The sequence below is a fragment of the Halobellus rarus genome (assembly GCF_024494595.1).
Taxonomy (GTDB): domain Archaea; phylum Halobacteriota; class Halobacteria; order Halobacteriales; family Haloferacaceae; genus Haloquadratum; species Haloquadratum rarum.
On the sequence record NZ_JANHDI010000002.1, the window covers coordinates 226,661 to 282,293 of the forward strand.

At 66.2% G+C, this 55,633-nt stretch carries 56 protein-coding genes and 4 tRNA genes (2 of these 60 cut by a window edge); 25 read left to right on the plus strand and 35 right to left on the minus strand.

Annotation, left to right across the window (positions count from 1 at the left end; genetic code table 11):
• Positions 1 to 102 carry the 5' portion of a ferredoxin Fer gene (gene fer / locus NO876_RS04325; RefSeq protein ID WP_256420451.1) on the minus strand. The gene continues 666 nt to the left of window position 1, outside the view, so only the first 102 of its 768 coding nucleotides appear in the window; it begins with the start codon at positions 100 to 102; its stop codon lies beyond the left edge, outside the window.
• 123 nt (positions 103 to 225) lie between these two features.
• Positions 226 to 300: transfer RNA gene (locus NO876_RS04330), tRNA-Val, on the minus strand.
• Between the two features lie 276 nt (positions 301 to 576).
• On the opposite strand from NO876_RS04330, the gene trpD reads away from it, so the two are divergent.
• The 4 genes from trpD to trpG are packed head-to-tail and all read left to right on the plus strand — an operon-like array spanning position 577 to position 4,793.
• Entirely contained in the window at positions 577 to 1,599 is a 1,023-nt protein-coding gene (gene trpD, locus NO876_RS04335) for an anthranilate phosphoribosyltransferase (protein ID WP_256420600.1), read from the plus strand.
• A gap of 4 nt (positions 1,600 to 1,603) precedes the next feature.
• Positions 1,604 to 2,296: a phosphoribosylanthranilate isomerase gene (locus NO876_RS04340; RefSeq protein ID WP_256420452.1), complete on the plus strand. Its 693-nt coding sequence runs from the start codon at positions 1,604 to 1,606 to the stop codon at positions 2,294 to 2,296.
• Positions 2,293 to 4,095, plus strand: coding sequence for an anthranilate synthase component I (gene trpE / locus NO876_RS04345; RefSeq protein WP_256420453.1), 1,803 nt, complete (start codon positions 2,293 to 2,295; stop codon positions 4,093 to 4,095). Before NO876_RS04340 ends, trpE begins: the two co-directional genes overlap by 4 nt.
• Positions 4,092 to 4,793 carry an anthranilate synthase component II gene (trpG, locus tag NO876_RS04350; RefSeq protein ID WP_256420454.1) on the plus strand — a complete coding sequence of 234 codons (702 nt, stop codon included), beginning with the start codon at positions 4,092 to 4,094 and terminating at the stop codon, positions 4,791 to 4,793. The genes trpE and trpG overlap by 4 nt, the downstream gene beginning before the upstream one ends.
• Positions 4,794 to 4,830: 37 nt before the next feature.
• Here trpG and NO876_RS04355 read toward each other — a convergent pair whose 3' ends face one another.
• Positions 4,831 to 5,052, minus strand: a complete 222-nt coding sequence (locus NO876_RS04355; protein ID WP_256420455.1) for a DUF8029 family protein — start codon at positions 5,050 to 5,052, stop codon at positions 4,831 to 4,833.
• Between the two features lie 510 nt (positions 5,053 to 5,562).
• Here NO876_RS04355 and NO876_RS04360 point away from each other — a divergent pair.
• The 3 genes from NO876_RS04360 (at position 5,563) to NO876_RS04370 (ending at position 10,249) form a co-directional block, all read left to right on the plus strand.
• Positions 5,563 to 8,715, plus strand: coding sequence for an adenosylcobalamin-dependent ribonucleoside-diphosphate reductase (locus tag NO876_RS04360; RefSeq protein ID WP_256420456.1), 3,153 nt, complete (start codon positions 5,563 to 5,565; stop codon positions 8,713 to 8,715).
• Positions 8,716 to 8,881: 166 nt separating this feature from the next.
• A complete protein-coding gene (locus NO876_RS04365) occupies positions 8,882 to 9,028 on the plus strand; it encodes an HVO_2523 family zinc finger protein (protein WP_345780730.1) in 147 nt (48 codons plus the stop codon).
• Between the two features lie 186 nt (positions 9,029 to 9,214).
• Positions 9,215 to 10,249 (plus strand): phytoene/squalene synthase family protein, encoded by a 1,035-nt coding sequence (locus NO876_RS04370; protein ID WP_256420457.1) that lies wholly within the window; start codon positions 9,215 to 9,217, stop codon positions 10,247 to 10,249.
• A 5-nt stretch (positions 10,250 to 10,254) separates the two neighbouring features.
• Here NO876_RS04370 and cruF read toward each other — a convergent pair whose 3' ends face one another.
• Genes cruF through NO876_RS04385 form a run of 3 tightly spaced genes read right to left on the minus strand, consistent with a single transcriptional unit; the run spans position 10,255 to position 13,536 of the window.
• On the minus strand, positions 10,255 to 11,169 hold the full coding sequence (gene cruF, locus NO876_RS04375) for a bisanhydrobacterioruberin hydratase (protein WP_256420458.1): 915 nt from the start codon (positions 11,167 to 11,169) through the stop codon (positions 10,255 to 10,257).
• Positions 11,162 to 12,028 carry a prenyltransferase gene (locus NO876_RS04380; RefSeq protein WP_256420459.1) on the minus strand — a complete coding sequence of 289 codons (867 nt, stop codon included), beginning with the start codon at positions 12,026 to 12,028 and terminating at the stop codon, positions 11,162 to 11,164. The genes cruF and NO876_RS04380 overlap by 8 nt, the downstream gene beginning before the upstream one ends.
• Positions 12,029 to 12,033: 5 nt before the next feature.
• Positions 12,034 to 13,536 carry a phytoene desaturase family protein gene (locus NO876_RS04385; RefSeq protein WP_256420460.1) on the minus strand — a complete coding sequence of 501 codons (1,503 nt, stop codon included), beginning with the start codon at positions 13,534 to 13,536 and terminating at the stop codon, positions 12,034 to 12,036.
• 191 nt (positions 13,537 to 13,727) lie between these two features.
• Between NO876_RS04385 and NO876_RS04390 the strand changes: the two genes are divergently transcribed.
• From NO876_RS04390 to NO876_RS04415, 6 genes are all read left to right on the plus strand, one after another.
• Complete coding sequence (locus NO876_RS04390; RefSeq protein ID WP_256420461.1) at positions 13,728 to 14,507, plus strand: SDR family NAD(P)-dependent oxidoreductase; 780 nt, start codon at positions 13,728 to 13,730, stop codon at positions 14,505 to 14,507.
• Positions 14,508 to 14,695: 188 nt separating this feature from the next.
• Complete coding sequence (locus NO876_RS04395) at positions 14,696 to 15,529, plus strand: ZIP family metal transporter (RefSeq protein ID WP_256420462.1); 834 nt, start codon at positions 14,696 to 14,698, stop codon at positions 15,527 to 15,529.
• Between the two features lie 65 nt (positions 15,530 to 15,594).
• A complete protein-coding gene (locus NO876_RS04400; protein WP_256420463.1) occupies positions 15,595 to 15,954 on the plus strand; it encodes a DUF8147 domain-containing protein in 360 nt (119 codons plus the stop codon).
• Positions 15,955 to 16,064: 110 nt separating this feature from the next.
• A complete protein-coding gene (locus NO876_RS04405; RefSeq protein WP_256420464.1) occupies positions 16,065 to 16,562 on the plus strand; it encodes a hypothetical protein in 498 nt (165 codons plus the stop codon).
• On the plus strand, positions 16,562 to 17,551 hold the full coding sequence (locus NO876_RS04410; RefSeq protein WP_256420465.1) for a tyrosine-type recombinase/integrase: 990 nt from the start codon (positions 16,562 to 16,564) through the stop codon (positions 17,549 to 17,551). Before NO876_RS04405 ends, NO876_RS04410 begins: the two co-directional genes overlap by 1 nt.
• Positions 17,552 to 17,997: 446 nt before the next feature.
• Entirely contained in the window at positions 17,998 to 18,246 is a 249-nt protein-coding gene (locus NO876_RS04415; protein WP_256420466.1) for a hypothetical protein, read from the plus strand.
• 588 nt (positions 18,247 to 18,834) lie between these two features.
• On the opposite strand, the gene NO876_RS04420 is transcribed toward NO876_RS04415, so the two are convergent.
• Positions 18,835 to 19,389, minus strand: coding sequence for a DoxX family protein (locus NO876_RS04420; protein ID WP_256420467.1), 555 nt, complete (start codon positions 19,387 to 19,389; stop codon positions 18,835 to 18,837).
• 259 nt (positions 19,390 to 19,648) lie between these two features.
• Positions 19,649 to 20,959: a phosphoribosylamine--glycine ligase gene (locus NO876_RS04425; RefSeq protein WP_256420468.1), complete on the minus strand. Its 1,311-nt coding sequence runs from the start codon at positions 20,957 to 20,959 to the stop codon at positions 19,649 to 19,651.
• Positions 20,960 to 21,073: 114 nt separating this feature from the next.
• Here NO876_RS04425 and NO876_RS04430 point away from each other — a divergent pair, with 114 nt between their 5' ends.
• Together NO876_RS04430 and NO876_RS04435 are read left to right on the plus strand one after the other, a co-directional pair.
• Entirely contained in the window at positions 21,074 to 21,364 is a 291-nt protein-coding gene (locus NO876_RS04430; protein WP_256420469.1) for a DUF211 domain-containing protein, read from the plus strand.
• A gap of 5 nt (positions 21,365 to 21,369) precedes the next feature.
• Positions 21,370 to 21,951 carry a VIT1/CCC1 transporter family protein gene (locus NO876_RS04435; RefSeq protein ID WP_256420470.1) on the plus strand — a complete coding sequence of 194 codons (582 nt, stop codon included), beginning with the start codon at positions 21,370 to 21,372 and terminating at the stop codon, positions 21,949 to 21,951.
• Here the strand turns inward: NO876_RS04435 and NO876_RS04440 are convergent.
• The gene (locus NO876_RS04440) at positions 21,929 to 24,598 is read right to left on the minus strand and encodes a cation-translocating P-type ATPase (RefSeq protein ID WP_256420471.1); all 2,670 of its coding nucleotides are present in this window, start codon (positions 24,596 to 24,598) and stop codon (positions 21,929 to 21,931) included. The two genes, NO876_RS04435 and NO876_RS04440, sit on opposite strands and share 23 nt — an antisense overlap.
• Before the next feature lie 104 nt (positions 24,599 to 24,702).
• On the opposite strand from NO876_RS04440, the gene NO876_RS04445 reads away from it, so the two are divergent.
• The gene (locus tag NO876_RS04445; protein ID WP_256420472.1) at positions 24,703 to 25,110 is read left to right on the plus strand and encodes a universal stress protein; all 408 of its coding nucleotides are present in this window, start codon (positions 24,703 to 24,705) and stop codon (positions 25,108 to 25,110) included.
• Between the two features lie 34 nt (positions 25,111 to 25,144).
• Here the strand turns inward: NO876_RS04445 and NO876_RS04450 are convergent, their stop codons facing one another.
• From NO876_RS04450 to NO876_RS04460, 3 genes are all read right to left on the minus strand, one after another.
• Positions 25,145 to 26,437 carry an ornithine cyclodeaminase family domain gene (locus tag NO876_RS04450; RefSeq protein ID WP_256420473.1) on the minus strand — a complete coding sequence of 431 codons (1,293 nt, stop codon included), beginning with the start codon at positions 26,435 to 26,437 and terminating at the stop codon, positions 25,145 to 25,147.
• Positions 26,438 to 26,544: 107 nt separating this feature from the next.
• Positions 26,545 to 27,525, minus strand: coding sequence for an alpha/beta hydrolase (locus tag NO876_RS04455; protein WP_256420474.1), 981 nt, complete (start codon positions 27,523 to 27,525; stop codon positions 26,545 to 26,547).
• On the minus strand, positions 27,522 to 27,872 hold the full coding sequence (locus tag NO876_RS04460) for a DUF8159 domain-containing protein (RefSeq protein ID WP_256420475.1): 351 nt from the start codon (positions 27,870 to 27,872) through the stop codon (positions 27,522 to 27,524). The genes NO876_RS04455 and NO876_RS04460 overlap by 4 nt, the downstream gene beginning before the upstream one ends.
• 203 nt (positions 27,873 to 28,075) lie before the next feature.
• Between NO876_RS04460 and NO876_RS04465 the strand changes: the two genes are divergently transcribed.
• The gene (locus NO876_RS04465; RefSeq protein ID WP_256420476.1) at positions 28,076 to 28,837 is read left to right on the plus strand and encodes a response regulator; all 762 of its coding nucleotides are present in this window, start codon (positions 28,076 to 28,078) and stop codon (positions 28,835 to 28,837) included.
• 27 nt (positions 28,838 to 28,864) lie between these two features.
• Here the strand turns inward: NO876_RS04465 and NO876_RS04470 are convergent, their stop codons facing one another.
• The gene (locus NO876_RS04470; protein WP_256420477.1) at positions 28,865 to 29,614 is read right to left on the minus strand and encodes an MBL fold metallo-hydrolase; all 750 of its coding nucleotides are present in this window, start codon (positions 29,612 to 29,614) and stop codon (positions 28,865 to 28,867) included.
• Between the two features lie 352 nt (positions 29,615 to 29,966).
• On the opposite strand from NO876_RS04470, the gene NO876_RS04475 reads away from it, so the two are divergent.
• Both NO876_RS04475 and NO876_RS04480 read left to right on the plus strand, forming a co-directional pair.
• Positions 29,967 to 32,858: an ATP-dependent helicase gene (locus NO876_RS04475; RefSeq protein WP_256420478.1), complete on the plus strand. Its 2,892-nt coding sequence runs from the start codon at positions 29,967 to 29,969 to the stop codon at positions 32,856 to 32,858.
• Between the two features lie 73 nt (positions 32,859 to 32,931).
• The gene (locus NO876_RS04480) at positions 32,932 to 34,533 is read left to right on the plus strand and encodes an SLC13 family permease (protein ID WP_256420479.1); all 1,602 of its coding nucleotides are present in this window, start codon (positions 32,932 to 32,934) and stop codon (positions 34,531 to 34,533) included.
• Between the two features lie 13 nt (positions 34,534 to 34,546).
• On the opposite strand, the gene NO876_RS04485 is transcribed toward NO876_RS04480, so the two are convergent.
• From NO876_RS04485 to NO876_RS04570, 18 genes are all read right to left on the minus strand, one after another.
• Positions 34,547 to 37,426 carry an AAA domain-containing protein gene (locus tag NO876_RS04485; protein ID WP_256420480.1) on the minus strand — a complete coding sequence of 960 codons (2,880 nt, stop codon included), beginning with the start codon at positions 37,424 to 37,426 and terminating at the stop codon, positions 34,547 to 34,549.
• Positions 37,427 to 37,489: 63 nt separating this feature from the next.
• Entirely contained in the window at positions 37,490 to 37,723 is a 234-nt protein-coding gene (locus tag NO876_RS04490; RefSeq protein WP_256420481.1) for a hypothetical protein, read from the minus strand.
• A 98-nt stretch (positions 37,724 to 37,821) separates the two neighbouring features.
• Positions 37,822 to 38,379: a hypothetical protein gene (locus NO876_RS04495; protein ID WP_256420482.1), complete on the minus strand. Its 558-nt coding sequence runs from the start codon at positions 38,377 to 38,379 to the stop codon at positions 37,822 to 37,824.
• 72 nt (positions 38,380 to 38,451) lie between these two features.
• Positions 38,452 to 39,456, minus strand: coding sequence for a zinc-dependent metalloprotease (locus NO876_RS04500; RefSeq protein ID WP_256420483.1), 1,005 nt, complete (start codon positions 39,454 to 39,456; stop codon positions 38,452 to 38,454).
• 59 nt (positions 39,457 to 39,515) lie between these two features.
• The gene (locus NO876_RS04505; protein WP_256420484.1) at positions 39,516 to 40,667 is read right to left on the minus strand and encodes an MBL fold metallo-hydrolase; all 1,152 of its coding nucleotides are present in this window, start codon (positions 40,665 to 40,667) and stop codon (positions 39,516 to 39,518) included.
• Between the two features lie 146 nt (positions 40,668 to 40,813).
• On the minus strand, positions 40,814 to 41,632 hold the full coding sequence (gene rpsB / locus NO876_RS04510; protein ID WP_256420485.1) for a 30S ribosomal protein S2: 819 nt from the start codon (positions 41,630 to 41,632) through the stop codon (positions 40,814 to 40,816).
• Positions 41,629 to 42,834, minus strand: coding sequence for a phosphopyruvate hydratase (gene eno, locus NO876_RS04515; protein ID WP_256420486.1), 1,206 nt, complete (start codon positions 42,832 to 42,834; stop codon positions 41,629 to 41,631). Before eno ends, rpsB begins: the two co-directional genes overlap by 4 nt.
• A 1-nt stretch (position 42,835) precedes the next feature.
• Positions 42,836 to 43,018, minus strand: coding sequence for a DNA-directed RNA polymerase subunit K (locus NO876_RS04520; RefSeq protein ID WP_256420487.1), 183 nt, complete (start codon positions 43,016 to 43,018; stop codon positions 42,836 to 42,838).
• Complete coding sequence (locus NO876_RS04525) at positions 43,015 to 43,209, minus strand: DNA-directed RNA polymerase subunit N (protein WP_103990105.1); 195 nt, start codon at positions 43,207 to 43,209, stop codon at positions 43,015 to 43,017. The genes NO876_RS04520 and NO876_RS04525 overlap by 4 nt, the downstream gene beginning before the upstream one ends.
• Before the next feature lie 12 nt (positions 43,210 to 43,221).
• On the minus strand, positions 43,222 to 43,620 hold the full coding sequence (locus NO876_RS04530; RefSeq protein ID WP_103990106.1) for a 30S ribosomal protein S9: 399 nt from the start codon (positions 43,618 to 43,620) through the stop codon (positions 43,222 to 43,224).
• Entirely contained in the window at positions 43,614 to 44,051 is a 438-nt protein-coding gene (locus NO876_RS04535) for a 50S ribosomal protein L13 (protein ID WP_256420488.1), read from the minus strand. The genes NO876_RS04530 and NO876_RS04535 overlap by 7 nt, the downstream gene beginning before the upstream one ends.
• Positions 44,048 to 44,398 carry a 50S ribosomal protein L18e gene (locus NO876_RS04540; protein WP_256420489.1) on the minus strand — a complete coding sequence of 117 codons (351 nt, stop codon included), beginning with the start codon at positions 44,396 to 44,398 and terminating at the stop codon, positions 44,048 to 44,050. Before NO876_RS04540 ends, NO876_RS04535 begins: the two co-directional genes overlap by 4 nt.
• Positions 44,399 to 44,502: 104 nt before the next feature.
• Positions 44,503 to 44,587 (minus strand) — tRNA-Leu (locus tag NO876_RS04545).
• A gap of 173 nt (positions 44,588 to 44,760) precedes the next feature.
• Positions 44,761 to 45,543 (minus strand): DNA-directed RNA polymerase subunit D, encoded by a 783-nt coding sequence (locus tag NO876_RS04550; protein ID WP_256420490.1) that lies wholly within the window; start codon positions 45,541 to 45,543, stop codon positions 44,761 to 44,763.
• A gap of 7 nt (positions 45,544 to 45,550) precedes the next feature.
• Positions 45,551 to 45,946 (minus strand): 30S ribosomal protein S11, encoded by a 396-nt coding sequence (locus tag NO876_RS04555; RefSeq protein WP_103990110.1) that lies wholly within the window; start codon positions 45,944 to 45,946, stop codon positions 45,551 to 45,553.
• Positions 45,947 to 45,949: 3 nt separating this feature from the next.
• Entirely contained in the window at positions 45,950 to 46,477 is a 528-nt protein-coding gene (locus tag NO876_RS04560) for a 30S ribosomal protein S4 (RefSeq protein WP_256420491.1), read from the minus strand.
• Positions 46,478 to 46,480: 3 nt separating this feature from the next.
• A complete protein-coding gene (locus NO876_RS04565) occupies positions 46,481 to 47,020 on the minus strand; it encodes a 30S ribosomal protein S13 (protein WP_256420492.1) in 540 nt (179 codons plus the stop codon).
• A 23-nt stretch (positions 47,021 to 47,043) separates the two neighbouring features.
• A tRNA-Ser gene (locus NO876_RS04570) sits at positions 47,044 to 47,129 on the minus strand.
• 231 nt (positions 47,130 to 47,360) lie between these two features.
• On the opposite strand from NO876_RS04570, the gene NO876_RS04575 reads away from it, so the two are divergent.
• Positions 47,361 to 47,726, plus strand: a complete 366-nt coding sequence (locus NO876_RS04575; RefSeq protein WP_256420493.1) for a thioredoxin family protein — start codon at positions 47,361 to 47,363, stop codon at positions 47,724 to 47,726.
• Positions 47,727 to 47,798: 72 nt separating this feature from the next.
• Here the strand turns inward: NO876_RS04575 and NO876_RS04580 are convergent, their stop codons facing one another.
• The 3 genes from NO876_RS04580 to moaA all read right to left on the minus strand — a co-directional run bounded on the left by NO876_RS04580 (position 47,799) and on the right by moaA (position 50,138).
• The gene (locus NO876_RS04580) at positions 47,799 to 48,005 is read right to left on the minus strand and encodes a hypothetical protein (RefSeq protein ID WP_256420494.1); all 207 of its coding nucleotides are present in this window, start codon (positions 48,003 to 48,005) and stop codon (positions 47,799 to 47,801) included.
• Positions 48,006 to 48,118: 113 nt separating this feature from the next.
• Positions 48,119 to 48,841 (minus strand): type 1 glutamine amidotransferase, encoded by a 723-nt coding sequence (locus NO876_RS04585; RefSeq protein WP_256420495.1) that lies wholly within the window; start codon positions 48,839 to 48,841, stop codon positions 48,119 to 48,121.
• Between the two features lie 286 nt (positions 48,842 to 49,127).
• The gene (moaA, locus tag NO876_RS04590; RefSeq protein ID WP_256420496.1) at positions 49,128 to 50,138 is read right to left on the minus strand and encodes a GTP 3',8-cyclase MoaA; all 1,011 of its coding nucleotides are present in this window, start codon (positions 50,136 to 50,138) and stop codon (positions 49,128 to 49,130) included.
• A gap of 149 nt (positions 50,139 to 50,287) precedes the next feature.
• Between moaA and NO876_RS04595 the strand changes: the two genes are divergently transcribed.
• From NO876_RS04595 to NO876_RS04615, 5 genes are all read left to right on the plus strand, one after another.
• Positions 50,288 to 51,361, plus strand: a complete 1,074-nt coding sequence (locus tag NO876_RS04595) for an Mrp/NBP35 family ATP-binding protein (protein WP_256420497.1) — start codon at positions 50,288 to 50,290, stop codon at positions 51,359 to 51,361.
• Positions 51,362 to 51,363: 2 nt separating this feature from the next.
• Positions 51,364 to 51,999, plus strand: a complete 636-nt coding sequence (locus NO876_RS04600; protein ID WP_256420498.1) for a uracil-DNA glycosylase — start codon at positions 51,364 to 51,366, stop codon at positions 51,997 to 51,999.
• A 129-nt stretch (positions 52,000 to 52,128) separates the two neighbouring features.
• Complete coding sequence (locus tag NO876_RS04605) at positions 52,129 to 52,893, plus strand: TIGR04282 family arsenosugar biosynthesis glycosyltransferase (protein ID WP_256420499.1); 765 nt, start codon at positions 52,129 to 52,131, stop codon at positions 52,891 to 52,893.
• Between the two features lie 63 nt (positions 52,894 to 52,956).
• A tRNA-Ser gene (locus NO876_RS04610) sits at positions 52,957 to 53,040 on the plus strand.
• 263 nt (positions 53,041 to 53,303) lie between these two features.
• Positions 53,304 to 53,624 carry a DUF5785 family protein gene (locus tag NO876_RS04615; protein ID WP_256420500.1) on the plus strand — a complete coding sequence of 107 codons (321 nt, stop codon included), beginning with the start codon at positions 53,304 to 53,306 and terminating at the stop codon, positions 53,622 to 53,624.
• 48 nt (positions 53,625 to 53,672) lie between these two features.
• Here NO876_RS04615 and NO876_RS04620 read toward each other — a convergent pair whose 3' ends face one another.
• Positions 53,673 to 55,633, minus strand: the 3' portion of a protein-coding gene (locus NO876_RS04620; RefSeq protein WP_256420501.1) for an amino acid permease. Its footprint extends 307 nt past the window's final position; the window shows 1,961 of its 2,268 coding nt (coding positions 308–2,268); its start codon lies off the right edge, out of view; its stop codon occupies positions 53,673 to 53,675.

A 55,633-nucleotide genomic window follows, 5' to 3' on the forward strand; every position in this document is an offset into this window, starting at 1 on the left:
GTGGTCCGGGTGGGCGTCCTTCACACGTCTGCGATACGCCCGGACGACCGCGTCTTCGTCAGCGTCGGCATCGATCCCGAGTACGTCGTACGGCGACTCCACGCGGGCGTCTTAGGAGATGAGAGGGTTAAGTCCTCTCCTCGTTCTCGGAACCGTGAAAACATCGACCGCGACGCTACTTGCCCTGCGAAGTGGCTCCGTGCGTCGATCCCGTTTAGAAGGAAGTGGGTTGGGGCGAATTTGAATCGCCGGCCTCCTCCATGTCAAGGAGGTGTCATAACCAGACTAGACCACCAACCCGCCTGGCTGCGCATTCTGCCTGCGCCCGTCTGAGCGCATTACCACGTTTCCCGGGGACGTAATTGAAGGTTTCGTTTCGGGGACAGGGTGCCGTCGTTCGATTTTCGCTCGTGTGACGTATCCGAGACTGCGCATCGGTCTCCGAGAGATTCGCCGGCCGCCTGGATTCCGACTCCACCGGCCAGCCCCGCCACCCGCTCGTCGAGTGCTCCGACAGCCTTATGATGATGAACGGATTTGTTCACTATAACCCGAACACGTACATCGGTGACCACGATGACGCTCCAAGAATACATCCAACGCACGACCGGCGGCGAGGACCTGACGCAGGAGGAATCACGCGAGGCGGCCAGTCTCGTCTTCGAGGAGGCGACGGAGGCCCAGATCGGCGCGTTGCTGGCGGCGCTCAGGGCGAAAGGCGAGACCGAGACCGAGATCGCGGGATTCGCGCAGGGGATGAGGGACGCGGCCCGGACGATCCAACCGGATCGCGAGCCGCTCGTCGACACCTGCGGCACCGGCGGCGACGACTACAACACGATCAACGTCTCGACGACCAGCGCCATCGTGGCCGCGGGGGCTGGCGCGGCGGTGGCGAAGCACGGCAACTACTCCGTCTCCTCTTCCTCCGGGAGCGCGGACGTCCTGGAGGTCGCCGGCGCGGACGTCGAGGCCGAACCCCCGGCCGTCGAGGAGGCTATCGAGCGCGACGGGATCGGCTTCATGCTCGCCCCGGTCTTCCACCCGGCGATGAAAGCGGTCATCGGCCCGCGGAAAGAGCTGGGAATGCGGACGATTTTCAACGTCCTCGGCCCGCTGACGAACCCCGCGGGCGCGGACGCCCAGGTCGTCGGCGTCTACGACGAGGACCTCGTCCCCGTCCTCGCCCGTGCCCTCTCGCACATGTCCGTCGAGCGCGCGCTCGTCGTCCACGGCACCGGAATGGACGAGATCGCCCTGCACGACGAGACCGCCGTCGCGGAAGTCGACGGGGACAGCATCGAGGAGTACACGCTCACGCCGGCGGAGATCGGTCTGGACGCCGCGCCGATCGACGCCGTCGCCGGCGGGTCGCCGGAGGAGAACGCGGCGGACCTCCGCGGCATCGTGACCGGCGACGTGACGGGTCCCAAACGGGACATCATCCTCGCGAACGCCGGCGCGGCGATCTACGTCGCGGGTATCGCAGACAGCATCGAGGACGGCGTCGAGGTCGCCGCGAACGCGATCGACGAGGGCGGCGCCGCGTCGACGTTCGAGGCGCTCTGTGAGCCGATCGACGCCCCGGTGGAGCGCTGAGCCGATGGTCCGGACCAAGATCTGCGGCCTGACGAACGAGTCGGACCTACGGACCGTCGAAGCGGCCGGCGCGGACGCTGTGGGCGTCATCGCGGACGTTCCGGTCGACACCCCGCGGGAGGTGTCTCTCGACCGAGCGCGCGAACTACTCGACGCCGCATCGCCGTTTCTCACGACGACGCTCGTGACGATGCCCGAGACGGCCGGGGAAGCGATCGAGGCCGCAGAGCGTGTCGAGCCCGACGTCCTGCAGCTCCACGGCGACTTCGCTCCCGAGGCGCTACGGGGGATCCGGGCGGATATCTCCGGGAACCTCGTCGCCGTCGTCGACGCCGCCGAACCCGAACGCGCCCGGGCCGTCGCGCCGGCGGTGGACGCCGTTCTCGTCGACTCCGTCGACGAGTCGGGCGCGGGCGGGACCGGCGAGACCCACGACTGGGCGGCGACCGCCGAGGTGGCGGCGACGCTCGACGCACCGGTGATCCTCGCGGGCGGACTGACGCCCGATAACGTCGCGGAGGCCGTCGAAATCGTTCGACCGTACGCCGTCGACGTCGCCAGCGGCGTCGAACGGAGGGGCGGACAGAAAGACCACGACGCCGTCCGCACGTTCGTCGCGAACGCCCGGCGGAGGGGGACTGACGGCGAGGACGGCCGAACGGACGACGGGCCCGGAATCGAGGGGGTCTCCTCGTGACCGACGCCGCCGATGTGAATTCCGATGCGGCGAGTGGACCGAAACTCTCCAGATCCCGCGAGTCGTTCGCCGCGGACGTCGCGGCCGCCACGGCGGCGGCCGACGGCCCGGTCGTCGCGCACGTGACCGCGGAACTCCCGAACGTCACGCCGCTGACCGCGTACGCCGCTCTCGCGGACCGGAGCGACTACGGGTTCCTCTTAGAGAGCGCGGAGAAGACGCCCTCGAGCGACCCGGCCGGCGCGTTCGCACCGGAACACGCGACGACCGACCGACACGCCCGGTTCTCGTTCGTCGGCTACGATCCCGAGGCCGTCGTCACCGTCGGCCCGGACGGCGTCGACGTCGAGCGTCTGGGCGGACGGGCGGCGGAGTACGTCGCGGCCGCGGATCTCGGCGGCATTGACGAGGAGGGCGGCTCGAACGACGTCGACGACGCCGGCTCGGACGACGGCGACACCCCCGACGTCCTCGACCGCCTTCGAGCCGCGTTTCCGACGCTGCCGCAAGTCGGCTTTCCGGAGGGCGACCGCCAGCAACTCCGCGGCGGACTCGTGGGGTTCCTGGCCTACGAGGCCGTCTACGACCTCTGGCTCTCGGAGGTCGGCGTCGAGCGCCCCGAGACGGACACGCCGGACGCGCAGTTCGTGCTCACGACCAAGACGCTCTCGTTCGACCACGCCGAAGATTCGGTCTCGCTCGTTCTCACACCCGTTATCGGTCCCGACGACGATCCGAGCGAGATCTACGACGACCTCCGCGCGGAGGCCGCGGACGTCGTCTCGACGCTCGAAGACGCGACGCCGCCGGAGACCGGCGGATTCGTCCGGAGCGGCGAGTCCGCCGGCCCGCAGGCGGAGTACGAGGCCGCAGTGCGAAAGACGAAAGAGCACGTCCTCGACGGCGATATCTACCAGGGCGTCATCTCTCGTGTCCGCGAACTTCGGGGAGAGATCGACCCGCTCGGGCTCTACGAGGCGCTGCGGGAGGTCAACCCCTCGCCGTACATGTACGTGCTCCGCCACGACGACCGACACATCGTCGGCGCGAGTCCCGAGACGCTCGTCTCGGTTCGCGGGGACCGCGTCGTGTCGAACCCGATCGCGGGCACGTGCCCGCGCGGAACGAGCCCAGTCGAGGATCGTCGGCTCGCCGGCGAGATGCTCGCCGACGGGAAGGAGCGCGCCGAGCACACGATGCTCGTCGACCTCGCGCGCAACGACGTGCGACGGGTCTCCGAACCGGGGAGCGTCCGGGTCGAGGAGTTCATGAACGTCCTGAAGTACAGCCACGTCCAGCACATCGAGTCGACCGTGACCGGAACGCTGGCCGGGAGCAGCGACGGCGACGACGAGGGCGCGGACGCCGGAGCTGCGACCGACGCGGAGCACGCCGACGCGTTCGATGCGACCCGCGCGACCTTTCCCGCCGGCACACTGACCGGCGCGCCGAAGGTCCGCGCGATGGAGATCGTCGACGACCTCGAACGGGTTCCGAGAGGCGTCTACGGCGGCGGCGTCGGCTACTACTCGTGGTCCGGCGACGCCGACTTCGCGATCGTCATCCGGACGGCGACGATCGACCGCCGCGGCGCGGAGGACCTCATATCTGTCCGCGCCGGTGCTGGAATCGTCGCCGACAGCGACCCGACCGCGGAGTACGAGGAGACCGAACAGAAGATGGACGGCGTCCTCGCGGCGGTCGAGCGCATCGAAGAACAGCCCGAGACCGGGGGTTCGGACGACCGTACCGACACGACGCCGGGGGACCAGGCGGTCTCCGGGGAGGTCGGCCGATGACGGTCCGACTGCTGGTCGTCGACAACTTCGACTCGTTCACGTACAACCTCGTGGAGTACTTCTCCGAGCAGCGGATCGACGGCGAGCGCGTCGAGGTACTGGTCCGCAAGAACACCGCCGGCCTCGACGAACTCCGCGGACTCGACCCGGACGCCATCGTCATCAGCCCCGGCCCGGGCCACCCGAAGAACGAGCGCGACGTCGGCGTCACCGTCGACGTCCTCACGACGCTCTCTGAGACGATCCCCACGCTCGGCGTCTGTCTCGGCCTCGAGGCTGCCGTCTACGCCTACGGCGGTGAGATCGGCCACGCCCCCGAACCGATCCACGGGAAGGCCTACCCCGTCGACCACGACGGCCGCGGCGTCTTTTCGGGCCTCGATCAGGGGTTTCAGGCCGGGCGCTATCACTCGCTCGTCGCGACGAGCGTCCCCGACTGCTTCGAGGTGACGGCGACGACGACGCACGCGGTATCGGGCGGCGAACGAACGGACACTGACGAGGTGGCAAACGAGAAGGAGATGGACGCCGAGCGGTCGACGGACCTCGTGATGGGCGTTCGTCACCGGGAGTTTCCGATCGAGGCGGTTCAGTTCCACCCCGAATCGGTGCTCACCGGCGTCGGGCACGACGTCGTCCGAAATTTCCTCGAAGCGTACGTCGCGCCCCCCGAGACTGAGGAAGCCGCGAAGGTCTGACGCTCGCGCTCCCCTCCGAAGCGCCGACGCCGACCGTCTACAGGACGCTGATCCCGAAGAACGAGAGCAGCAGCAGTGCCCCGACGACGACGGCGGCGATCGTGACCAGTCGCCACGCGATCTTGAGCACGATCCGGCCGACGACGACGATGACCGCGATCGCGACGATCACGGCGAGCGCCTGTCCGAGCGGTTCCGAGAGGAGTCCGCCGAGTTGTAGAGGGACGAGCGCCGCGGCCGAGACGAGTTGAGACGACATACGCGACGATATCACCGGACGGACGAATAAGTCTGTGGGGTACTGGCGGATCGATTCTAGGAGAAAATCGACGGACGGGGTCGGGTGGAAACGAACGTATACGAAAAATGGCTATTCCGTCTGTTCGTCCGGACGCGTACCTGGGACGCGCGTGTGGTACGGCGGTCCGGCGGTCGGCGATGCCCCGACGGTTGCGATATCGACTCCCCCTTCGGTTCTGCTGGATAATCAACGGACGGAGTCGATATGAACCGATTCAGATTTCACTTTCGCTCCGGTCTAGGAACCTTCATATTCCTCCTGTACCTACTCGGCTACGCCACGTCGAGTGTGGGGGAACCACGGTTGTGGATGGGTACTGATTATGATACTTAATGGGAGACTGCCCGGATACCGAAGCCTTAACCGACCCGCCACACTCACAAGACATCGTTACAAATGACCGCAATTCAGTCACTCACTCGATCCGAGAACGTCCCGTGTGTCCACACAGGACGGGAGGAACAGTAGATGAGCGAGAAGAACGTGAGAGCCGGCGAACTCGAACTGCCCGTCAAGCGGACCGACGGCGACACCCTCGAAGAGCGCCTCACCGCGAACGCGTACCACAACATCCTGCCCGCGCGATATCTCCGAAAGGACGCCAACGGCGACCCCAAGGAGTCCCAAGAGGAACTCTTCCCGCGCGTCGCGAAGAACGTCGCGCTCGCGGAGGCGGTCTTCGAGGCCGAGAAGCGCGACGCCGACATCACCGTCACACCCGAGCAGTTGAAGCCCGACCACCCGCGGCGCGACGAACTCGCAGCGGACGTGTTCGGCAAGGGTGCCACCGCAGACTCGGAGATGGAGACGTCGCTGTCGGTGTACAACGTCAACAAGTTCGCCTACGACACGGTCGTCCCCGAACTCCCCGACGAGATCCGTTCCGAGGTCGAGGCCAAACGCGAGGAGTTCGAGACGCTGATGGAGGACCTCTCCTTCATGCCGAACTCGCCGACGCTGATGAACGCCGGCGACGAACTCCAGCAGCTCTCGGCGTGTTTCGTCGACTCACCGGAGGACGACATCGACGACATCCACCAGACCGCAAAGGAGGCCGCACAGGTCTTCCAGAGCGGCGGCGGGATGGGCTACGCCTTCTGGCGGCTCCGTCCCTACGGCGACGCGGTCGGCTCGACCGGCGGCATCGCCTCGGGACCGATCACGTTCATGCGGACGTACGACCAGCTCTGTGAGACGATCGCACAGGGCGGCGCGCGCCGCGGTGCACAGATGGGCGTGATGCGGGTCAGCCACCCGGACGTCATCCAGTTCCTCCACGCGAAGAACAAGGACGTCTCCCTGGCGCACACGCTGCGGCTCAACGACCCCGACGACTTCACGCACAACTCCTTCGCGGACGCCCTCGAGGAGGCGCGCGAACTCATCGACGACGAGGGGCGCGTCCCCAAGCACCTCCGAAACGCCGTCGAGGGCCACCTCTCGAACTTCAACATCTCCGTCGGGATCACCGACGAGTTCATGGAGGCGCTGTTCGAGGGCGAGGAGTTCACGTTCACCAACCCGCGCACGGAGGAGCCCCACGTCGCCACGCCCGAGACGAAGGAACTGTACGACATGTTCGGCCTCGGCGAGCACGTCGAGGTCGGCGAGGTGCTCTCGGTCCCCGCCCAGAAGCTGTGGGACCAGATCGTCGACGGCGCGCACGAGAACGGCGAACCCGGCGTCATCTACCTCGAGCGCGTCAACAAGCAGCACTCCTTCGACGTCGAGGAGCACCCCGACCACCGGATCCTCGCGACGAACCCCTGCGGCGAGCAGCCGCTCGAGGAGTACGAGGCCTGCAACCTCGGCCACATCAACCTCTCGACGCTCGTGGACCTCGACGCGCCTGACTGGCGCGTCTGGTACGACGCCCACGGCGACGAGTACGACGCGTTCGAAGACGCCGTCGACGCGTTCCTCGATGAGGCCGTCGACTGGGAGGAGTTCGACTACCGCATCGACAGGGGAACGCACTTCCTCGAGAACGTCGTCACGATGTCGGACTTCCCCGTGCCGGAGATCGAACAGAAGGTCCGCGACATGCGGAAGATCGGGCTCGGCGTGATGGGGCTGGCGCAGCTGTACATCCAGCTCGGCATCCAGTACGGCACCGAGGCGGGCAACGAGGTCGCCCGCCAGCTGATGACTCACATCAACCACACCTCGAAGTGGACCAGCCACGAACTCGCCGAGGACCGCGGCGCGTTCAACGACTGGGACGACTCGAAGTACGCCGACCCGACCGAGTATCGAGAGTGGTTCGAGCACCACACGGGGCTCGACGCCGACGAGTGGGCCGAGGGGTTCCCGATTCGGAACCACAACACGACCACCGTCGCGCCGACGGGCACCACGTCGATGGTCGGCAACACGACCGGCGGGATCGAGCCGATCTACAACGTCGCCTACTACAAGAACGTCTCCGACGACGTCCAGGGCGACGAGATGCTCGTCGAGTTCGACGACTACTTCCTCCGAGTCCTGGAGGCCAACGACATCGACGTCGACGCCGTAAAGAAGGAGGCCCAAGAGCAGATGGCCGCAAACGAGTTCGACGGCGTCTCGTCGCTGTCGACGGTTCCCGACGCCATCTCGGAGCTGTTCGTCGTCACCGGCGACCTCTCGGGCAAGCAGCACGCGGCGGTCCAGTGTGCCACCCAGGAGGGCGTCGACTCCGCCATCTCGAAGACCTGTAACTTCCCGAACACGGCGTCGAAGGAGGACATGGACGAGGTGTACCGCTACATCTACCGCAACGGCGGCAAGGGCGTGACCGTCTACCGCGACGGCACGCGCTCGAAGCAGGTCCTCACGACGCGCGCGAAGAACGCCGACTTCGCCGACGAGGGCGAGGCCGCCGAGACGCTCGTCGAGCAGATCGAGGAGGTCTTCGGCGGCGTCGAGGGCTTCCTCGAGAACGAGAACGTGCAGGCCGCGCTCGACGAGGAGGTCGACCGGCTCCTCTCGGCCGCCGACGGCGAGACCGACCTCGGCAAGAAGCGGCCGCGGCCGGACGTGCTCCACGGCGTGACCCAGCGCATCGACACCGGCTACGGGAAGCTGTACGTCAACATCAACGAGGACGAGCGCGGGCGGCCGTTCGAGCTCTTCGCGAACATCGGTAACTCCGGCGGGTTCACCGCCTCCTTCACCGAGGCGCTCGCGAAGACCATCTCGACGGCCCTGCGCTCGGGCGTCGACCCGAGCGAGATCGCCAGCGAACTGCAGGGCATCCGCAGCCCGAAGGTCGCCTGGGACAAGGGCGAGCAGATCAACTCCATCCCGGACGCCATCGGGACGGCGATGCGGCGCTACCTCGACGGCGAGATCGAGAAGGGCTACCCGCAGCAGCAGAACCTCACCGAACTCTCCGAGGAGTCGTCGGCCGACCCGGCCGACGCCCCGACGGGGCGCGAAACCGACGGCGGCGCGGCCGTCGACGTCGACGACGTCGACGTCGGCCCCGACGCGGAACAGCCGAGTGGACCCAGCGACGACGCGACCGACGACCTGCTCGCGGCCGGTGAGAGCCCCGAGTGCCCCGAGTGTGGCAGTATGTCGCTGTACTACTCCGAGGGCTGCAAGACCTGCGAGTCCTGCGGCTGGTCGGAGTGCTGATACCGCGGGACGGACGTCCGGCAGTGTGAAACGCCCGACGTAATCGAACCGACGGTTTCGGGACTGTCCCGTTCCGGATACCGGACGCGACGTCGTCCCCGCCTCGCGAAACGCGAACCTTCTTATCGACTGCGATCCCCCATCGGACGTGAGCGACGCGAACGAGGTGGACCCGTCGGACGATTCCGACGGCGTCGAGACGCCGCCGGGACGCCCGTGCCCGATCTGTGAGCGGACGATGCACCGCCGTCACTGCAAGTACGTCTGTCCGGAACACGGCGTGGTCTACGACTGCAGCGATACGTTCTGGTGATCTGATACGCTTTGCGAGCGATCGGGGGAAAACCGGTATATGACTCTACTGGCCGTTTCGTCAGCACTGGTCCGATTCGGTGTCAAATCGGCACGAAGCGTTATATGAGTCCGGTCCGTCCATTAGATGACAGATGTGTGGTTCGACGGCACCGCGACGAGACGCCCTGAAACGCAACACGTAACGATGGTTCAACAGGAACAGATCCGACAGAGCAAGGCGATCCAGCGGCAGACGGGCAAGACCTTCCACCTCGCCACGCGCGTGCTCCCGGAACGCGTTCGACACCCGACGTACGTGCTGTACGCGTTCTTCCGCGTCGCCGACGAGGTAGTCGATGCCGCGGAGACGGCCCCGCCCGAGGAACAGCGCCGGCGACTCGAGGAGTTACGCCGACAGGCGCTCGGTCGCGAGGAGACCGACGATCCCGTGCTCGACGCCTTCGCCGAGTTACGAGACCGGTACGACATCACCGACGCGGACGTCGAGGTGTTCATCGACGCGATGCTCTCGGACATCGAAACGGATCGCTACGAGACGTACGCCGATCTAGAGGCGTATATGGACGGGTCGGCGGCGGCGGTCGGCCGAATGATGACCGAGATTATGGAGACACCGCAGGCCGAGGAAGCCCTCCCGCACGCGACCGCGCTCGGCGAGGCGTTCCAGCTTTCGAACTTCCTCCGCGACGTGCGCGAGGACGTCGTCGAGCGCGACCGGATCTACCTCCCCAGGGAGACCCTCCGAAAACACGGCGTCACCGAGGAGCAGATCCTCGACTTCGAGTACGACGCGAACTTCCGCGCGGCGATGCACGAGGAGCTGGAGCGCGCGGAATCGCTCTATCGGGAGGGCGTCGAGGGGATCCGGTACCTCCCCGAGGACTGCCAGTTCGCCGTCCTGCTGGCGGCGGTCCTGTATGCGGACCACCACCGCGAGATCCGTCGACGCGACTGCGACGTCCTCTCGGCGACGCCGTCGCTGTCGACGTCGCGGAAGCTGTTCCTACTCGCGAAGACCCGACTTTACTGGGCGTTCGATCGGGATCCTGTGGCCGTGTTCCGTCGGGTCAGCGTCGTGCCGTACCCCGACGAGAGCGACGCCGCCCGCGAGGCGGGTCGATCCGGCCGGGCGTCGGGAAAGACGTGGTTGCCCTGGCCCTCCGGAGGGCTCGGCCGACGCGTCTCGGGGTGGCTGCGGAGTTTCACGCGGAGCGAGTAGGTGAGTCAGCGTTTCGAGGTCGCGTCTCGGCCGCCGAACAGCGGGATACCCGACAGCGGCGCGTCGAACCGGTCGGTCCGCAGGAGTCCGACGCCGAACAGCGCCGCGAACGCGACGGGGATCCAGTTGCCGAACCACGCGTTGATGCCGCCCCAGAGGATGACGAAGGAGACGAGGTCGTCGAGCAGGAACTCGCAGTCGTCGAGTCGCGCGAGGAGCGCGCGGCGGTCGTAGCCCCAGTCGAGCGCGAGAACGGCGACCGTCGCCGAGAGGATCCAGCCGGCGTAATTCGAGAGCGGAACGCCGTAGAACGCGCCGCCGCCGGGGTACACCCAGAAGCCGAGCGCGACGGCCCCGGGGTCGAGGACGACGTCCATCGTCAGAACCGTCGCGATCACGGCGAGGAGGCGGACGGCGGTCCGGGCGGCGCGTTCGCCCAGGAGGAGCAGACAGAGGAGATAGGAGTTCATCACCAGCGGGATGAAGAAGACGGGAAGACCGAGCGGGACCCCGGCGACGACCGGCCCGAGGTCGACGCCGTAGAGGAACTCGCCGTAGGGGACGCCGGTGTGGACGCCGACGAACTCGATCCCGTAGGCGTACAGGGTCAGTGCTCCGACCCCGGCCGCCGCGCGCCGGTCGGTGATCGGGAGGACGCCGACGGCGAGCGGCGAGCGCATCACGAGCGTGCCGAGGAGGATCAACAGCCCGTTGAACGCCAGCGGCGCGGGGAGGACGCCCTCGGCGCTGGCGAGGAGCAGGACGATGCCGTTCAGCGGGAAGAACACCGAGATGGTGAAGCGGTTCTCGCGCACGAGCCGTTCCAGTCGTCGCTCCAACTCCGCGCGCGTTTTCGGGAGTCGATCAGCGAGGAACCCGGACCCGGCCGTGTTGGCGTCGGCGTCGCCGGCGTCACGCATAGAGGATCCTCCAGAGCGCCCCGAGGGTCAGGAGCGTCCCGACGGCGGTGTTGAGGATCGGGTACCACCAGTAGGCGCGCTCGACGTCGACGTCCGAGCGGTAGATTCCGAAGACGAGGGCGGGATAGGCCACGAGCAGGAGGCCGATACGGATATCGACGAGCGCGAAGACGACCGCGGCGGCGAGCCAGCAGGCGAGACAGTACAGAAACGTCCGCCGTTCGCCGAGGAACGTCGCCGTCGTGCGGATGCCGGCCGCCCTGTCGGGTTCGATGTCGGGGATCGCAGAGAACGTGTGCATCCCCATCGTCCAGAGCCACGCGCCCGCGAGCGCCGCGAGAGGGGGATGCGCCCCCGCGACGGCGGCGTAGCCGACGGCCCCGGGAAGGATGTACAGGCCGTTGGAGATCGAGTCGAGTAGCGGAGTGGTCTTGAACCGCAGCGGCGGGGCCGAGTACTGGAATCCGAGGGCGAAGAACGCGGCGAGGTACGGCCACGCCACGAGTGGCGTGAACGCGAACGTCGCCACCCCGAGGACGGTCGCGGCCGCGATTACCACGGCGACGGCCGAATCACCCTGCCAGCGCGCCTCTCGGTCGTCCTTCTTCGGGTTCGCCGCGTCGACGTCGGCGTCGAAGACGTCGTTGACGCCGTAGAGGAAGACGTTCGCCGGGAGCAGGAAGTACGCGAAGAGGACGAGTGTCACCGGCGTGAACAGCTCCCCCGTCGTCTCCGCGGCGAACGTCACGCCGACGGCGACGGGGCCGGCCAGATAGAGCCAGAATCGCGGTCGCGACAGCGTCAGCAGGTATCGAACCCGCCCCACTGCCTCGCCCGTTCGCTCGGATCGGTGCGCCATTCTCGTCACGCCGTCCGTTCGGCCATCGCCTCGGCCGTGAGCTGGCCGCTGATGAGACACATCGGGACGCCGATCCCCGGCGTCGTGAACGATCCGGTGAAGTACAGCCCCTCGACCGCCTCCGACCGATGGGGCGGCCGGAACAACGCGGTCTGTCTGAGCGTGTGTGCGAGGCCGAGCGCGGTGCCGTTCGTGCTGTTGTACCGCTCTGCGAAGTCGTTCACGCAGAAAGACTCCTCGACGACGATCCGATCCCGGAGGTCGACGCCGGTGTTCTCCTCGATGTCGTCGAGGACGAGATCGCGGAACTCCGCGCGCAGTTCGGGGGTGTCCTCCAGTCCGGCCGCGATCGGCACGAGCGCGAAGAGGTTCGAGTGGCCGTCTGGGGCGACGTCGTCGTCGGTCTCGGAGGGCACGCAGAGGTAGTACGCCGGGTCTTCCGGCCACGCCGGCTCGTCGAAGATCCGCTCGAAGTGCTCGTCCCAGTCCGTCGGGAGGACGAGCGAGTGGTGTTCGAGCGGGTCGACGTCGCCCTCGACGCCGAGATACAGGAGGAACGCCGAGGGGGCGTAGGTTCTGGTCTCCCAGTAGTCGGCGTCGTACTGCCGCTTTTCCGGAGGCAGTAGTTCCATCTCGGTGTGCCGGTAGTCGGCGTCGCTGACGACGTAGTCCGAGTAGAACTCCCCGGCCCCCTCCGTCCGCGTGACGAACGCGCCCTCGCGCCCCCTGATCTCCGTGACGGGCGCGTCCGTTCGGAAGTCGACGCCGAGCTCTTCGCCGAGTTCGACGATACCGTCGACGACGCCGCCCAGGCCGTTCTCTGGGTAGTACACGCCCATATTGAAATCGACGTGGCTCATCAGGTTGTACAGCGCGGGCGTGTTCGTCGGCGCGCCGCCGAGGAACACCAGCGTGTACTGCATTATCTGCTGGAGCTTCGGGTGGTCGAAGTACTTCTCGACGTGGCGCTGCATCGATCCGACGAGCGAGAGCCCGCGGGCGTTCTTCGCGACGTTCCAATCGAGGAAGTCCGAGATCGAGGTCCGGTCCTCGTAGACGAAGTGCTCCATCCCGACCTCGTAGTTCTGTTTGGACTTCTCGAGGTACTCGTCGAAGCGCTCGCCCGCGCCGGGCTCGTACGACTCGAACACCTCGCGGTTCCGTTCGAGGTCCGGCACCATATCCACCCGGTCGCCGTCTTTGAAGAAGATGCGGTAGTGCGGGTCCAGTCGCGTGAGGTCGTAGTAATCCGAGGGCTCGTGATCGAAGTGACCGAAGAAGCGCTCGAAGACGTCGGGCATCAGATACCACGACGGACCCATATCGAAGCGGAAGCCGTCCACCTCCAGTCTGCTCGCGCGTCCGCCGAGTTGCTCGTTCTTCTCGAGGAGCGTCACGTCCGCACCCGCGTCGGCCAGATAACAGGCGGTCGAGAGGCCGCCGAACCCGCCACCGACGACGACGACGTCCGCGCCGTCGAGCGAGTCGAAGTCCGAGAGGGAGTTCATACGGGTACAGTGGACCGTGGCGGGTATAAATCGGCTGGCCGGGGCGGCGTCGGCGGCGCGTGCCTGTCGACGCCGAGCGCCGTCGAAGCGTACCGAGGCGACGTCGACGGACCGCACTGAGAGGGTCCCGAAGAGAGGTACCCCGCCTCATCGGCGAGTACGTTTACGAGCGATCGGTCCCAACGTGAGATATGGACCTCACGAAAGCGACAGTAGTGGTCACGGGAGCTAGTCGCGGGATCGGTCGGGCGCTCCTCGAAGCGTTCGCGGCGGAGGGAGCGGCGGTCGTCGGCTGTGCCCGATCCGAGGAGACGCTGGCCGACGCCGTCGCGGCCGCTCGCGAATCACACCCAGCCGCCGGTGGGGATGATCCGACAGGGCAGGCCGAAGGCGATACGACGGCCGAAATCCGGGGTGACGCGCCGGTCGAGGGAATCCGCGCCGACGTTCGAGACGAGTCCGACGTCGAACGCGTCGTCGACGCTGCGGCCGCGGCGGGCGAGGAGGACGGAATCGACGTCCTCGTCGCCAACGCGGGGGTCAAACACGGGACGTCGGGAGCGATGCCGGTCCACGGGGAATCCTACGACCGATTCGACGACACCGTCGAGACGAACCTCCGGGGGGTCTTCGCCGCCGTCAAAGAGACCCTCGGTCGGATGCCCGAGACGGGGCGGGTCCTCGTACCGTCCGGATCGATCGCGGTCGACGCCAGAGCGGGGATGGGCGCGTACGCCGTCTCGAAGGCGGCGGCCGAGGCGCTGGTCCGTCAACTCGCCGTCGACGCCGAGCAGACCGCAGCGGTCGTCGATCCGGGGCTCGTGAACACTGATCTGAGCGACGGCGACGGTCGGGACCCGGATGACGTGGCGGAGATGTTCGTCTGGGCGGCCGCGGAGGCGGACCCAGACTCGATCGACGGCGAGCGGATCGATCTCCGGACCTGGATGCGGGCGACCCGGTCGCGGTAGGACACGTGTCTGCGAGCCTCGGTCGTCCGTGGAGCCACAGATGCGGCAAGGCTGCGCACACGCCCTCGTACGTCCCCCCACTCGGTCACACCCGGTGTGAGATCGAGTTCGGACGGGTCCGACAGGCTTATTAAAATAAAACCTCACGTTATCAACGTGGGATTATTAACCGGAGTCGTGGCGTTCATATGACTCGTGGCGTCTCCCGGGTCGGCGCGTTCGCGACGCTCGTCCTCGCGGCGCTGTCGGTGCTCGCGATCGTCAGCGGGACGACCGGGGGCAGCAAGCTCGTCGGGATCTCGTGGGTCGCGTTCTTCGCGATGGCGTTGGCGGCCCCGCTGGGCGCGCGGACCGGCGACGAGAGCGCCGGGGCGTTGGTGTGGGGCTACGGCCTCGCCGCCGGCGCGATGGTGACGAGCGCTGCTGTCTTCCTCGTCCCGCAAGCCATCGGCCAGCACCCGCAGTGGGGCGGGTTCGGCGTCGCCTTCGGCCTGCTCTCCGGTTTCGCGTCACACTCGATCGGCCACCGACTCTCGCATATGGATCTCCCGATCGACCGTACCATCGCCGAGTTGACCGCACACGCCTTCTCCGCGGGTGCGATCATCGGCATCATTTACGGAAATATGCCCGAACTCGGCCTGCTCTTGGGGCTGTCGATCGTCTCGCACAAGGGCCCCGCCGGCTACGCGGCCGCGCGGCGCCTCGCGAACGCCGGCCGCGATCCCTCGGTGCTGTTGCTCCCGGCGACCGGCGTCGGGATCGCCGGGATCGCCTCCTCGATGATCGCGCTCCCGGCGACGGGGACGATCCGGGGGCTGGTCTTCGGCTTCGCGGCCGGCGTCTTCCTCCACGTCGCGATGGACTTCCTCCCCCGCTGTGAGATCGGCAGCGAGATCCACGATCTGCTCTCAGTGTCGGGCGACGCGCACGCGCTGCTGGACCGACTGCGCCTCCACGCCGTCGCCTCGACGTCGATCGGCGGGCTGGTCGTGCTGCTGGCGTGGCTCGTCGTCGCCTGATACGGGCTTCCAGGACGATCCGCACACGTACGTGCACTTTTGCTCGCCCGCCTCGTACGTTCCGTATGAACAGTCGCGGAATCACCGCCGTCGCGGCGGGAATCGTCGCCGCGCTCGTGGCTTTCGTCGCCGTTACCGAACTGCTGTCGCCCAGCATCGAGTTCTCGGTGTTCCTCGGCCTCCCCGCCGGATTGGTCGCAGGCGTCGTCGTCGCCGCGGCAGTCCTCTTCGGTTTCGGGACCGACGACGGATCGCGACCGCTCGCCGCCGCGCTCCTCGCGTTCGCGTTCGTCTTCCTCGTCGCGTTCGGCGGACTGCTGATCGGCGTCGGCGTGGGAGCCGTCGTCGCGCTCGTTCCGTCGATCGGGATGGCGACGGTCGCCGGACTGGCCGTCTTCCTGTGGCTGCGAGGCGTCGGGCGGTGAAAAATGTCAGCAGCGGTCAGCCGAGATGGCAGCAGCGGTCAGCCGAGGATGTAGCGCTTACACATCCTGATTACATAAGATTTATTCAACCACACTGTTTCTGTTGATCCGTGGCAGAAAGAAAGCGCGTCAATCTCACAGTCTCGCCGGCACAGAAAGAGAAATGGGACGCTGCTGTATCTGATTCCCCGGAGTATTCCAGTCTCTCCGATCTAATCCGTACCTCCGTCGCACACGAACTTTCAGACAGCAACGGGGGAAGTCCCAAAGAGGTTGGCTCAAGCAACGCAGGGGCCAACACAGAGGCATTGGAAGCAATTACAGAAACACTCACCCGTATGGAATCAACCCTCAACAGTTTAGATGCACGTGTGAACTCCCTGGAACAGGAGGTAAATGCGTCTGAGAAGACCAACCTCAAAAACGAGATATTCAAAGTACTGCCTCCCTCGGGAGATATCGCTGATACTGAGGTAGCCGAACGGATCAACCGAGACGAAAAGGAGGTGAGAAACGCTCTCTCTCGATTAGCTGAACAGACGAGTATGGTCGAGCGGGTTGGGAAGCCGGACGTGGATGGCCCGACGTACTACAAGAGGATTGACTGATGGATTTCGATACGGTCCTCTCGAAGTTCCGACGACGACGTGGCAGAAACTCCGCTGAATCTACGGTTGATCGGTATGTCAATCACGTCCGTAATTGGCGTGAGTGGCTTACAGACGCCCGGGGTAAGCAGATTTGGGATGCGGATTCTGTGGATTTACTCGTGTTCATAGAGGAACTTACAGACGAGGGGATGGCTCCGTCAACTATCAGTCAACGTGTCTCAGCGATCTCGAAGTTCTACCAGGATCTGGCGAAACTGACGGAACGGTACGATATGCCCGACGTACCAGAGAATCCGTATGATGGTCTTGACGGTGAGGATAAACGGTTGCTCCGAGGTGATACCAAAAAGAAGGCTGGTCTTGAGGATATTACACAGGATGAATATCCGTACCTCAACTCCGACGAAGTGTCTGACCTGATCGATAGTGTTCCTTCCCCACGAATCCGGAACGAATTGATTATAAGATTATTATTTAATTGCGGGTTCAGACGCGGAGAATTGGCTGCTTGTAAGCTGAAACACGTAGATAGAGAGGATAAGTCTATATTTATTCCACCACGAAAATCCGACAATAGCCGTATAGTTTCTTATAATGAAGAATATCTTGGATTTCAACTATCACAATGGTTGGATTATGGTGGTCGGGAGAGTATGACCTATGCGGAGGACTCTGAATACTTGTTTCCCACTAATTACAATCTCCATATTTCTGGCAATTCAATCAATGGAATGATAAAGAAAGCTGCTAAATCTGCAGGACTTCAGGAAACAATCAGCGAATATTCGGATGGACGTGAAATTCATAAAGTAACTGCGCACACATTGCGACATTCGTTTGCGATGCAGGCAATTCGATCCGATATTGACGTTCGTACGCTCCAATCGCTCTTGGGTCACGACGATCTGGATACAACCCTAATCTACCTTCAACAGTCGAAAGACGAAGCGAAAGAGGAATCACGCCTGTTCAACCCCGAAGCGTAGGGCCAACCACACTTTGCGTATCGAGATACCACTTTCACGCACTTCCCGTGTGGGCGACATTACGCACCGCAGAGTGTCGCCAATAATCTATCCAGTGTCTCAGACTCCACCCATAGTAGCTGACAGACTCTGATTTCGGGACGGAAATCTGGGAAAGAAGGCAAAGGATCGTTATGAATGTGCCAGAACCGCTTTCAGAATCCCCCCTTTATGCAAGATTCTGAACGTGTCATAGCAATCCCAAAAACTCGCCGTTTCAGACACTGACATTTTACTTTTCGAGTATGACAAGCAGTGGAAATAACGGCTCTCGTTTTTAAATGGGATCTTGCAAAATGGTTTTTCAGAAAATGGCTCAACAAACCATTACAATCCAGATTTCGAGCGAATTGCCCTCATTCAGACCTCCCTAAGATTTATATTCTAATGCGCCGACATAGTAGATGATGGCATCCAGAAATCAAGCCGCCATCAGTTCAGACGAAAAGTTACTGCTCCTTGTCGTGGGCCTCATCATCGGTTCACTACTGGTCCTCGGCCTCGTGTTCCAAGTCGCCAATGGCGTTGCATCCGGGATCGCCGGGTTCCTTTACGATATTGGAATACCAAGGGAGATAGCAATGAATACGTACAAGACAGTGAAGTGGGGACTGGTCGGTTTACTACTGATCGCACTTGTCAAAGTGATGTCTTGATTGAACTGTACTATCACTCCCTATCCTATCCCCTATAGTCCCCTTTCCTTTCCCTCTTGAAGTGTTATCATTACCCGAGGATAACATAGTAGTGTAACTCGAAGGGTTATCTACAGCACCGAAGGATAACACCGAGTTAAACTTACATCCGGGTTCGGAGAGTTTCGGTGCATCGAGTGGAAGATATTCCTCTCTCGCTCTATGAGTTTAAACCGCCTTAGAAGAAATTAAAAAGTTTCTAAGGCATTTACATCTATTCATCCACTTCGACTATTCCCCAAACGTCTGAAAACCGCCGGATTAAGTGACATTTCGGTATGCTCTTAGAACGCCGTGAGTAGGGTTAGAATCGTTTTGAATTTAAAACGTCCCAGGACACATACAAGCCCAAAAAGACCACCAGGAGGTTTGTGAGATACCTTAAATCACTCAGATTTTAAAGACCAGTGATGTGAGTGAACATTTGGTGAAAACCTGACTCTATTTCACCAATCTGTGAGAGAAAGCCACCTACTATTTGCGTATGGGAAAAATGTAAAAGTTCCAACCGGCTGCCCGCTTCTACTTTTTACTCAATTCTTACTCAATCTAACCAAGGATGTAGCGCATCCACGGATACCGCTCGATGAGCGGTTGGCCGCCGACCTCGTACTGCTCGATGTAGGCGTCGAGACCGAGGATCCGTCCGGCCCCGAACGCGGCGACCGAGAGGAACACGAGCATGTACGCGAAGTCGCCGTTGATGTACCCGTGTGAGATCTCCCAGTTCCCGAGGTAGAACATCAACATCATAAACGCCCCCCAGAACGCCGCGAGGCGGGAGAACGCGCCGAACAGGAGACCGAGGCCGATGAGGACCTCTCCCCACGGGACGGCGATGTTGACGAAGTCCACGAACCACGGCGTCTCGCCCATCGCGACGAACAGCCCCGCGACGGGACTGCCGTTGGACGGCGGTGCGTTCTGGAGGTAGCCCGCCGCGCTGAAGCTCCCGGAGAGCACCTTGTCGATGCCGCTCTGGAAGAACGCGATACCCATCATCAGCCTGAGCGCGAGGATGAACCAGACGCTCAGGGTGTGCAATCGTCCGTCTGCGGTGAATCCGGCGACCGTGCTCCGGAGTCTGACTTCTTGAGAGGACATTGTTCTACAGGTGAGTCTCGACGATCGGTCTTAAAAGTACCCTCGTGCAGTTATCGGTACGTGAAAACCGTCCGTACACCCTCCCCAGGTCGCTCATAACGGCAATTCGGGTCGCTTCTCGGTGGTGCCACTCGGGCGTTCGAACCCCGACAGTCGGGGTGTCCGTATACGATAGTAGCGTTTGCGAGTCGTCGCTCGTACGGTCGCACAAGTGCGTGCGATCGGACGCGAAATCGGTTGCAAAGGCTCCGACAACCGGTCAGGGCCCGAGATACCCCCACGCCTGCAGGCGGTCCCCGTCGCCGTCGATCCACCGTTCGCCGATGTCGTCTCGGTAGTACATATTCGGCATCACGATGTCGTCGATACGCTCGTACGCCCGCTCACGTGCGGCGTGCATCGTGTCGCCTTTGCCAGTCGCGACGAGGGGCATCCCGTTGTCGCCGGCGACGCGCCACTGGCCGTCGATCTTCTTCGCGTCTTCGAGGTGAATGCCCTCGCGGCTCTCTGTCTCGAACACGACGGCGGCGTTCCGGGAGTTCTCATCGTACGTCTTCTCGTCGTCGAACGGGAACGGTGGGAGAACGATCCGAACGGCGATCTGGTAGCCGTTGTGAACTTCTACCTCGGGGTTGTTGCCGTGTGCGAGGTCGTAGAAAAACTCGCCAGTGGACGACTCGATTGACTCTTCCTGCAGCGCGATCGTCGGATACCCGAACCGCGGCGTGAACTCCAGCGGGTAGATCCCGTTCTCGTTCACGATGCAGTTCAGGTCGATACTCCCGACGTAGCCCTCATTGGCGAGCCAGTCTTCGATTTTACCGAGCGTTTCTTCGAACAATTTGTTCTGACCCGCCCAGAACATCGAGGTCCCCATCTCGCCGGTCGAGGGGCCGATATTTCCGGGGAAGAGCTTCTTGTGCTCGAAGTTGAAATTGACGTTATCAATGAACGCATCCCCGTTGAAGAACCCACAGACTGCCACCTCGACGCCCTCGACCTTCCGCTGCAGTTGGAACCCCTTCATTCGATGGCCCCACGCCTTCTTGTAGGCTCTCAGGACGTCGACGACGTCGCTGCCGTCGTCTTCGTTGCCGACGTACAGGAGCCGCTTGACGTTCTGTACCTCGCCGAGCGGCTTGATCACGTACGGGGCGGGGTTCGCTTGGACGTACTGAACGGCGGCGTCGAAATCGTAGAACACGTGGTGGTCGATGGTGTCGACGCCGTGGTCCTCGAGGACATCCATCGCGTAGCCCCGGTCCTCCTCCAGTCGATCGGTGTTGGGGGTCCCGCCGACGACGGCCTTCCCCCGCTCCCGGAGTTCCCGCGCGAGCGCGCCGGTGCCGACGTCGTCGCCCACCCAGACGTCGTCGAAGACGATCACGTCCGCCCAGTCGACGTCGCCCCGCCAGTCGTCGGTCTTCGGGACGAACCCGTCGCCGATCTCTCGGTCGCTCTCGGCCTCGATGTAGTACCGCACCTCGTGACCCTCCCGGTGAATCTGCCACGCGAGGTCCGTGATCAACGCGGCGTCGGCGGAGACGAACAGAAACCGCTTGGCGTCCATACCGCTTCGTTCGGTGAGGAGCGACTTGAGTGTGTGACCCGACGTGACGTCGAAATCGACCCGGCACCAAACCGGCCGGCGGTATTATGAAACCCCACGGCGATAGGGCACGTAATGACAACACTCCGACGCGTGACGCTGGACGTGCTGAAGCCGCACGAGCCGTCGATACTGGCGTTCACGGAACGCGTCGCGGAGGTCGAAAGCGTCGACGGCGTCACGGCGTCGCTCATCGAACTCGACCAGGAAGTCCAGAATATCAAGATCACGGTCGAGGGGACCGGTCTGGACTACGACGCCATCGAGGCTGCCATCGACAGCCTCGGCGGAACCGTCCACTCGGTCGACCAGGTCGCCTACGGCGAGCACGTCGTCGAGGAGCGACGAACGACGCAGGACGGGTGATCGCCGTGTCGTCGAGGCTCGCGGTGCTCCGACGCCTCCTCGAACGCGAGGACGTCCGCGCCATCTCCCGGCGATACTTCGTCTCGAACGGGTTCGACGGGACGCTGACGAGCATCGGCGTCATCGTCGGCGCGGTGCTGTCGGGGATCCCCGACGGGATGACGGTCGTCAAGATCGGACTCGGGGCCGCCGTGGGGCTGGGAACTTCGGCCCTCTGGAGCGTCTGGGAGATCGAACGCGCCGAAACGCGGGCGGAGATCCTCCGCATCGAGCGCGCGATGTTGATCGACCTCGACGACACGCGCGTCCATCGCGAACGGCGAGGCGCGCGGTTCGTCCACGCGGCGGCCAGCGGCCTCGGACCGCTCATCGGCGTCCTGATCCCGCTCGTCCCGTTCCTGTTCGAGGGAGGGGTGCTGACGATGGCCGAGGCGGGCGTGATCGGCGTCGCCCTCGGTATCGGCGTCCTCGCGGTGTTCGGCGCGTACATGAGCACCATCGCAGGGCAGCAGTGGTACGTCTCGGCGCTCCGGATGGCGCTCGCGGGGCTCGTCGTCGCCGTGATCAATCTGTTCCTGCCCGGGTGACCCGCTCTGGGACCGCCCCGGCCTCGTCCCCACGGCGTCGCTTGAGGAGCCAGCCGACGAGCATTAGCACCGGCGCGCCGACGAGGAACACGGTTCCCAGCAGCAGCCAGTCGCCGAGGCCGAGCGGGACCGTTCCGAAGTACTCGTTCAGCGGCGTGTAGAGTACCGCCAGCTGAAGCAGCAGGGAGCCGCCGACGGCCGCGGCGAGCCAGGGGTTCGTCAGGGCGGGCGTGCCCCGCATCCAGCGGACGACGTACAGTTTGACGAACTCGAAGGCGACGAACCCGGTGAACACCATCGTCATCGCGTACGGCGTGACCGAGGCCGCGCCGTCGAGCGTGTACCACAGCAGCCCGAGGAACAGGGCGGTCGCGGTCAGGCCGGCCCCGCCGATGAACCCGAGCATCTCGCCGTCGATGATCCCCGCGGATCGCTCCCGCGGCGTCCGGTCCATCACGTCGCCGCCGGGGTCGGCGCCCATAGCAAGCGCCGGCAACCCGTCGGTCAGGAGGTTGATCCAGAGGAGTTGAACCGCCGGGAGGACGAGGTAGCCGAACAGCGACGCGAGGAAGACTACCGCGACCTCCGCGGCGTTGGCGCTCAACAGGTACGCGACGAACTTCCAGAGGTTGTCGAATATCGTCCGCCCGCGGCGGATCGCGTTGCGGATCGTCGCGTAGTTGTCGTCGAGCAGCACGATGTCGCTGGCCTGCTTCGCCACGTCCGTGCCGCGGATCCCCATCGCGATGCCGACGTCGGCGTTCTTCAGGGCGGGCGCGTCGTTGACGCCGTCGCCGGTCATCGCGACCGCGTGGCCGTTCGCCTGCAGCGCCTTGAGGATCCGGACCTTGTGGGTCGGTTCCGCTCTGGCGAACACGTCGACCTCGTCGACGCGCTCGCGGAGCGCCGTCTCGTCGAGCGCTTCGATCTCTTGGCCGGTCAACACCGTCGGATCGATGCCGATCCCCTCGGCGATGGCGCTCGCCGTGAGCGCGTTGTCGCCGGTGATCATCTTCACCTCGATCCCCGCGCGGTGAGTGTCCGCGATCGCCGACCGCACCTCCTCGCGCGGCGGGTCGAGCATCCCCTGAAGGCCGACGAACACGAGGTTCTCCTCGGGGCCGCCCTCGTCCGTGCGCTCCTTGTACGCGAATCCCAGGACGCGAAGGGCGTCCCCGGCGAACGCCTCGACCTGCGCGGCGATCCGGTCTCTCGTCTCCGCGTCGAGTTCAGTGGGGCCGTCGGGACCGAGCACCCGGGTCGATCGTTCGAGCACCACCGTCGGTGCGCCCTTGACGTAGACCACGTCGTCGTGGATCGTCGCCATTCGCTTCCGCTCCGAGGAGAACGGAACCTCGTCGCGGCGAGGGCGTTCCTCCCGGAGCGCTTCGACGTCGACGCCCTGCTCGGCCGCGGCCGCGACGAGGGCGCGCTCGGTCGGGTCGCCCTCCTCGACGGTCGAGTCGTTGCAGACGGCTCCGATCTCGAACAGCAGATCGAATCGATCGTCGGTCGCGGTGCTGTCGCCGCTGCCGTTCGCAACCCCCGTTGCCTGGTCGCCGGCGTCGGAGTCACCAGCGTCAACGTCGGCCGCGTCGCCGCCGACGTCGAACGTCTCGTCGTAGAGCCACGCGGACCGAACGCGCATCTCGCCCTCGGTCAGCGTCCCCGTCTTGTCCGTGCAGACGACGTCGACGGAGCCGAGCGCCTCGACGGCGGGCAAGGTCCGTACGAGGGCGTTCTCGTCGGCCATCCGTCGGACGCCCAGCGCGAGCGTCAGCGTCACCACCGCGGGAAGCCCCTCGGGAACGGCCGCGACGGCCAGCGAGACGGCTGTCAGTCCCGCCTGAACGATGCCGCGCCCCTGGAAGATGAGCAGCGGGACGATCACGGCCGAGAGCGCGACGACGCCGATCCCGAGCCGGCGCGCGAGTCGATCTAAGTCGCGCTGCAGCGGCGTCTGGGGATCGTCGGCCCCGACGAGCGCCGTCGCGATCTCGCCCATCTCGGTGTCCATCCCGGTCTCGACGACGACGGCCTCCGCGTGCCCGCGCGTGATGTTCGTCCCCTTGTACACCATGTTCGACCGCTCGGCGAGGGGCGTCTCCGCGTCGATCGGCTCGGTCTCCTTCGGGACGGGGACGCTCTCGCCGGTCAGCGCCGCCTCGTCGACTTCGAGGTTCCCCGCCTCCAGCAGGCGCGCGTCGGCGGGAACGACGTCGCCCTGTGTCAGGAGCACCACGTCGCCGGGAACGAGTTCGGTCGCGGCGACTGTCGTCTCCTCGCCGTCGCGGCGGACCCGGACCTCGGGAGCCGCCATCGCGCGGAGGGAGTCGAGGCTCTGCTCGGCGCGGTACTCCTGGACGAACCCGAAGAGGCCGTTCGCGAGCAGGATGATCGCGATGAGGACGGCGTCCACCAGATGTCCGATGGCGAACGAGAGGGCGGCGGCGACGATCAGCACCCAAATGAGCGCGCTCGAGAACTGCGCGAGGAAGATCTTCAGGGGACCGCGGCCGTGATCGCCCGTGATCTCGTTCGGGCCCCCCGTGGCAAGCCGCTCGGCGGCTTCCTGAGGCGTCAATCCTACGGGCGTCGTCTCGACCGCCTCACAGACCGCGTCGGCGGTTCGACTGTGCCAGTCCATCGGTTGTCAACACGTTCACAGCACTGACGTATATAACATCCCCGGCGACGCGATTTCAGCCGCCGTGAGGTGCCTTTTTGGTGGTACCACACGGGGGTCGTAGTATGACGACGTACGTACTCGCGACGAACCACGTCGACACGAGCGCGCGACTCTGTGATTACCTGGTCGACCGCGTCTCGACGAGCGACGAGATTCACGCCGTCAACTCACACCGCGGCGGCGACGAGACGGACAGCCAGGACATCCGGGACGGCGAGGAGTCGCTGACGGTCGTCTCCTCGCGTCTCGGCGGGTTCGCCACCGTCGAGACCCACCAGTACGTCCGCGACAACGCCCCCTACGAGGACGTCCTCGCACAGGCCGAGGACGTCGACGCCGACGAGATCGTGATGGGGATCCGCAAGCGAAACCCGACCGCGAAGGTGGTCTTCGGCAGCACCGCACAGCGGATTCTCCTCCACTCGAACCGACCGATCGCGGTCGTCCCGCTCGTCGAAGTCGACGAGTGACCGGCCGGCGAGAACGGACACCGCCGCCCGCGCGCTACTCGTCCGCCTCGATCACCGCGTCGGCGAGCATCGGGACGAACGTGCCGATGTCCGTCACCATCCCGATCGCCTGGGAACTCCCCCGATCGAGCAGTTGCGTCACCGTCGCCGGGTTGATGTCGACGCAGACGACCTTCGTCGTCGACGGCAGGCAGTTGCCGACGGCGACCGAGTGCAGCAGCGTCGACAGCATCAGGACGAGGTCGGCCTCCCTGGCCTGCTCGCGGATCGCCTCCTGAGCCTCCACGGCGTCGGTGATCGTATCTGGCAGCGGCCCGTCGTCGCGGATCGACCCCGCGAGCACGTAGGGGACGTCGTTCTCGACACACTCGTACATCACGCCCTCCGTGATCAGTCCGTCCTCGACGGCGGGTTCGATGCCGCCGGCGCGGATGACCTCGCTGATCGTGTAGATGTGGTGTTTGTGACCCTTTCGCGGGTGCTCCATCGTCTCCATATCCATCCCCAGCGACGTCCCGTAGAGGCCGCGTTCGATGTCGTGGGTCGCGAAGCCGTTGCCCGCCGAGAGCATATCGACGTATCCCTCCCGGACCAGTCGCGCGAGGTCGTCGCCGCCGCCCGCGTGGATGACGGCCGGCCCGGCGACGACGAGGACTGACTCCCCCCGCGCTTTGGTCTCGACCAGCGCGTCGGCGACCTCCTCGATGAGCGATTCGGAGGGCCGCTCCGCGGAGACGCCGCCCTGCATAAATCCGAACGGGCCGGAGGAATCCCGCGGGCGGTCGGGCGGCTTGACGCGGATCCCGACCTCGTCGGTGACGACGAGGTCGCCCTCCCGGATGGCGTTGAGGACTTTCGTCCGCGCGCGGACGGAATCCTCGCCTCCGCCCTCCTCGACAACGTCACCAGAACTCTCCGAGTTCTGGTTGCTCGTCGAGCTTTGCTCGACGACGATCGCGCAGTCCATCTCGATGTGCTCGACGGGGATCCACTCCCCGTCGTATCTAATCTCGGTCGGGTGGTTCGTCGTCGAGTAGAAGCCCGCCGGGACGACCTGGTCGGCGGGCGCGGGTTCGACACGGGCGTCGACCGGGTCCGCCAGGTTCGCGCCGTTCTGGTGGAGCTCGTGGAGGATCTCCCGGAGGGTCTCCTCGTCGTCGGCACCGACCTCCATCCGGCAGTAGGAGGTCTCGTCTTTGTGTCTGCCGACGTCGAACGTCTCGATCTCGAAGGTGCCGCCGAGGTCCATCACGATCCCGAAGGCGCGCTGCATCGTCCCCGAGTCGATGATGTGACCGTCGAGTTCGACGGTTCGCGTGGCGTTCATCGGCGAAAGTGCGTCCGGGAGCTAAAAGACGGTTGCGCCGGAGGCGCGTCCGGCGAAGAAGCGGCGACCGCGTCGGGCGATCAGCGAGGTCGACTCGATGGCGTCCGTCACTCCTCGACTGCGGCGTCGAGGAAGGCCAGTCCGTGCCCGACCGCCTGCTCGAAGCCGGTTCCGTCGTAGAGGTCGAAGTGCCCCGACGGGAGCCGAACGAGCGTCGCGTCGGCGATCTCCTCGCTTGCCTCCTCGATCGATTCGATCGGGACCACGTCGTCGCGGGTGCCGCCGACGAACAGGACAGGACGGGCGAGTCGCTCCCGGTCCGGGTCGCCGACGTGTCGGGCCAGCGCGAGCAGGGACCGAGCGGGGAGTCGTCCGTCCCAGTCGTCGCCGGCGACGTCGCGGTAGCCGCGGTGGGCGCTCGGCGTCGAGACGAGCGAGAGGCCGCGCCGGCCGCCGCCTCCGTCGTCGGCGACGGGGATCGAGTGGAACCCGAAGAGCCGCGACTGCAACACGTCGCGGATGCCGGAGAGCACGCCGCGCGCGAGGAACCCGAGCCCGCGGTCGCGGAGGAACGCCCGCCCGGAGAGGATCGGAGTCTGGGAGACGACCGCGCGAATCCGCGGATCGTCGGCGGCGACGTCGAGGACGGTGCCGCCGGCGAGGTCGACCCCCCAGAGGACGGTCCGGTCGGTCGCGACGTCGCTGCGTCCCCGCAGTCCCGAGAGCGCCGCCTCCCAGTCGGCGCGCTGCCGCGGCGGCGAGACGAGGTTCCGCGGTTCGCCGTCGCTGTCGCCCGTGTAGCGCTCGTCGAAGTGGAAGACCGCGTACCCGGCCGCAGCCAGGCGCTCGGCGTAGCGGTCGAGGCCGACGCCCGAGGCACCGATCGGGCCGCCGGCGAGGACGACCAGCGCCGGGTCTGAGGGCTGGTCCGGTCGATAGAGCCGACCCACGCACCGCTCGTCGCCGCTGCGGAACGTCATCCTCACCGTCGAGAAGTCGTAGCGGGAGGGTCGACGCCGGCGAGCGGTATCGCGCCGCGCGTCGCGGCCCGTGTCGCTCCCGTCGGACTCGGGACGGCGGATCGTCACTGTCCGTCCTCCGAGAGCGTCTCGATCACACGCGCGGAGAACTCCTCGCCGCTGATGTCGTACTCGAGGTACCCCCGGAACCACTCGGGCTCGGCGTACCAGGTTCCCTGGACGTCGTCCTCGTGGCGGATGACCGTCGCCTCCACCCGTTTCGGTTCCCACTCGTCGTGTTCGGCGGCGTCGATGAACGTCCGCAGCGCGCGTCCCATCTCCTGGTGGTTCACGGTGACGTCGGGAAACGCGGTCAGGTAGACCAGATCGACGGTCTCGCCGCCCCGGTCGATCGATTCGACGCTGATCCCGTTCGATCGGAGTTCGCCCTCGAGTCCGGAAATGACGTCGGTCATACCAGTTCCTTCTGTCCGGAGCGAGTAAACAGTTGCCGCGTCGCGGAACGATCGCTGCGTCGGTGAACGATCACCGCGTCGTGACCCGAACGGTGGGCTGTGGATCGAACGGCGCACTGCGGGACGAACGGCGTGTGGGTGCGTCGTGATCAGCACACCGAGCCGGCCGAAATATCCTTTTTTTCGGCGACCGTACGCCGATTGTGACCTCGACCGACGACCCCCTCTCGATCCTCCACGTCGACGACGACCCGGATCTGGGAGGACTCGTGAAGACGTTCCTAGAACGTGACTCGAACGACATCGACTGCACGGTCACGACAGAGACGTCGCCGGTCGACGCGCTGGATCGAATCCGGTCCGAGGATTCCGCGTTCGACTGCGTGATCAGCGATTACAATATGCCAGAGATGAACGGGATCGAGTTCCTCGAAGCCGTCCGCGAGACGCATCCCGAACTCCCCCTCCTGCTCTTCTCGGGCGAGGAGACGAACGACGTCGCGGCCGAAATCATCCGCGCCGGTCTCACGGACTACCTCCGGAAGGGAAGGGGAACCGGCCAGTACACGATGCTGATCCGGCGGGTCGAACACGCCGTCGAAGGCGGCGGGCAGTTCGATCCCGAGGCCGAGACCGAACTCGACGGCGTCGGCGTCGTCGGCAGCGACGAACGCTTCGAGGCGGCCGACGACACCTACGCGTCGTTCTACGGCTACGATTCCGAGGACGTCGAGGGCAAACACTGGACAGAACTGCACCCCGAGGAGGAGGTCGAGCACATCCGCACGCACGTCCTGCCGATCGTCCGGCGCGGCGGGGAGTGGAGCGGTCGGAGTCGAGGGCTGCGATCCGACGGCAGTACGTTCACCGAGTCGAAGATGGTGACGGCGCTCGACGACGGGAGGCTGCTGATCGCCGTCTCGGAACTCGACGACTCGAAACTGGGATCAGAACGGTCGAAATAGCGATTCCGACCGGTCGCGGCGGTCCGTTCACTCGACCCCGACGCGCAGGCCGTCGCGGGCGAACCGGACGTCGCCGTCGTAGCGCGCCCCGATCGAGTCGAGCATCTCCTCGTGGCGGCCCTCGGTGTGGGGGTAGAGATGCGTCAGGTAGACGCGCCCGATATCGCGGCCCGCGAGCGCCTCGCCGAGTTGCGACGGCGTCGGGTGGTTCGAGACGTCGACGTCGTCCGGGAAGGAGCAGTCGTGCGCGAGGACGGCGGCGCCGTCGGCGAACCTCGCGAGACGCACCTCGGCCTCGCCGTCACCCGAAACCACGACGTCGCCGTCGGAGCCCTCGGCGGAAAACCGGTAGGCCAGACAGTCCACCGAGTGGGTCGTCTCCGTCGCGGAGACGTCGAAGCCGGCGACCGAGAACTCGGTCGGGCCGACCTCGCGTACGCTCAGGTCGACGCGTCCGTCGAGGTACTCGTGGACGGAGAGCAGGTCGTCGACGAGCGATTTGGTCCCCGCGGGACCGACGACTTCGAGGTGTTCCTCGCCGGCCAGCCAGCGCGCCTTCAACAGCGGGAGCAGGTCGGCGACGTGGTCGAGGTGATGATGCGTCAGGAGCACCGTCGATACGCCCTCGTAGCCGACGTCCGTGCCGGCGAGCCGGTGGAGGACACCGCTGCCGCAGTCGACGAGGAGGGACCGGTCCTCCCGCTGGAGGAGCAGCCCCGCCTGCACTCGGTCGGGGAGGGGCATCGCGCTGCCGGTCCCGAGGAACGTCAATTGCATACCGTCGCGTACGGCGGGGCGGCCGAAAGTCGTTCGGAACGAGCGTCGACTCCCACCCGGCGTAGGTTTATACGCGAACGGGCGGCCAACGTCGCCGTGATCTGAACCTGACCCCGCGTCGGGCCGCGGTTGCTCGGCACGCCGGCGCGGGGACGAGAGCGACGACGCCGTGACGGGGGCGTCGTCGCCGGCGGTGTGCCGACTGTTCGCCACGCACTCCCCCCGGACGGTGAACGTGCCAGCGACGCCGACGGATCGCCGTCTGGTCGATGGTCGTGGGCGGTCTGGCGGTATGAATCCTCTCGCGGGGTCGGGCAGAACCCACTTATTCGTTCGCTCCTACCTACGGACGATGCCGACGCCCGGGCGAGAACTACTCCGACGAGTCGCCGCCGAGGCAGAAGCGGGCGTCGACGACGTCGATACCGGTGGTGGCGGCTCTGGAACCGGTGAAACGGACGATTCAGACGTCCCTGAAACGGGCGGCTCGGACGCCGAGGACGCGATCGGTTCGGACCGCGCCCTCGGGAACGGGCCGTTCGAGTTCGACCCCGAATCGGTCGAAATCGCCGACGAGGACGTCCTCGATAGACTCGAACCGGCGGTTCGAGAGTGGTGGGCCCAGGAGTTCGGCCGCTACGTCGGACAGAACGGCGGGTTCTTTACGCCGCCGCAACGGGAAGCCGTCCCGCTCGTCGACGAGGGAGAGAACGCGCTCGTCTGTGCGCCGACTGGTTCGGGAAAGACGTTGGCGTCCTTTACAGCGATCCTCAACGACCTGTTTCGTCGCGGACGAGAGCAGGAAGAGGGCCTCGATAACACGGTCTACTGCCTGTACGTGTCGCCGCTGAAGTCGCTCGCGAACGACATCCACCGCAACCTCACCGTGCCGCTCGAAGGAATCCGCGAGCGGATGGCGGACCGCGGAGAGGACGTCGAAGTGCGTCACGCGATTCGCCACGGCGACACCGACCCGGCGGCCCGACAGCGGATGCTGGAGGAGACGCCGCACGTCCTCAACACGACGCCGGAGACGCTCGCGATCCTGCTGAACGCGCCGAAGTTCAGAGAGAAGCTTCGTTCCGTCGAGTACGTCGTCGTCGACGAAATCCACAGCCTCGCGGCGAACAAGCGCGGAACGCACCTGTCGGTCTCCTTAGAGCGCTTGGAGGACCTCGCCGACGCGTCGCCGACGCGGATCGGCTGTTCGGCGACCGTCGAACCGCTCTCGGAGATGGCGGAGTTCCTCGTCGGCTACGACGGCGAGGGGAATCCACGGGAACACGAGATCGTCGACACCCGGTTCGTCCGCGACTTCGACCTGCGGGTCGAGTGTCCGACCGACGACCTGATTCACACGCCCCGGACGGCGGTCCAGTCGGGGTTCTACGACCGGTTGCACGAACTCGTCGAGTCCCACGAGAACACGCTCGTGTTCACCAACTCCCGATCGGGCGCGGAGCGCGTCCTCGAGAACCTCCGCGGGCGCTTCGACGACTACGACGAGTCGAACTCGGGCTGTCACCACGGCAGCCTCTCGAAGGAGCGTCGACAGGCCGTCGAGGAGGGGCTGAAAGACGGCTCGCTGGACGTCGTGACGACCTCGACGAGCCTGGAACTCGGGATCGATATGCCGCACCTTGATCTGGTCGTCCAGGTCGGCTCGCCGAAGTCGGTCGCGTCGCTGCTCCAGCGCGTCGGCCGCGCGGGGCACAGCCTCGGACAGACGGTCGAGGGTCGCGTGATCGCGCTCGACCGCGACGAACTCGTCGAGTGCGCGGTGATGGTTCGGAAGGCCGAAGCGGGATTCGTCGACCGGGTGTTCGTCCCGGAGAACGCCCACGACGTCGCCGCCCAGCACGTCTACGGGATGGCCATCAACGACGTCCGGCGAGAGGCCGACGTGCTGGGGACGCTCCGCCGGGCCTACCCCTACCGGAACTACACCGACGCCGACTGGGAGCGACTGCTCCGGTATCTCACCGCCGACTACGACGGCCTCGAATCGAAGAACGTCTACGCGAAGGTCTGGCGCGATACCAACGACGCGCCGGACGGCGAACACCACTACGAGGCGTTCGACGTCGGCGAACCGCTGCTCGGGAAGCGCGGGCGTCTCGCTCGCGTCATCTACATGACCAACCTCGGGACGATCCCCGACTCGTTCACCTGCGAGGTGGTGACTCGGCGGGGCGACGAGTGGGTCGGGACGCTCGACGAGGACTACCTCGACACCTTAGAGAAGGGCGACGTGTTCGTCCTCGGCGGCAACCGCTTCGCCTACCGTTACCGCCGCGGCTCGAAGGTGTACGTCGACCCGACGAGCCAGCAGGCGACGGTTCCCTCGTGGTTCTCCGAACGCCTGCCGCTGTCGTACGACCTCGGCCGCGAGATCGCCGCGTTTCAGTCCGATCTGATCGACCGACTCGAAGCCGGCGGTCCCCCCCAAGTCCGCGAGTGGCTCCGGTCGTTCCCGATCGACGAGAACGCGGTCCGGGCGATCACGCGCCTGTTCGACGAGCAGCGCCGCTACGCCGGCGCGGACAGCGTCGCCACCGACGAGCGGATCGTCGTCGAGGAGACGCTCGATCGCGAGGCGTACCGCAGACACTTCTACGTCCACTCGACGTACGGCCGGCGGTTCAACGACGGCCTCTCCCGGCTGGTCGCCGCGCACTGTGCCAGCCGATCGAACGCGAACGTCCAGATCGCCGTCGCGGACAACGGCTTCTCGCTCTCGATGCCGCTGAACCGGAAGGTCGACGTCGGCGGGATCCTCGGTGACCTCGACCCCGAGACGGTGCGTTCGGATCTCCGGGACGCGCTCGAGGGGACCGACCTCCTCAAGCGCTACTTCCGGATCAACGCGACGCGTTCGCTGATGATCCTGAAGCGCTACAAGGGCTACGAGAAGTCCGCGGCCGAACAGCAGGTGTCCGCGGAGATGCTGCTTTCGTTCGCCGAAGGCCTCGAGGAGTTCGCGGTGATGGAGGAGACCTACCGCGAGATCGTCGAGGACAAACTGAACCTGGCGGCCGTCGAAGACGTCCTCGGAGCGGTCCGAGGAGGCGACGTCGACGTCGTCACGAAACGGGTAGACTCCCCCACGCCGCGGGCGTTCGGCCTCGCGACGCTGCTCGCCAGCGACGTCGTCCTCGCCGAAGACGAGAGCGCGGTGTTGCAGGAGTTCCACGAGCGGGTGCTGGAGTCGATCGGCGACGCCGACGAGGATCGCGATCCGTGACCGCCTTCCCGTCTCGGACCCTCGAACTTTAGTCCAGTGGCGGTGTCACTCAGTTCACACGGTCGTTCTACTGATGAGACCCCTCGGAAACTCCAGAAGCCAGCGTCGGGCGGTCCTGTTCGGCGTCGCCGTCATCGGTACGGGGTTCGTTGCCGCCGCTCCGTCGCCGAGCGGGCTCTCGACCCCCGGGCAGTACGCGCTGGCGACGATGTTCTTCGCGGGCTTCCTGTGGGTGACCGCAACGCTGCCGCTGCCGGTGACGGCACTCTCGATCCCGTTCGTGCTGACCGCGTTCGGGGTGTACGCGGAACTCGACGTCGCGCTCGCCGGGTTCGCGGATCCCATCGTCTTCCTGTTTCTGGCCGGGTTTATGCTGGCGAACGCGCTGCAGAAGTACGACATCGACCGTCGAATCGCGTTGTGGCTGCTGTCGAGGATGGGAACCTCGCCGCGTCGACTCGTCGCCGCCGTGATGCTCGCCACCGCGTTCCTCTCGATGTGGGTGTCGAACACGGCGACGGCCGCGATGATGACCCCGATAGCCGTCGGCATCCTCGCGCAGGTGCTCGGCCGGGACGCCGTCGCGACTGTCCCGAAGCAGCACGTCGCGGGCGGCATCGGCGAGGAGGAACGCGACGAAACGCCGTTCGGCAACCTACAGGTCTCGATGCTGCTCGGCACGGCCTACGCCGCCAGCATCGGCGGCGTCGGCACGCTCATCGGAACGCCGCCGAACGCGATTCTCGCCGCGCAGTTGAACGGGATCCTCGGCTACGAGATCGGGTTCGCGCGGTGGCTGCTCGTCGGCGTTCCGATCGTCGCCGTCACCCTCCCGCTCGTCTGGTACCTGCTCACCTTTCACCTCTACCCGCCGCGGATGACGTCCGTCGAGGCGGCCAGGACGGGAGCGAAGAACGTCCTCGAAGCGGAGGGCGAACTGAGTCCGCGCGGACGGCGCGTGGCGTACGTCTTCACCGCGACGGCGTCGCTGTGGGTCCTCGGCGGGCTCGGAGAGCTCTTCGCTCCCGCGCTGCCGACGGCGTGGGCGACGATGATCTTCGGCGGGGACGGAGCGACGGTCCTCGGCGTCGACGGACACCAAGGACTGCTCTACTACGTGATGGTCGGCCTCGCTGCGATCCCCGCGCTCGTGCTCGCGGACACGATGGAGTGGGAGGAGCTAGCCGACGTCGACTGGGGGACGATCCTCCTGTTCGGGGGCGGCATCTCGCTGGCCGAATCGCTCGCGGCCACCGACGCGACCGACTGGATCGCGAGTACGGTCTTCACCTCGCTCACCGGAACGCCGATCGTTCTCGTCGTGGGCGTGGTCGTGCTCCTCGTCGTCTTCCTGACGGAGATGACCTCGAACACCGCGACCGCGACGATCATCATCCCGATCCTGCTCAGTTTGGGGAGCGTCTTCGCGGTGCGGCTCGGCGTCACCGAGGTCTCGACGGCGGTCTTTCTCGCGGTTTCGGGCGCGATCGCGGCGAGCTTCGCGTTCGCGCTCCCCGTGGCGACGCCGCCGAACGCGATCGTCTTCGGATCCGGATACGTCGAGCAACGGCACATGCTGCGAGCTGGCGTCGTCCTGAATCTGGTGATGACAGTCGTTCTCACCGGGCTACTCTGGCTCCTGTTCCGGTTCGTCTGGCCCGCGTTCCTCTGGTAACGGGAAGAGCGAGCTACCGCTGCGCCCAGTCGAGCAACCGCGCGTAGAACGGATCCGTGGAGAGCGCGTCGGCGTCGCCGACGAGCGCCAGCGCCTTCTTCGCCCGCGTGAGCGCGACGTTGATGCGTCGGTAGTCCTCGAATATCGGCCCGTCGAGCGCGCCGGCGGCGACGAAAGAGACGACAATCGCCTCCTTGGCCGACCCCTGGAACCGGTCGACCGTATCGACGGTCACGTCCGTCCGCCGGCCGATTTCGGCCACCTGCGCGCGGAACGGGGCGATGACGCCGATGTCGTCGGGATCGACCCCCGCGGCGACGTACGCGTCGACGATCTCGGCCACGCGGTCGGCCTCCGTCGGATTCGTGTTACCGACGCGCTCGCCGTCGGGATCGACGAACGCGACGGGGTCGCGCAGTTCCGGCGGGAGCGCCGCCTCGTCGACGCCGAGATCCGAGAGCCGCTGGGCGGCGACCGCGCCGTTCGCCGGTCTGAGCGCGCCGTCGTAGAACTCCCGAGAGGAGAAGGCCTGGATCCGCTGGCTCATCCGGTACTGCCTGTCCAGGAGCACCGAGGCGTCCGGATACGTCTCGATCAGCCGCTCGAACAGCGAGGTTCCCAGGTCGTTCTCCGCTCGCGGCTCCCCGCCGCTCGCTGACTCCGAGGCGCTCTGCGCCTCGCCGGCCCGCACGACCGGCGGCAGTTGCTCGTGGTCGCCGACGAGGACGAACCGGTCCGCGAGCTCGACGGCCGCGACCGTGCTCGGCTCCGTGAGCTGTGAGGCCTCGTCGACGAGCGCGACGTCGAAGGAGTCCTCGCGCATCACGCGCGATCCGCAGGTGGCGGTCGTGGCCGCGACGACCGAGGCGTTCCGAAGCGCCGCGGCGCGCTCGTTCGGGTCGCCGTCGCGTTCCAGCCGGACGTCCAGCATATCCTCGCGGACGCCGTTCTCGGTCCCGACGCGCGCGACGTCGTCGACGCCCTGTTCGCGGATCGCTTCCAGCGCGTTGTCGACCGCGCGGTTCGTGAACGCCGAGAGCAGCACGCGCTCGCCGCGGTCGACCAGTGCGTTGACGATCTGAGCGATGGTGTACGTCTTGCCCGTCCCCGGCGGCCCGTGGACGAGCGCGAGGTCCTCGGCGTCGATCGCCATCTGCACTGCTCGGTCCTGGGCCGCGTTGTTGTCGACGTAGGTCTCGCGGTCTCCCCCGTCGTCCCCCGGCGCGGCACCGTCGGCGAACTCGGGTTCCCGCCGTCCGAACAGCACGTCCTTTCGGTCGGGATCGCCCTTCAAAACGAAGTCGTGGAGCGCCGTGAGCATCCGATCGACGCCGATCTCCGAGGGATAGACGTCGAGCCGACGTACCGACACGGGTTCGTCGGCGGTGACGACCACCTCTTCGCCCAGTTCGACGATCCGGCACAGTTCGGCGTGCCCCGAGACCGGGTCGCCGTCGCTCGCCAAGGCGACGTCTCCCTGTCGGAGTTTCGAGACCGCATCGCCGGACTTTCTCGCGCGCATCTCCCAGCGGCCGTCCTCGAGTTCCCGTCGATCGATCGGCTCCAGGTCGATCAGCGCCCGGTCGTCGGCGGCGCGCTCCTCGACGGACTGTTCCCAGAGCTTGCGGTACTCCGCGTGGACCTCCCGTCGCTCGGCTTCGATCGCGCGATAGAACCGATCGAAGTACTCCCGTTCGCCCTCGGGGACGGCCTCGCCGATCCCTCCCGCCTTCGACTCCTGGTCCAGTCGCCCCGAGACGACCATACAGGTGTCCTGCTCGAAGCAGTACTCACAGCGGGCGTCGGCCTCGTAGCCCGTCGGAACCGAGGAGTCGAACTCCATCGCCGCGATTTCGTTTCGCGTCCGCACGACGAAGTCGAGCAGGCCGTCACCGATCGAGAACTCCTTGGCGGGCGAGAGGTCGCCCGTCTCCTCGTTCCGTTCCAGCGCCGTGTTCTTCGTGTACAGGAGCGTCCCCGTGTCGGCCGGAACGCCCCGCTCTGCGAGCACCAGGGCGTAGGCGGCCGCCTGGATCTTGTCCTGAAACCGCGGCTCGCGGTTGGTGTTCTTGCCCGTCTTGAGTTCGACCGGCATCCCGCGTCGGAGCGCGTCCGCCCGCCCTTTGATCCCGAACGTCGGCGAGATGAGCGTGTATTCGGAGCGCCAGGCGTCCTCCTCGGTGAGCGTCCCCTGTTGGAGCCACCCCTCGATCGCGGCGGCGTTACGCCGCACCTCGTCGCGCACCTCCCCGGCGTCGTGCCCGAGGAGGCCCAGTTCCAGCCCCGCCTCCCGGACGCGCTCGTCGATCGAATCGGCCAGGTCGCGGTCGCGCAGCAGATCGCCGAACACCTCGTGGACGATCGTCCCCTTGACGACCGGGTAGTTCAGCGGAATCCCCGAGAGCTTGTTCAGGTAGTACATCCGCGGGCACTGTACCCACGAGCGGATGTCCGTCACGTCGACGAGGAACCCGGGTTCGAGGACGACGCGGGAGTCGCCGCTCGTCGCGTAGGTCGTCTCCCCGCGGTACTCGGACTCCTCGACGTCGATCGCGAGCAGCTCCATTCCCTCCTCGGCGTGTTCGACCGTGTGGGTCCACTTCCCCCAGAGCGTGAGTCGAAGCGTCCCCGGGTCGGCCTCGCACTGCGCCGTTTGGTCGTCGGTGTCGTCCAGCGTCGGTTGTTCGTCGGTGGCACCCAACGTCCGCTGTCCGGTGTCGTCATCTAACGTCCGCTGTCCGTGGTTAGGGCCGCCGGAGTCGGTCTGGCCGCCGTCGAGAGTCGTCCCGCCCCCATCGGGTCGGAGCGTCACCTCCGCGAGCGACCGCGACCCGTACTTCGTGTCCACCTCGCGCTCGTCGCCGACGTCGACGATGCGGCCGCGCAGTTTCACGTGGCGTACCTGCGGGCGGCGAAATAAGACGCTATCGGTCGTCCCGACCTGACGCTGTCAAAATCAGCGGTCGTTCCGGGGCGAGGGGAGAAACTCCGCCCACCAGCGTAGTAAAAACCACAGGAGGACGATCCCGAGTGCGAGGCCGGCGACGAACCCGGCGGTGATGATCGAGAGCGACCCGCCCGCTTGGACCGCGATGAGTGCCCCGGAAATCCCGACGAGACCGACGAACCCCGCCTGCAGTCGTCTGCTGGCGACGTCTCGCTCCGACGGCGTGAGACTCGGTCCGACCATTCAGCGTCCTCCACGGATACCCGCCGCTCGGGGGCGGGCCCTCGCGACGCCGCCGGTGCGATCTGTCCCAGCCTCGAAGCGCGGCGAGCGATCGGCTGTCACTGGAACCCGCGGCCGACGCCGTCCTCCTCGACGAGGTCGTCGAGGTCCTTCGAGAGCAATTCGTCGGCGTCGGCGAACTCCTCGCTCAGATCGTCGAGGCGGTCGGGCCGGCCGTCGAACTCGTACTCCATCGGGCCGAACGCGGGGCTTTCGAGGGCGTCCATCATATCCTCGAAGAAGTCCTCCGGCGTCGTCGGGGCCTCCGCGTGGACTTTCACCGTCTCTTCGAGTCGCGTCGCCATCGACTTCGCGTGCTCTTCGTCCTCCGGGGGCGACTGAACCGCGAAGCGTCCACCCTCGTCGCGCTCCTGGCTGGGCAGCAGCGGTTCGAGGTCGTCGTCGATCCGTCGGGCGACGCGACTCCCGACGCCGCGGAGTTCGGTCGGGTTCTTGGTGTACGTCTTCAGCGCGTACACGCCGGCGTTGGGGTGGCCGAGAAAGAGGTCCTCTCCGAGGCCGCCGCGTCTGTCACCGGCGACGGCCCGCCACCCGTCGGGGTCGACGTCCGCTTCGGTCACGTCCGCGAGGATATCCTGCCAGTCTCTGACGCGCATACGCCCCGTTGTCACCCCGAGAGAAAGAGTATGACGGTCGCGATCCGCGGGTTGTCCGCTCGCACCCCCGACCTAGGGATCGACCCGCTTCAACCACTGCGCGGGGTCGTCCAACTCGGCGCTCGTCGGGAGGTTCTCCGGGCGTTCCCAGACGGCCGCGGCCGCGGCGACGCCGCGCCGATCTGCGACCGTCCGGAAGAACTCCGCCCCGCGCTCGTACTGTCGGCGCTTCAGTCCCAGACCGAGCAGCCGACGCGCCAGGCGGGCGAGCGGACCGCCGCCGCGACGTCGCTCGTCGAGTTTCGCACGGAGGTCGGCGTACTCGTCGTCGAAGGCCCGGTCCATCAGCATCTCGGCGTACCCCTCGACGGCCGTCATCGCGACGTCGAGGTCGTGGAACGCCTCGCGGTCGAACCCGCCCTTCGTGAGCGTCTCCAGGCCGTCTTCCATCCGCGACTCCAGGTGCTCAGACAGCCACGGGGCGGCGCCGAACTCCGCGGCGTGGGCGACCTCGTGGAAGGCGATCCACCGACGGAACCGGGGGTAGTCGACGTCGAGCGCGTCGGCGGCAGCGACGATGTTCGGGTGGACGAAGTAGAGGCTGTGGTCCGCCTCGTCGGGATTCGCTGGGCCATCCGACGCAGACGCGTCGCCGTCGGCCAACAGCAGCGGGTCGTACTGTCCGAGGACGTGCGAACCCAGAAACGAGAGGACGAAGGTCATCGACCCGGTGTTGATCACGCGGGTCGCGTTCGGGAACGCCACCTGCAGTTCGGATTCGACGGGGCGCATCACTCGGCGGAACGTGGAAACGTTGGCGTCGATCCAGTGGTGGCGGTTCTGCACCTCGATCGTCTCGGGGACCTCGAAGTCGAGACCGCCGACCGACCGCAACCGCTCGCGAGCGTCGCGGACGTCCGCGGCGTATCCACTGCGATCGTCGGGCGTCAGGTCGAGCCGTCCCGCGTCGGTCGCGCTCTTCGCGGCTGTCGCGACGGCGTCCCAGTCGATGCTCCCGGAACCGTCGCCCGTGCCCGACGCGCTCGCAATCGCGCGAACGCTCCGATAGAGGTTCATACCGATACGTGGTGAGCCGGGCGCAAAACCCTTGTTCCGGTGCGGGATCCCGCGAGACGTCACGCCGCGCAGTTGTTCGGCCCCAACTCGACCTCGGTCGCCTCGTTCTCGTCGAGTTCGGCCGTCCCGCGGTTCACGTCGATGACCGTCTCGTAGTTCGGCGGCTTCTCCGTTCCCTCGCCGGTCAGGCGCTCGACGAACGCCGCCTCGTCGAGGGCGAACAGGTCGAGTTCGGATCGAAGGTCGCCGAGCGTCGCCGCGATCAGTTCGCCCGGCCCACCGACGCCGAACCGGCCGTCGGCGTCGACGGAGACGTGTCCCGGGAGCACGACGACGTCGTCGCCGAGGGGATCGTACCGGTCGTGGATCGTCTCGTAGAGCAGCCTCGCGCCGTGTTCGGCCCCCTCCTCGCCGAACTCCAGTTCCGTTCGACCGACCGACTCCACGAACAGCGTGTCGGCCGACAGGAGGTAGGTGTCGTCGACGAGGAGGTTCACGAGCTCGGTGGTGTGACCCGGCGCGGCGAGGACCTCGGCGTCGACGTCGCCGACCGAGAGCGCCTCCCCGTCGGCGAGCGGTTCGTAGTCGTAGGCGACGCCGCGTTCGTCCGCGTCGGCGCTCAGGTAGTAGGGGACCGAGAGCCGCTCGGCCAGCGCGCGCCCGCCGGAGACGTGGTCGGCGTGGACGTGGGTGTCGAGGACGCCCGTGATCACCATCCCGTTGTCCGCGGCGACGAGCTCGAACTCGTGATGCTGGCGGGTGGCGTCGACGACCAGCGCTTCGCCCGCTTCGCGGTCGCCCACGACGTAACCGAGACAGCCCTTCGCGCGCCGCTGGATCTGTGCGAGGTACAGGTCGCCGTCGGTCTCGACCTCGACGACGTCGTAGAGCTTGCTCCAGTCTTCCATCCCGCCCTTGACGACCTGGACGTCGAAGCCGCGCGTGGAGAGCTCGAACCCGAACGACGTCGAGGACAGCCCCTTGCCGCAGATGACCGCGACCGAGCGCCCCTCGACGATTTCGGCGACGTCGTCCCAGTCGATTCCGTTCCCGAGGCCCTCGACCGGGTGGTACGGGACGTTCACCGCGCCCGGCACGTGCCAGGCGTCGAAGCTCTCCGGCGGCCGGGTATCGACGACAGTGAGGTCATCGCCGGCGTCGATCGCCGCCGCGAGTTCGTCCACAGTGAGCTGATCCAGGAGTTCCGGCATAGGTGCGGATATGGGACACACGCGAATAATCGTTTCTGGCCGGCCGTCGCTACGCCCGGCGTGGCGAGCGCAGTCGCTCCGCGGTGGCGTCGCCAGCGATCGAGGAAACGCGAAAAGTCTCTGCGGGCGTCGAAAGTCGGACGGCGTTAGATCTCGTCCTCGAAGTCGTCGAGGCCGTAGACGGTGTCGCTGCCGCGGCGGTCGAGCGTCTCGTTGGCGAGCAGCCAGTAGACGACCGACAGCGCGCGTCGACCCTTGTTGTTCGTCGGGACGACGAGGTCGACGTTGCTGGTCTGGTTGTTGGAGTCGCACATCGCGATGACGGGGATGCCGACCGTGATGGCCTCCTTCACCGCCTGCGCGTCGCCGATCGGGTCGGTGACGACGACCACGTCGGGTTCGATGTAGCCGGCGTAGTCGGGGTTCGTCAGCGTCCCCGGGATGAACCGGCCGGTGCGAGCGCGCGCGCCGACCGCGTCGGCGAACTTCGTCGCCGGGAAGCGGCCGTACTGGCGCGAACTCGTGACCAGGATCTGCTCGGGGTCGTAGTTCGCGAGGAAGTCCGCGGCCGTCCGGATCCGCGAGTCGGTCTGGCTGACGTCCAGCACGTACAGGCCGTCGTCGCGGACGCGGTGGATGAACCGCTCCATGTCCTCGGTCTTCTGCTGGGTCCCGATGTGGACACCTGCGGAGAGGTAGTCCTCGACGGGGATGAGGAGGTCGGCCTCCTCGTCGGGCATCACGTCCTCGTCGAACGTCGGGCCCGATTCCTCGGGTGCTTCGGCCTCGGCAGCCTCGTCGGCGGCCGCGCCCTCGTCGGCGGCGACCTCGTCTTCGGCGGCCTCGGCGACCGGTTCGGTCGTCTCGGCGTCGGCCTCGGTCGCCTCGACGTCGTCTGCGGCCTCCTCGGCCACGTCGGACTCGTCGGCGGCGACTTCGACCGCGTCGTTGTCGTTCTCTGTCATACTGCGTCGTCCGCGATGCGGATGAGTTCGTTGAGTTTGGCGGTGCGCTCGCCCTGGACCGTTCCGGTCTTGATGAAGCCGGCGTCGGTCGCCACAGCGAGGTGTGCGATCGTCGTGTCCTCGGTCTCGCCCGAGCGGTGGGAGATGACCGTCTCGTAGCCGTTCTCGGTCGCCAGTTCGATCGCGTCGAAGGCGTCCGAGAGCGTGCCGATCTGGTTGGGCTTGATGAGGATCGAGTTCCCCGCGTCGGCGTCGATACCCGCCTGCAGGCGCTCGACGTTCGTCACGAAGAGGTCGTCGCCGCAGACGAGCGTCTGCTCGCCGACGCGGTCGGTGAGCTCCGCGAAGCCCTCGTAGTCGTCCTCGTCGAGGGGGTCCTCGACGTAGACGAGACCGTACTCGTCGACCATCTCGGCGACGTAGTCGACCTGTTCGGCGGTCGATTTGACCTCGTCGCCGTAGACGTAGCCGTCCTCGTCGGCGTCGTAGAGTTCGGCGGCGGCCATATCCAGGCCGAAGCCGATCTCGAAGCCGAGGTCGTCGGCGACGTCGGCGACGGCCTCGTCGACGACCTCGAACGCCTCGGCGTCCGAGATGGGGGGTGCCCACGCGCCCTCGTCGCCCTTCGCCGCGGGAACCCCACGGTCGTCGAGGATCTCGGAGATGCGCGCGTGGACGGCCGCGTTCGCGAAGACGGCCTCGGAGACGCTCGGCGCGCCGACCGGCGCGGCGAGGAACTCCTGGATGTGGGTCGCCTCCTTGGCGTGCTCGCCGCCGCCGACGACGTTGCCGAGGGGCGTCGGGAACGACTCCCCGCGGAACGTCCCGCCGAGGTGCTGGTACAGCGGCGCGCCGAGCACGTCGGCACCGGCCTTCGCGGCCGCCATCGAGATGGCGACGGCGCTGTTCGCGCCGATCTCCGAGAAGTCGTCGGTGCCGTCCGCCGCGTGGAGCGCGGCGTCGACCTCGCGCTGGTTGCCGGCGTAGACCTCGCCGAGGAGTCGCGGGAGCGCGTGCTCTCGCGCCGCGGCGATGGCCTCGCTGGGCGGGAGTTCGAGGGCCTCGTATTCGCCCGTGCTCGCCCCGCTCGGGGCCGCCGCACGGCCGAAGCCGCCGGATTCGGTCAAGACGTCGGCCTCGACGGTGGGGTTGCCACGGGAGTCGAGGATTCGCCGGAGCGAGACGTTCGTGATCAGCGTCATGTCAGTTGCCCTCGCGCTTGACCGTGAACGGGAGGACGCCGGCGTCGTACTCCTCGGCGGCGACCAGGATCGGTTCCGACTGGTCGGTGTCGACGAGCACGGGTGCCCCGTAGGACACCTGCAGCGCTCGCGCGCCGAGGATGCGGGCCTTCTCGTACCGGTTGTACTGCGTTTTCCCGCTCATTGGTAGGGGGCGACGACGTCGACGAGGTCCTTGTGCGAAACCATCATCCGTCGGCAGCAGTGCCGCTCGACGCCGAGTTCGTCCAGCACCTTCGCCGGGTCCTCGTCGCCCTCGCGGGCACGCTCTTTGAATTCGTCCCAGTGTTCACCCACGACGTTGCCGCACGTGAAACACCGAACTGGTATCATCATAGTTGGATCACCTCAGCGGTAGGACTTCTGGTAGCGCGCCCGCGCGCCCGGTCCGCCCCACTTCTTGGGTTCGGACTGGCGCACGTCGTTGACGAGCAGCGAGCGGTCGAAGTCCATATACGCGTCACGGAGTTCGGCGTCGTTGAGATGCTGCACCAGCCCGCGGGCGATGGCCGTCCGCGCGGCGTCGGCCTGCCCGGCGAAGCCGCCGCCGGAGAGACTGACGTCGATGTCGACCTGCGAGCGGAGATCCTCGCCGGCGATGCGGAACGGTTCCAGCATCTTCAGGCGGGCCATCTCCGGCTCGACGAGTTCGACGGGCTGGGAGTCGATTCGGACGCGACCCTCGCCGTCGCGCACCGTGGCGCGGGCGATGGCCGTCTTCTTCTTGCCAGAGGTATTCGTTACCATGTGACTTTCGCACCCAGGTTCTCGGAAATCTCTCCGAGCGTGAGGAACTTGATGTTCGAGAGTCGATCCAGCGTGGTGTCGTCGAGCGCCTCGCCGTCCTCGTCGAACGGGTTGCCCACGTAGACGCGGACGTTCGAGAGCGCTTCGCGACCGCGCTGTGTCTTGTAGGGGATCATTCCGCGCACGGCGCGCTTGAAGATCCCGTCCGGACGCGTCGGGTAGTGCGGTCCGCGGTCGGAGCCGACCTCCGCTCGCTTCTCGTAGGTCCCCATCACGTCCTCCTCGGAGCCGGTGATCACGGCGTCCTCGGCGTTGACGATCGCGACCGTCTCGCCGTCGAGGGCGCGCTGGGCGACCTCGCTGGCGACGCGACCGACGATGCAGTTTCGCGCGTCGACGACGACGTCGGCGTCGAACTCTGCGAGGCTCATCGGATCACCCGCACGTTGCTTCCGTCGGGGTTCTCCTCGATGGCGCGTTCGAGCGCCACGGTCTCCCCGACCTGTTCGATCTTTGTTCGAGCGGACGACGAGAAGTCGACCGCCGCGACTGTAACGTTCTTTTGCAGCGCCCCACTCCCCAGCACCTTGCCGGGGACGACGACGGTCTCCTCTTCTTGAGCGTACCGTTCGATACGCCCGAGGTTGACCTCCGCGTGGGTGCGCCGCGGCTTCTCCAGACGGTCCGCGACGTCCTGCCAGATGTTGGCACCGGACTCGCGAGAGACCGCCTTCAGCTCGGCGATGAGACTGTTGAGTCTCGGATTCGTCTTACTCATTATCTATCTCCTGAGAGTGATACGGACGGCGTCTGCCGGCCGTACGAGAGAAAACGGAGCGGAAACAGGTAGCCACAGCTCTCCCATTCGGTCGAGCTGAGAAGTGCAGGGAGCAGGATTTGAACCTGCGGACCCCTATGGGACAGCGCCCTGAACGCTGCGCCGTTGGCCAGACTTGGCTATCCCTGCTCGCACTCCGTTCTACTGCGTGCCCCTTCAAACTCCTTTCGATCTGGCAACGCCGACCGCGGCCGCGCCGTGCCGCGTCGATCGCGGCGCTACCGGCGGTCTGTGTCGTCTGAGACGACGCAGACGGCGCGGCGGGCGGGCGTCGGGATGGGAGTGAAGGGACAGACATGATACTATACCGCGACCTTCTCTTCGAGTTCGGCTGCGCGGTCGCCGAGCGACCCGGCGGCGCGAAGCACCAGTTCCTCGACGGTGAACGACCCGTCCGTCTCCACGTGGAAGACGAACGCCTCGGGGACGTCGTGGACCTCGACCTCTTTCCCCGGATACCGGTTCGTGAGGTCGTTGTCGAACGCGTCGGTGGGAACGAGATCGCCGTCTTCGGCGGTCTCGTCGGCGGCGTGTTCTGCGGCCGCCTCTTCGATCACGCCACGCAGGATGTTCGGTTCCTGTGAGGCGAACTCGCCGGCGTCGCCGACGACCTCCACGCGCTGGAGGTGCCGGTAGCCGACGGAGACGCCGCCCTGGTGTTTGGCGTGCGCCTTCCCGGTGTCGAGGACCGCGTCGGCCTCGAACTCGAGATGCTGGTCCTCTTTCAGTTCGACGATGGGGACGTTCTCGTCCGCCGGCTGCACGAGCACGTCCGACGACTCGATGTCGCCGGAGTACGCCGTCGCCGGTCCCTGCACGTCGAGCGCGAGGGTGACGGTGTCGCCGACCTCGAAGTCGTCGAGCGGCGTCGTCAACGGGACGAGCCCCAGTCGGAGCCCGATCATCTCGTCGAACATCACCGAGGAGTTCTCGACGAACCGGACGGTGTCGATACTGAACGTCGGCACGTCGGCCACCATCGCTCGGCGGATGCCGTTGGCGACGGCCGGCGACGCGCCGCGGACGAGGAACCGGGCCTTCCGGTCGCCGCGTTCGATGAACTCGACCTCGAAATCGTTCGTCATTGGTGTCTCAGAGGCGGCTGTTTTTCGGCGCGCGAGTCCCGTCGTGCGGGATCGGTGTGACGTCCTCGATGCGGCCGATCTCGAGTCCGGCGCGGGCCAGCGCGCGGATCGTCGCCTGCGCGCCGGGACCGGGGCTCTTGTTGTCGTTCCCGCCCGGGCCGCGGACGCGAACGTGCAGGCCCTCGATGCCCGCCGCTTTGATCTCCTCGGCGACGGACTCGGCCATCTGCATCGCCGCATAGGGCGAGGCCTCGTCGCGGTTCTGCTTCACCACGGCACCGCCGGACGACTTCACGATCGTCTCGGCACCGGTCAGATCGGTGACCGTGATGAGCGTGTTGTTGAACGACGCGTGGACGTGGGCGATCCCCCACTTGTCTCGGGTTGTCTCGGATTCGCTCATGGGTTACTCCTGACCCTCCGCGCGCTCGGGGTGTAGCTCGTCCGCGAGCGGGCTCGTCTCGTCGAACGCGATGCTGTCCTCCTCTACGACCTCGACGGTCTTCGACGGGCGCGTGACGCGCGCGTCGTCGACGACGACGTGGCCGTGGACGATGAACTGTCGCGCCTGCTCGGGCGTGCTCGCGAGGCCCTTCCGGTACGCGACGGTCTGCAGTCGGCGTTCGAGAATGTCGGTGACGTCGAGGCCGAGGACGCGACTGATGTCGTCGTCCTCCGAGAGGACGCCGTAGCGGCGGAGCCGGGCGAGGAACTCCTCGCCGGCCGCCTCGGCTGCCTCTAAGTCGCCCTGCGCCTCGCCGATGAGGCGTCGCGCCTCGCGTCGGTAGTTCCGGAGTTCGGACTGGGCGCGCCAGAGCTCCTCTTTGTTCTTCAGGCCGTAGCGGCCGAGAAGGTCACCCTCCTGGACGATTCGCTCGCCCTGGAACGGGTGATTCGGCGTCTCGTACCGCTTGGTGTTGTTTCCGGTCGCCATTGGTTATAGTTCGTCGCCTTCCTCTTCTTCGCCGGCGGCCTCTTCGGCGGCCGCCTCCTCTTTGATCGCCTCGACGTTGACGCCGATCGTCCCCTCGGTGCGTCCGGTGGACTTCGTCCGCTGTCCGCGGACCTTCTGTCCGCGCTTGTGTCGGACGCCCCTGTAGGAGTTGATCATCTTCATGCGGTTGATGTCGTGGCGGCGCTTCTCTTCGAGGTCCGAGCCGGTCTCGTGGGTGGTCTCTCCGCTGAAGAAGTCGCTTCGGCGGTTGGCCATCCACTCGGGGATGTGTTCGTCGAAGTTCTCGACGACCTCGACGACGGAGTCGATCTCGTCGTCGTCGAGCAGACCGAACGTCGCGTGTCGGTCCACATCCGCGGCGTCGGCAACGATGCGCGCCGTGCGCTTGCCGATTCCTTTCATCTCGCTTAGACTTCGCTCTACCGTCTTCGTCCCGTCGAGATCGGTCTGTCCGATCCGGACGAAGTAACGGAGGTCTTCCTCCTCCTCGGGAGCGTCGTCCTGTGGTTCTTCTGCACTCATGACTTTGTGGGCAGTCTGGTGAGCGTTGCGGCGGGGATTCGAACCCCGGAGGCATTAACGCCACAGAGTTAGCAACCCTGCGCCTTGGGCCAGGCTTGGCTACCGCAACGCGCGGTCTCGTACTGTCGCCCTTGCGGACTCGGGAGCGGATCCCCCTACAGCGTATTGCAGGCTGAACAAGCCGCGGTCGCTACTTAAACGTCACGATAGGGTCTGTGAGTGCGAGCGACCCACACGGCGGCGATTCGTGGGACGGACACCCACGACAGACCGTGGCGGGTGTGCGCCGCTCCGGACAGCGCGCCGATAGTATATCACGGTCGGCGACCAACTGGTGGGTATGAGCACTGACGCATCCACGGCCGGTTCGACACCGGAGCGACCGGTGGTCCTCGACAGCGAAGCCGACCTCGACGAGTTCCTCGCCGCGCACGACCGCGTCCTCGTCGACTTCTACACCGAGGGCTGCACGCTGTGTGCCAGCATCGAACCCGTCGTCGGCAACGTCGCGCGCGCACACGACGATCTCGCCGTGGCGACGATCAACCCCCGAAACGACCCGCCGCTGATCGATCGGTTCCGAATCACGAGCGCGCCGACGCTCCTGCTCTTCGAGGACGGCGAGGTCGTGGGCCGCCTCGCCAGCGGCTTCCAGGGCGGCGACGCTATCGACGCGTTCCTCGAAAACCCGAGCGGCGACGAATAGGCGGTAATCGACGCCTGAATCGTCGTGTTCACGCGCTGTGGCACGAGGCGCGGCGCTCCGGACTCGCTGGCCTCACTCCTCCGCGTAGATGAGCGTTCGTCGACACGTCGGGCAGACGTACGGAACCGGCGCGAGAATCTCGTCCGCGCGTATGCCGCTCAAAAGCCCGTCGTCGTCAGCGGGAGAGACGATCGATAGAGATCCGAGCACGTCGGTCCCTTGTAACTCCATTCGTTCTAGCGGTTCCCCACAGTCCGGACAGACCTTCTCGGAGGACATACGCGTCGTCTCTCGTCTCCCGGCAAAAATTCGGCGTTCGCTCAGTCTGCGAAACGCGGTCGTTCGCGAACTCGGTCGTCACCGAGGCGGTCGCTGGACCGGCCGTCGCCGGATCACTCGGCGGTCGTGACGACCGGCTCGCTCTCGACGACCGTCAAGAAATTCTCGAAGACCCGTTTCGCGGCCTCGGTCTCGGCGTGTCGCTCCGGCGTCGCCTCGGCCAGGACCGCGTCTACCTGCTCCGCGGGCACGCCCTCCTCGCGCTTGCCCTCGACCACCTTTCGCACCGTCTCCAGGTCGTACTCCGGGTGGAACTGCACGCCGAACGTCGGTCCCAGCGAGAAGGCCTGACACGACGTCTCGTTGCCCGCGAGTTCGACCGCGCCCGGCGGGAGCCGAAGCACCTCGTCGGAGTGCGTCTCGAAGCCGACGAACTCGCCGGGCATCGACGCGAAGAGCGGCGAGTCGTCGTACCGCTCGATGTTCCGGTAGCCGAGTTCGTACTCGCCCATATCGTCGACACAGCCGCCGAGTTCCTGCGCGAGGAACTGGTGGCCCCAGCAGATTCCGAGCATCGGGACGCCGAGTTCGTGGAGATCCCGAACCAGTTCGCCGAGCGTCTCCATCCACGGCTCGCCGTCGTAGACGGACGTCTGCGACCCGGAGATGACGACGCCGTCGTACGGCCACGACCCGTCCGCGCCGGGCCACTCAGGCAACTCGCCTTCGCTCACTTTGAACGCCGACACCGCCGCGTCGAGTTCGCGCCGGACGTTGCGCTCGGCCGGCGTCTCGCCCACCGAGGCGTCGAACAGGGCGATTTGGGGTACACTCATACGCGTCAGTACGGCCCGACTACGCTTTAATATTGTTTAGAATGTCCAAATTCACGCACAACCGTTCATTCGACGTCGATGCGGGATCGAGCACGACGCGGTCAGCGGAACAGTCCGGGCGGGAGAGAAGCCGTAGTTCGGTAGAGGCGGGGATCCATCGCCACCGCATACAGCGGACACACGACGGGCGTCTCAAGAATCGAAACGGCAGGCTGGGTGTCGAGCGTCTGCGAGGCGGACTGAGCGTCAGGTGTCCGGCAGGCGGGCAGTTGGCACGGGCCGAATGTCAGGACGGGGTGACCGGCGCGTCGATGTAGTCGTCGTTGACGACCCACTCGCCGTCCTCCTGGATCATATATTCGCCGTAGTAGGGAACCCGGTTCGCGACCGTCTCGCGGAACGTCTCTCGGATCTCTTCTTTCGACATCTCGCCCATCGAGCGGAGGTCGTCGTTGCGGTTGAGACAGCCTTTCAAATACCCCTCGTGGGTGACGCGCACGCGGTGGCAGTTCGCACAGAAGTTTGGGTTCTCGACGGGGTCGACGATCTCGACCATTCCGGCCTCTGACCCGTCGGCTGCGCCGTCGCTTCCGGATTCCCCGCCGACGTAGTAGCGTCGGCGGTTGTGCATCTCTCTGATCTCGACCCGGTCGGCCTCCTCTTCGAGCCAGTTGTGCACGCGCTCGATGTCGATGTTCCACTCGGGGCGACCCGTCAGCTCCGGCATGTACTCGATGAGCTGGAGCTGGAGTCCGGAGTTCTCCGCGACGTGGTCGACCATCCCCTCGACGTAGCCGGCGGTGTGCTCGAAGACGACCATATTCAGCTTCACCGGGTCGAGACCGGCGTCGAGGGCGGCCTCGACGCCCTCGATGACCTTCTCGTACGCCCCGGATTTCGTGATCTCCGCGAACGCGTCGGGGTCGATAGCGTCCTGTGAAACGTTGACCCGTTCGAGGCCGGCCTCTTTGAGGTCCTCGGCGCGGCCGGGGAGGAACGTCCCGTTGGTCGTCAGCGAGACTTCCATCGAGTCCGGCGTCCGTTCGATGATCTCTTCGAGGTCGCCCCGCAACATCGGTTCGCCCCCGGTGAACTTCACCTTCCGGACGCCGAACTCCGAGACCACTTCGAGGAACCGCACGATCTCGTCGGCAGTCATCTCGTCGTCCTGTGGGTCCATCGGGCCGCGGGTGTCGCCGAGCCCCTCGTTGTGACAGTAGACGCAGTCGAAGTTGCATCGATCCGTCAGGGAAACGCGAACGCCGGACACCTCGCGCCCGAAGTCGTCTTCGAGCATTAGGCGAGAGTTCGTCGCGACGCAGATAAATTCGCCGTCGTCCCCGGACGTTATGTAACCGTTTGTAATTACATTTGTCGGCGATTTCCCGGCAAAAGACGACGGAACCGGTCAAAACCCTTATCCGCCGATCTCACCGACCTCGGTGTATGAACGACGAAGCCGTCCGCGAGCGTCTCCGCTCGGTTTCGGACCCCGATCTCGGCGACGACATCGTCTCGCTCGGACTCGTCAACGCCGTCGACGTCGACGAGGACGCCGGAATCGTGCGGATATCGCTGGCACTCGGCGCGCCCTACTCCCCTTCGGAGACGGAGATCGCGAGCGACGTGCGCGAGGCGCTCGCAGACACCGGCTACGAGATCGATCTCACGGCGCGAATCCCATCCGAGGTCGACCCCGACGAGGACGTGCTCCCGGGCGTCGAGAACGTGATCGCGGTCGCGAGCGGGAAGGGCGGCGTCGGCAAGTCGACCGTCGCGGTCAACCTCGCGGCGGGGCTCTCGGAGCTCGGCGCGCGCGTCGGGCTGTTCGACGCGGACGTCTACGGGCCGAACGTCCCGCGGATGGTCGGTGCAGACGAGGCCCCGCAGGCGACGGGTGAGGAGACGATTATTCCCCCCGAAAAGTACGGGGTGAAGCTGATGTCGATGGCCTTCCTCGTCGGCGAGGACGATCCGGTCATCTGGCGCGGCCCGATGGTCCACCAGCTGCTCACCCAACTCGTCGAGGACGTCGAGTGGGGCGACCTCGATTATCTCGTTCTGGACCTCCCGCCGGGGACCGGCGACACCCAGTTGACCGTCCTGCAGACGCTGCCGCTCACGGGCGCGGTGATCGTCACGACGCCCCAGGACGTCGCCGTCGACGACGCGCGGAAGGGTCTGGAGATGTTCGGCAAGCACGACACGAACGTCCTCGGCATCGTCGAGAACATGGCGTCGTTCCGGTGTCCCGACTGCGGATCGACGCACGACATCTTCGGGGCGGGCGGCGGCGAGGCGTTCGCCGCCGAGAACGACCTCCCCTTCCTCGGATCCATCCCGCTCGACCCGTCGGTTCGCGACGGCGGCGACGGCGGCGAACCGATCGTCCTCGACGACGGCGAGACGGCCGACGCGTTCCGCGTGATGACCGAGAGCGCGGCCGATATGGCCGGCGTGGTCCGACGCCGTGAGGCGTCGCGTCGGAACGCCTCGGCCGGCCGGTCGCCGCGGGAGTGAGTATGGACGCCGAACAGGACTCCCTGGCGAACCCGTTCAGTATGGACGAGGCGTGTCGGAACTGCGAGGGTCTCTGCGACGTCCGGTCGAACGTCGTCCACGGCTACGGCGACGTCGGCGGAGAGTTCCTCTTCGTCGCCGAACGTCCCCACGTCGGGGCCGACGAGACGGGCGTCCCGTTCACCGGCGACCCGGCGGGCGAACGACTTCAGCGGATCCTGGGGGAACTCGGCTTCGCGCGCTCGCCGCCCGATGCCGACGACCCCGAGTTACAGAACGCCTTTCTCACCTATCTCACGCGGTGTCGACACCCCGAGCGGCCGCCGACCGACGAGGAGGTCCGGACCTGTGAACCGTACCTCAACGCGGAGATCCGGATGATCAACCCCGAGATCATCGTCCCGATCGGCCAGCGGACGCTGGACGCGCTCGCGACGGACTACACGACGAACCGGCCGGGCGACGTCGAGGTCGCCGAGGCGCACGCGACGACCGTCAGGGGACGGGGTTTCGAACTCGTGCCGATGCTCGAACTGGAGTCTCAGACCGACGAGCAGACCGCGGCGTTCGTCGACCACCTGCTGGAGAACGTCTTCGCTCGCGACTACCGCCAGACGAAGGGTCGTCGCGGACGCTGACAGTCGGTCCCGGCCGCGCGGCCCCGAGTCGACGAGAATCCGAGTCGACGAAGGTATCGCGTCCGCGACGGCGGGAGCTCCGGGGTCCGAAAACGTCGGGTTCAAGAGCGACGGCGGCCGAGAGGAAGTATGACCGTCGTCGCCGTTTTGGCCGACCCGCCGCGTCCGGGACTCGCGCTGCCGCGACTCGCGGAGACGAGCCCGCTTTCGGAAGTCGCAGCCGCGGAGCTCTCGGAGGCGATGCTCCGTGACACCCTCCGCGCAGTCGAGCGGTCCGGGGGCGACCTGCTCGTGAACTACCGCCCGGACGACCTGCTTCCCGAGTCCGCCGTCGATCCCGAGGAACCCTCCGAGGACGCGCTCAAATCGATCGCCGCTGACGTCCTCGACGATCCCGCGGCGGCGCGCTTCGAGGTCCAGGTCGGCTCGACGTTCTCCGCGCGCGCCGGCAACACGGTGAGTCACCTGCTCGGCGAGGAGGGCGTGCAGTCGGCCGCGGTGCTCCGCGGCGACGCGCCGTTCGTGCTCCGCTCGACGATCGATTCCGCGGCGATGAAGCTCCGATCCCACGACGTTGTCCTCGGTCCCTCGACGGACGGCCGCGTCTACTACGCCGGGTTCAAAGCCCCGATCGACTTCGAGGGGGCCTTCGCCGCGCCCGAGGCGGAGACGCTCGTCGACCGCGCGAACGACGCCGACCGCGACGTCGGCTTCTTGGGGATGCAGCCGACGGTCCGGACGGGATCGGATCTCGCGACGCTGGTCTCGACGATCCGCGCGCGCTGGCAGGCCGGGCGCGTCGTCCCCGAGCGGACGGCGGAGTTCGTCGTCGACAACGGGCTCGCGGTCGTCGCCGACGACGCGGGCGACGGACTGCGACTCGTCCGGGAGTAATCCGGTAGTCGCGTCGGAAGCGACCGACAAGTCTTAGATGCCGGGTCGGAAACTACCGGGCGCGGTGGGATGGCAGAGCGGCCTATTGCGCCTGCCTTGAAAGCAGGTATCCTCACGGATTCCTGGGTTCAAATCCCAGTCCCACCGCATATTGTCACGAACTTCCGCGAGCACCTCGTGTGCTCGCCACCCGTGAGTGACTCTCGCGGATACGCTGGGATTTGAGCCCTGCCAGTCGCGCGCAGCGAGGAACGAGCGAGCACGTCTGGCTCCGGTTCAAATCCCAGTCCCACCGTCTCAAGTGCGCGAGCGACAGCGAGCGCGATTGTCGGTCCGATGGGATTTGAATCAGGGAACGTCGCTGCCGACAGATGCGTAACGGCTTTGCCGTGGCTCCACAACACGCGGGTATGGACTGGCCACACGACCCCGACAGCGAAGCGGGCTCCGAGGGCAGACGCAAGTACGGCCACGCGGTGATCGCAAAGAAGGTCGACGAGGAGGAGGACTTCCCGCTCTCTCGCGACGAGTTCGTCGAGGAGTACGGCGACCACCCCGTTCGACTGGACTACGAGCGCGTCGTCTCCGTCGCGGAGATCTTCGAGCACGTCGAGCCCGACGAGTTCGAGGACTTCGTCGCGTTCCACCAGGCGGTCGGCCGAGCGATGCGCGAGAACGACTACTGGTTCTACGAGGGCGCAGCGCAGTTCGTCGACGCGAACGAGGCCTGACCGGACACGTCCGTTCTGACGTCTATATAAACAAGTAGGCGATCCGTGTCAGCGACCGCTGCCGAACAGCCGCTCCCACAGCGAGCGTGCGGACGGCCGCTCGGTCAGTAGCACCGGCGTGTCGAGGGCCTGGATGGTGTCGTACACGAGCGAGCCGCGGATGATGCGCGACAGCAGTCCCCGTTCGGTTGCCCCGACGATCACCAGGCTGTACTCGGAGCCGATCTCGCCGATCAACGTCTCGACGTCGCCCGTCTCGACGCGGAGGTCCGCGTCCGCCAACCCGTGACCGCCCGCCCACTCGGTCAGGAACTCCCGTCCGGCGTCCTCTTCACCCGCGTCGACGATATGTAGCAGTGACACGTCGACCCCGAGAGTCTCCCGGAGCCCGCGGGCGACCTCCGCGGAGAGGTCCGACGACGGACCGCCGGCGGTCGGAACGAGCACGTCCGAGAGGTCCAACCCCTCTCCGTCCAACACGAGGAAGTCACAGGGGAGGTCGTGGGTGAGTTCGTCGAGGGTCCCCTCGGCGCGTCCGCCCGCGAACTGCGTTCCGCCGTAGCCCATCACGACGGTGTCGGCGTCGTTCGACCGCGCGGCGTCGAACACCTCTTCGACGCCGCGGTGTGAGAGGATCGTCTTCGTTTCGATGGGCACGTCGAACGTCTCGGCGTCCGCCTTCGCTGCCGCGAGGAGTTCCGAGGAGGACGCGTCGATCCGATCCCTGTTCTCCGCGGCGGTGTCGAGCGCCGTTTGGTCCGGGACGGTGACGATGTGCGTCGCGAGCACGCGGCCGCCCTTGTGCTGGGCGAGCGCGCCGGCGAGCGTGATGAGGTCGCTCTCGGTTCGCGGATTCGCCACCGCGACCATGATCGTCGGTCCCTCGTTCCCGGTCGGCGCGACCGCGTTCGCGGCCTCGACGACCTGGTCCGGAAGCTCCTCCTCGCGCGTTCGAATGTAGTCCGAGAGCACGCCCTGATGCGGCGTTTTGTTCCGAGCGTACACGAAGTACCAGGCCACGGCGACGACGACGAATCCGCCGGAGAGCGCGATCTCCAGACTGTCCATGAACGCGACGAGTCCGAGCGACAGCACCGCTCCGAGTATCGGCGTGAGCGGGTACAGCGGCACCCTGAAGTCCGGATCGTACTCGGGGACGTCGGCCTCCCGGAAGACGATCAACCCGACGTTCATCAGCGCGTACACGATGAGGTGGAGCACGCTGGCCGCCTTCGCGAGCACTTCGATGTCGCGACCGAGGAACGCGATGAAGACGATGATGAGCGCTCCGGTCACGAGGATCGAGCGGTAGGGCGTCGCGTAGTTCGGGTGGATCTCGTTGAGCCAGTTCGTGACGATCTTGTCACGGCCCATCGCGAAGTTGATCCGGGCCGACGCGAGAATCGACGCGTTGGCCGAAGACGCCGTCGCCAGGAGCGCGCCGACGGTCATCACGGCCGCCGCGGCTCCAGCGACACCGCCGACCGGTCCGATCGAGGAGGGGAACGCGATCTCCGCCGCCTGCGCGACCGGCGCGTCCTGACTGAGTTCGGGCCACGGGATGATCCCGAGCATCGTCGTCACGAGGATGGCGTATATCACGGTGACGATGGCGACGCTCCCGATGATGGCGATGGGGAGGTTTCGCCCCGGGTTCTTCAGTTCCTCGGCGACGGTCGCGATCTTCGCGTAGCCGAGGAACGAGACGAACACGAGCGCCGTCGCGGGCAGGATGACGCCGGAGCCCTGCGGGGTGAGGCCACCCGAACCGGCCAGCGTCTGATAGTCGAAGGAGAAGAAGCCCGCAAGCGCGAACACGGTGAGGATCGAGAGCAGCACGAAGACGATGACGGTTTGGATACCGCCGGTCTCCTTCGCTCCGATGTAGTTCACGGTCACGAAAATAAGGCCCGCGATGAGTGCACCGAGCTGAATCGGGTTGAGGAACCCGATCTCGGGCAACCCGACGAACACGGCGAGATACTGGCCGAATCCGATACAGTAGAACG

Coding starts and splice junctions, on each gene's coding strand:
- trpD (WP_256420600.1), top strand. CDS start 577: ATGACGCTCCAAGAATACATCCAACGCACGACCGGCGGCGAGGACCTG.
- NO876_RS04340 (WP_256420452.1), top strand. CDS start 1,604: ATGGTCCGGACCAAGATCTGCGGCCTGACGAACGAGTCGGACCTACGG.
- trpG (WP_256420454.1), top strand. CDS start 4,092: ATGACGGTCCGACTGCTGGTCGTCGACAACTTCGACTCGTTCACGTAC.
- NO876_RS04355 (WP_256420455.1), bottom strand. CDS start 5,052: ATGTCGTCTCAACTCGTCTCGGCCGCGGCGCTCGTCCCTCTACAACTC.
- NO876_RS04360 (WP_256420456.1), top strand. CDS start 5,563: ATGAGCGAGAAGAACGTGAGAGCCGGCGAACTCGAACTGCCCGTCAAG.
- NO876_RS04370 (WP_256420457.1), top strand. CDS start 9,215: ATGGTTCAACAGGAACAGATCCGACAGAGCAAGGCGATCCAGCGGCAG.
- cruF (WP_256420458.1), bottom strand. CDS start 11,169: ATGCGTGACGCCGGCGACGCCGACGCCAACACGGCCGGGTCCGGGTTC.
- NO876_RS04380 (WP_256420459.1), bottom strand. CDS start 12,028: ATGGCGCACCGATCCGAGCGAACGGGCGAGGCAGTGGGGCGGGTTCGA.
- NO876_RS04385 (WP_256420460.1), bottom strand. CDS start 13,536: ATGAACTCCCTCTCGGACTTCGACTCGCTCGACGGCGCGGACGTCGTC.
- NO876_RS04390 (WP_256420461.1), top strand. CDS start 13,728: ATGGACCTCACGAAAGCGACAGTAGTGGTCACGGGAGCTAGTCGCGGG.
- NO876_RS04395 (WP_256420462.1), top strand. CDS start 14,696: ATGACTCGTGGCGTCTCCCGGGTCGGCGCGTTCGCGACGCTCGTCCTC.
- NO876_RS04400 (WP_256420463.1), top strand. CDS start 15,595: ATGAACAGTCGCGGAATCACCGCCGTCGCGGCGGGAATCGTCGCCGCG.
- NO876_RS04410 (WP_256420465.1), top strand. CDS start 16,562: ATGGATTTCGATACGGTCCTCTCGAAGTTCCGACGACGACGTGGCAGA.
- NO876_RS04415 (WP_256420466.1), top strand. CDS start 17,998: ATGGCATCCAGAAATCAAGCCGCCATCAGTTCAGACGAAAAGTTACTG.
- NO876_RS04420 (WP_256420467.1), bottom strand. CDS start 19,389: ATGTCCTCTCAAGAAGTCAGACTCCGGAGCACGGTCGCCGGATTCACC.
- NO876_RS04425 (WP_256420468.1), bottom strand. CDS start 20,959: ATGGACGCCAAGCGGTTTCTGTTCGTCTCCGCCGACGCCGCGTTGATC.
- NO876_RS04430 (WP_256420469.1), top strand. CDS start 21,074: ATGACAACACTCCGACGCGTGACGCTGGACGTGCTGAAGCCGCACGAG.
- NO876_RS04440 (WP_256420471.1), bottom strand. CDS start 24,598: ATGGACTGGCACAGTCGAACCGCCGACGCGGTCTGTGAGGCGGTCGAG.
- NO876_RS04445 (WP_256420472.1), top strand. CDS start 24,703: ATGACGACGTACGTACTCGCGACGAACCACGTCGACACGAGCGCGCGA.
- NO876_RS04450 (WP_256420473.1), bottom strand. CDS start 26,437: ATGAACGCCACGCGAACCGTCGAACTCGACGGTCACATCATCGACTCG.
- NO876_RS04460 (WP_256420475.1), bottom strand. CDS start 27,872: ATGACCGACGTCATTTCCGGACTCGAGGGCGAACTCCGATCGAACGGG.
- NO876_RS04470 (WP_256420477.1), bottom strand. CDS start 29,614: ATGCAATTGACGTTCCTCGGGACCGGCAGCGCGATGCCCCTCCCCGAC.
- NO876_RS04475 (WP_256420478.1), top strand. CDS start 29,967: ATGCCGACGCCCGGGCGAGAACTACTCCGACGAGTCGCCGCCGAGGCA.
- NO876_RS04480 (WP_256420479.1), top strand. CDS start 32,932: ATGAGACCCCTCGGAAACTCCAGAAGCCAGCGTCGGGCGGTCCTGTTC.
- NO876_RS04490 (WP_256420481.1), bottom strand. CDS start 37,723: ATGGTCGGACCGAGTCTCACGCCGTCGGAGCGAGACGTCGCCAGCAGA.
- NO876_RS04495 (WP_256420482.1), bottom strand. CDS start 38,379: ATGCGCGTCAGAGACTGGCAGGATATCCTCGCGGACGTGACCGAAGCG.
- NO876_RS04500 (WP_256420483.1), bottom strand. CDS start 39,456: ATGAACCTCTATCGGAGCGTTCGCGCGATTGCGAGCGCGTCGGGCACG.
- NO876_RS04505 (WP_256420484.1), bottom strand. CDS start 40,667: ATGCCGGAACTCCTGGATCAGCTCACTGTGGACGAACTCGCGGCGGCG.
- rpsB (WP_256420485.1), bottom strand. CDS start 41,632: ATGACAGAGAACGACAACGACGCGGTCGAAGTCGCCGCCGACGAGTCC.
- eno (WP_256420486.1), bottom strand. CDS start 42,834: ATGACGCTGATCACGAACGTCTCGCTCCGGCGAATCCTCGACTCCCGT.
- NO876_RS04520 (WP_256420487.1), bottom strand. CDS start 43,018: ATGAGCGGGAAAACGCAGTACAACCGGTACGAGAAGGCCCGCATCCTC.
- NO876_RS04525 (WP_103990105.1), bottom strand. CDS start 43,209: ATGATGATACCAGTTCGGTGTTTCACGTGCGGCAACGTCGTGGGTGAA.
- NO876_RS04530 (WP_103990106.1), bottom strand. CDS start 43,620: ATGGTAACGAATACCTCTGGCAAGAAGAAGACGGCCATCGCCCGCGCC.
- NO876_RS04535 (WP_256420488.1), bottom strand. CDS start 44,051: ATGAGCCTCGCAGAGTTCGACGCCGACGTCGTCGTCGACGCGCGAAAC.
- NO876_RS04540 (WP_256420489.1), bottom strand. CDS start 44,398: ATGAGTAAGACGAATCCGAGACTCAACAGTCTCATCGCCGAGCTGAAG.
- NO876_RS04550 (WP_256420490.1), bottom strand. CDS start 45,543: ATGACGAACGATTTCGAGGTCGAGTTCATCGAACGCGGCGACCGGAAG.
- NO876_RS04555 (WP_103990110.1), bottom strand. CDS start 45,946: ATGAGCGAATCCGAGACAACCCGAGACAAGTGGGGGATCGCCCACGTC.
- NO876_RS04560 (WP_256420491.1), bottom strand. CDS start 46,477: ATGGCGACCGGAAACAACACCAAGCGGTACGAGACGCCGAATCACCCG.
- NO876_RS04565 (WP_256420492.1), bottom strand. CDS start 47,020: ATGAGTGCAGAAGAACCACAGGACGACGCTCCCGAGGAGGAGGAAGAC.
- NO876_RS04575 (WP_256420493.1), top strand. CDS start 47,361: ATGAGCACTGACGCATCCACGGCCGGTTCGACACCGGAGCGACCGGTG.
- NO876_RS04580 (WP_256420494.1), bottom strand. CDS start 48,005: ATGTCCTCCGAGAAGGTCTGTCCGGACTGTGGGGAACCGCTAGAACGA.
- NO876_RS04585 (WP_256420495.1), bottom strand. CDS start 48,841: ATGAGTGTACCCCAAATCGCCCTGTTCGACGCCTCGGTGGGCGAGACG.
- moaA (WP_256420496.1), bottom strand. CDS start 50,138: ATGCTCGAAGACGACTTCGGGCGCGAGGTGTCCGGCGTTCGCGTTTCC.
- NO876_RS04595 (WP_256420497.1), top strand. CDS start 50,288: ATGAACGACGAAGCCGTCCGCGAGCGTCTCCGCTCGGTTTCGGACCCC.
- NO876_RS04600 (WP_256420498.1), top strand. CDS start 51,364: ATGGACGCCGAACAGGACTCCCTGGCGAACCCGTTCAGTATGGACGAG.
- NO876_RS04605 (WP_256420499.1), top strand. CDS start 52,129: ATGACCGTCGTCGCCGTTTTGGCCGACCCGCCGCGTCCGGGACTCGCG.
- NO876_RS04615 (WP_256420500.1), top strand. CDS start 53,304: ATGGACTGGCCACACGACCCCGACAGCGAAGCGGGCTCCGAGGGCAGA.